At 37.9% G+C, this 57671-nt stretch carries 52 protein-coding genes and 2 pseudogenes (1 of these 54 running past the window's edge); 11 read left to right on the top strand and 43 right to left on the bottom strand.

Features of this window, described 5'->3' with window-relative positions; genetic code table 11:
• The 3 genes from rnhC to recD2 form a co-directional block, all read left to right on the top strand.
• Positions 1–68: the 3' portion of a ribonuclease HIII gene (gene rnhC / locus ACFPQ3_RS00270; protein WP_156805843.1), read on the top strand. 829 nt of this gene lie to the left of the window's left edge; only the last 68 of its 897 coding nucleotides appear in the window; its start codon lies off the left edge, out of view; its stop codon occupies positions 66–68.
• Positions 69–126: 58 nt separating this feature from the next.
• A complete protein-coding gene (gene lepB, locus ACFPQ3_RS00265; protein WP_156805842.1) occupies positions 127–723 on the top strand; it encodes a signal peptidase I in 597 nt (198 codons plus the stop codon).
• Positions 724–809: 86 nt separating this feature from the next.
• The gene (gene recD2 / locus ACFPQ3_RS00260) at positions 810–3218 is read left to right on the top strand and encodes an SF1B family DNA helicase RecD2 (protein ID WP_156805841.1); all 2409 of its coding nucleotides are present in this window, start codon (positions 810–812) and stop codon (positions 3216–3218) included.
• 646 nt (positions 3219–3864) lie between these two features.
• Here recD2 and nrdG read toward each other — a convergent pair.
• The 6 genes from nrdG to ACFPQ3_RS00230 all read right to left on the bottom strand — a co-directional run bounded on the left by nrdG (position 3865) and on the right by ACFPQ3_RS00230 (position 10206).
• Entirely contained in the window at positions 3865–4464 is a 600-nt protein-coding gene (nrdG, locus tag ACFPQ3_RS00255) for an anaerobic ribonucleoside-triphosphate reductase activating protein (protein WP_156805865.1), read from the bottom strand.
• A gap of 154 nt (positions 4465–4618) precedes the next feature.
• Complete coding sequence (locus ACFPQ3_RS00250) at positions 4619–5116, bottom strand: GNAT family N-acetyltransferase (RefSeq protein ID WP_156805840.1); 498 nt, start codon at positions 5114–5116, stop codon at positions 4619–4621.
• Positions 5088–6044 (bottom strand): Gfo/Idh/MocA family protein, encoded by a 957-nt coding sequence (locus tag ACFPQ3_RS00245; RefSeq protein ID WP_156805839.1) that lies wholly within the window; start codon positions 6042–6044, stop codon positions 5088–5090. Before ACFPQ3_RS00245 ends, ACFPQ3_RS00250 begins: the two co-directional genes overlap by 29 nt.
• Before the next feature lie 62 nt (positions 6045–6106).
• The gene (locus ACFPQ3_RS00240) at positions 6107–6238 is read right to left on the bottom strand and encodes a hypothetical protein (protein ID WP_156805838.1); all 132 of its coding nucleotides are present in this window, start codon (positions 6236–6238) and stop codon (positions 6107–6109) included.
• Between the two features lie 68 nt (positions 6239–6306).
• The gene (nrdD, locus tag ACFPQ3_RS00235; RefSeq protein ID WP_156805864.1) at positions 6307–8478 is read right to left on the bottom strand and encodes an anaerobic ribonucleoside-triphosphate reductase; all 2172 of its coding nucleotides are present in this window, start codon (positions 8476–8478) and stop codon (positions 6307–6309) included.
• Between the two features lie 117 nt (positions 8479–8595).
• Entirely contained in the window at positions 8596–10206 is a 1611-nt protein-coding gene (locus ACFPQ3_RS00230; protein ID WP_156805837.1) for a glycosyltransferase family protein, read from the bottom strand.
• 388 nt (positions 10207–10594) lie between these two features.
• Between ACFPQ3_RS00230 and ACFPQ3_RS11800 the strand changes: the two are divergent.
• A pseudogene (locus ACFPQ3_RS11800) lies at positions 10595–11495 on the top strand (IS982 family transposase).
• A 383-nt stretch (positions 11496–11878) separates the two neighbouring features.
• Here the strand turns inward: ACFPQ3_RS11800 and ACFPQ3_RS00220 are convergent.
• The 10 genes from ACFPQ3_RS00220 to ACFPQ3_RS00175 form a co-directional block, all read right to left on the bottom strand.
• On the bottom strand, positions 11879–12184 hold the full coding sequence (locus ACFPQ3_RS00220) for a DUF1292 domain-containing protein (RefSeq protein ID WP_156805836.1): 306 nt from the start codon (positions 12182–12184) through the stop codon (positions 11879–11881).
• A 74-nt stretch (positions 12185–12258) separates the two neighbouring features.
• Complete coding sequence (gene ruvX, locus ACFPQ3_RS00215; protein WP_156805835.1) at positions 12259–12678, bottom strand: Holliday junction resolvase RuvX; 420 nt, start codon at positions 12676–12678, stop codon at positions 12259–12261.
• Positions 12675–12944, bottom strand: coding sequence for an IreB family regulatory phosphoprotein (locus ACFPQ3_RS00210; RefSeq protein ID WP_156805834.1), 270 nt, complete (start codon positions 12942–12944; stop codon positions 12675–12677). The genes ruvX and ACFPQ3_RS00210 overlap by 4 nt, the downstream gene beginning before the upstream one ends.
• A gap of 57 nt (positions 12945–13001) precedes the next feature.
• Positions 13002–14159, bottom strand: coding sequence for a glycerate kinase family protein (locus ACFPQ3_RS00205; protein WP_156805833.1), 1158 nt, complete (start codon positions 14157–14159; stop codon positions 13002–13004).
• 77 nt (positions 14160–14236) lie between these two features.
• Positions 14237–14635 (bottom strand): transcriptional regulator Spx, encoded by a 399-nt coding sequence (gene spx / locus ACFPQ3_RS00200; protein WP_156805832.1) that lies wholly within the window; start codon positions 14633–14635, stop codon positions 14237–14239.
• Between the two features lie 206 nt (positions 14636–14841).
• On the bottom strand, positions 14842–15996 hold the full coding sequence (recA, locus tag ACFPQ3_RS00195) for a recombinase RecA (protein ID WP_156805831.1): 1155 nt from the start codon (positions 15994–15996) through the stop codon (positions 14842–14844).
• A gap of 31 nt (positions 15997–16027) precedes the next feature.
• Positions 16028–17299, bottom strand: coding sequence for a competence/damage-inducible protein A (locus ACFPQ3_RS00190; protein WP_156805830.1), 1272 nt, complete (start codon positions 17297–17299; stop codon positions 16028–16030).
• Between the two features lie 101 nt (positions 17300–17400).
• A complete protein-coding gene (locus tag ACFPQ3_RS00185) occupies positions 17401–18006 on the bottom strand; it encodes an ATP-binding cassette domain-containing protein (protein WP_156805829.1) in 606 nt (201 codons plus the stop codon).
• The gene (locus tag ACFPQ3_RS00180; protein ID WP_156805828.1) at positions 18003–19139 is read right to left on the bottom strand and encodes an ABC transporter permease; all 1137 of its coding nucleotides are present in this window, start codon (positions 19137–19139) and stop codon (positions 18003–18005) included. The genes ACFPQ3_RS00185 and ACFPQ3_RS00180 overlap by 4 nt, the downstream gene beginning before the upstream one ends.
• 40 nt (positions 19140–19179) lie before the next feature.
• On the bottom strand, positions 19180–19455 hold the full coding sequence (locus ACFPQ3_RS00175; RefSeq protein ID WP_156805827.1) for a hypothetical protein: 276 nt from the start codon (positions 19453–19455) through the stop codon (positions 19180–19182).
• 297 nt (positions 19456–19752) lie between these two features.
• Between ACFPQ3_RS00175 and ACFPQ3_RS00170 the strand changes: the two genes are divergently transcribed.
• Positions 19753–20607 (top strand): helix-turn-helix domain-containing protein, encoded by an 855-nt coding sequence (locus tag ACFPQ3_RS00170; protein WP_156805826.1) that lies wholly within the window; start codon positions 19753–19755, stop codon positions 20605–20607.
• Positions 20608–20635: 28 nt separating this feature from the next.
• On the opposite strand, the gene ACFPQ3_RS00165 is transcribed toward ACFPQ3_RS00170, so the two are convergent.
• From ACFPQ3_RS00165 to argR, 10 genes are all read right to left on the bottom strand, one after another.
• Positions 20636–21190 carry a DNA-3-methyladenine glycosylase I gene (locus ACFPQ3_RS00165; RefSeq protein WP_156805825.1) on the bottom strand — a complete coding sequence of 185 codons (555 nt, stop codon included), beginning with the start codon at positions 21188–21190 and terminating at the stop codon, positions 20636–20638.
• A 155-nt stretch (positions 21191–21345) separates the two neighbouring features.
• Positions 21346–21936 (bottom strand): Holliday junction branch migration protein RuvA, encoded by a 591-nt coding sequence (gene ruvA / locus ACFPQ3_RS00160; protein WP_156805824.1) that lies wholly within the window; start codon positions 21934–21936, stop codon positions 21346–21348.
• A gap of 49 nt (positions 21937–21985) precedes the next feature.
• The gene (locus tag ACFPQ3_RS00155) at positions 21986–22732 is read right to left on the bottom strand and encodes an elongation factor Tu (protein WP_156805823.1); all 747 of its coding nucleotides are present in this window, start codon (positions 22730–22732) and stop codon (positions 21986–21988) included.
• Positions 22729–23961 carry an MFS transporter gene (locus ACFPQ3_RS00150; protein ID WP_156805822.1) on the bottom strand — a complete coding sequence of 411 codons (1233 nt, stop codon included), beginning with the start codon at positions 23959–23961 and terminating at the stop codon, positions 22729–22731. Before ACFPQ3_RS00150 ends, ACFPQ3_RS00155 begins: the two co-directional genes overlap by 4 nt.
• A 22-nt stretch (positions 23962–23983) precedes the next feature.
• Positions 23984–24166: a hypothetical protein gene (locus ACFPQ3_RS00145; protein WP_156805821.1), complete on the bottom strand. Its 183-nt coding sequence runs from the start codon at positions 24164–24166 to the stop codon at positions 23984–23986.
• 54 nt (positions 24167–24220) lie between these two features.
• Positions 24221–24883 carry a CPBP family intramembrane glutamic endopeptidase gene (locus ACFPQ3_RS00140; protein WP_156805820.1) on the bottom strand — a complete coding sequence of 221 codons (663 nt, stop codon included), beginning with the start codon at positions 24881–24883 and terminating at the stop codon, positions 24221–24223.
• A 277-nt stretch (positions 24884–25160) separates the two neighbouring features.
• The gene (locus tag ACFPQ3_RS00135; protein ID WP_156805819.1) at positions 25161–25265 is read right to left on the bottom strand and encodes a helix-turn-helix domain-containing protein; all 105 of its coding nucleotides are present in this window, start codon (positions 25263–25265) and stop codon (positions 25161–25163) included.
• A 73-nt stretch (positions 25266–25338) separates the two neighbouring features.
• Positions 25339–27285 carry a DNA mismatch repair endonuclease MutL gene (mutL, locus tag ACFPQ3_RS00130; RefSeq protein ID WP_156805818.1) on the bottom strand — a complete coding sequence of 649 codons (1947 nt, stop codon included), beginning with the start codon at positions 27283–27285 and terminating at the stop codon, positions 25339–25341.
• A gap of 247 nt (positions 27286–27532) precedes the next feature.
• On the bottom strand, positions 27533–30082 hold the full coding sequence (gene mutS, locus ACFPQ3_RS00125; protein ID WP_156805817.1) for a DNA mismatch repair protein MutS: 2550 nt from the start codon (positions 30080–30082) through the stop codon (positions 27533–27535).
• A 182-nt stretch (positions 30083–30264) separates the two neighbouring features.
• A complete protein-coding gene (gene argR, locus ACFPQ3_RS00120) occupies positions 30265–30702 on the bottom strand; it encodes an arginine repressor (RefSeq protein WP_156805863.1) in 438 nt (145 codons plus the stop codon).
• 413 nt (positions 30703–31115) lie between these two features.
• Here argR and argS point away from each other — a divergent pair, with 413 nt between their 5' ends.
• Positions 31116–32807 (top strand): arginine--tRNA ligase, encoded by a 1692-nt coding sequence (gene argS / locus ACFPQ3_RS00115; protein ID WP_156805816.1) that lies wholly within the window; start codon positions 31116–31118, stop codon positions 32805–32807.
• Positions 32808–32849: 42 nt separating this feature from the next.
• On the opposite strand, the gene ACFPQ3_RS00110 is transcribed toward argS, so the two are convergent.
• The 3 genes from ACFPQ3_RS00110 to ACFPQ3_RS00100 form a co-directional block, all read right to left on the bottom strand.
• Entirely contained in the window at positions 32850–33437 is a 588-nt protein-coding gene (locus ACFPQ3_RS00110; RefSeq protein WP_156805815.1) for a helix-turn-helix domain-containing protein, read from the bottom strand.
• A 143-nt stretch (positions 33438–33580) separates the two neighbouring features.
• Complete coding sequence (locus ACFPQ3_RS00105; RefSeq protein ID WP_156805814.1) at positions 33581–36928, bottom strand: FtsX-like permease family protein; 3348 nt, start codon at positions 36926–36928, stop codon at positions 33581–33583.
• 12 nt (positions 36929–36940) lie between these two features.
• A complete protein-coding gene (locus ACFPQ3_RS00100) occupies positions 36941–37642 on the bottom strand; it encodes an ABC transporter ATP-binding protein (protein WP_156805813.1) in 702 nt (233 codons plus the stop codon).
• A gap of 169 nt (positions 37643–37811) precedes the next feature.
• Here ACFPQ3_RS00100 and ACFPQ3_RS00095 point away from each other — a divergent pair, with 169 nt between their 5' ends.
• The gene (locus ACFPQ3_RS00095) at positions 37812–38345 is read left to right on the top strand and encodes a TetR/AcrR family transcriptional regulator (protein ID WP_156805812.1); all 534 of its coding nucleotides are present in this window, start codon (positions 37812–37814) and stop codon (positions 38343–38345) included.
• A gap of 589 nt (positions 38346–38934) precedes the next feature.
• Here ACFPQ3_RS00095 and ACFPQ3_RS00090 read toward each other — a convergent pair.
• From ACFPQ3_RS00090 to hisS, 11 genes are all read right to left on the bottom strand, one after another.
• Positions 38935–40518: a PASTA domain-containing protein gene (locus ACFPQ3_RS00090; RefSeq protein WP_380433143.1), complete on the bottom strand. Its 1584-nt coding sequence runs from the start codon at positions 40516–40518 to the stop codon at positions 38935–38937.
• Positions 40519–40522: 4 nt separating this feature from the next.
• The gene (locus ACFPQ3_RS00085) at positions 40523–41197 is read right to left on the bottom strand and encodes an ABC transporter ATP-binding protein (RefSeq protein ID WP_156805810.1); all 675 of its coding nucleotides are present in this window, start codon (positions 41195–41197) and stop codon (positions 40523–40525) included.
• A 190-nt stretch (positions 41198–41387) separates the two neighbouring features.
• A complete protein-coding gene (locus ACFPQ3_RS00080) occupies positions 41388–42860 on the bottom strand; it encodes an ABC transporter permease (protein WP_156805809.1) in 1473 nt (490 codons plus the stop codon).
• Positions 42861–43441: 581 nt separating this feature from the next.
• Entirely contained in the window at positions 43442–44320 is an 879-nt protein-coding gene (locus tag ACFPQ3_RS00075) for a YitT family protein (RefSeq protein ID WP_156805808.1), read from the bottom strand.
• 11 nt (positions 44321–44331) lie between these two features.
• The gene (locus ACFPQ3_RS00070) at positions 44332–45210 is read right to left on the bottom strand and encodes a YitT family protein (protein ID WP_156805807.1); all 879 of its coding nucleotides are present in this window, start codon (positions 45208–45210) and stop codon (positions 44332–44334) included.
• A 250-nt stretch (positions 45211–45460) separates the two neighbouring features.
• Positions 45461–46402 (bottom strand): YitT family protein, encoded by a 942-nt coding sequence (locus ACFPQ3_RS00065; RefSeq protein ID WP_156805806.1) that lies wholly within the window; start codon positions 46400–46402, stop codon positions 45461–45463.
• Positions 46395–48143 carry an aspartate--tRNA ligase gene (aspS, locus tag ACFPQ3_RS00060; protein ID WP_156805805.1) on the bottom strand — a complete coding sequence of 583 codons (1749 nt, stop codon included), beginning with the start codon at positions 48141–48143 and terminating at the stop codon, positions 46395–46397. The genes ACFPQ3_RS00065 and aspS overlap by 8 nt, the downstream gene beginning before the upstream one ends.
• Before the next feature lie 310 nt (positions 48144–48453).
• Complete coding sequence (locus tag ACFPQ3_RS00055; RefSeq protein ID WP_156805804.1) at positions 48454–50232, bottom strand: acyltransferase family protein; 1779 nt, start codon at positions 50230–50232, stop codon at positions 48454–48456.
• Complete coding sequence (locus ACFPQ3_RS00050; RefSeq protein WP_156805803.1) at positions 50229–50630, bottom strand: MORN repeat-containing protein; 402 nt, start codon at positions 50628–50630, stop codon at positions 50229–50231. Before ACFPQ3_RS00050 ends, ACFPQ3_RS00055 begins: the two co-directional genes overlap by 4 nt.
• A gap of 4 nt (positions 50631–50634) precedes the next feature.
• Positions 50635–51063: a low molecular weight protein-tyrosine-phosphatase gene (locus tag ACFPQ3_RS00045; RefSeq protein WP_156805802.1), complete on the bottom strand. Its 429-nt coding sequence runs from the start codon at positions 51061–51063 to the stop codon at positions 50635–50637.
• Between the two features lie 76 nt (positions 51064–51139).
• Positions 51140–52414, bottom strand: coding sequence for a histidine--tRNA ligase (gene hisS, locus ACFPQ3_RS00040; protein WP_156805801.1), 1275 nt, complete (start codon positions 52412–52414; stop codon positions 51140–51142).
• 344 nt (positions 52415–52758) lie between these two features.
• Here hisS and ACFPQ3_RS00035 point away from each other — a divergent pair, with 344 nt between their 5' ends.
• The 4 genes from ACFPQ3_RS00035 to ACFPQ3_RS00020 all read left to right on the top strand — a co-directional run bounded on the left by ACFPQ3_RS00035 (position 52759) and on the right by ACFPQ3_RS00020 (position 56256).
• Entirely contained in the window at positions 52759–55323 is a 2565-nt protein-coding gene (locus ACFPQ3_RS00035) for a pneumococcal-type histidine triad protein (protein ID WP_156805800.1), read from the top strand.
• Positions 55324–55519: 196 nt separating this feature from the next.
• Positions 55520–55702, top strand: coding sequence for a 50S ribosomal protein L32 (gene rpmF / locus ACFPQ3_RS00030; RefSeq protein WP_000290414.1), 183 nt, complete (start codon positions 55520–55522; stop codon positions 55700–55702).
• Positions 55703–55717: 15 nt separating this feature from the next.
• Positions 55718–55867 (top strand): 50S ribosomal protein L33, encoded by a 150-nt coding sequence (gene rpmG, locus ACFPQ3_RS00025; protein WP_002262412.1) that lies wholly within the window; start codon positions 55718–55720, stop codon positions 55865–55867.
• Positions 55868–56019: 152 nt separating this feature from the next.
• Positions 56020–56256 (top strand): hypothetical protein, encoded by a 237-nt coding sequence (locus tag ACFPQ3_RS00020; RefSeq protein WP_232323195.1) that lies wholly within the window; start codon positions 56020–56022, stop codon positions 56254–56256.
• 408 nt (positions 56257–56664) lie between these two features.
• Here the strand turns inward: ACFPQ3_RS00020 and ACFPQ3_RS00015 are convergent, their stop codons facing one another.
• The 3 genes and pseudogenes from ACFPQ3_RS00015 to ACFPQ3_RS00005 form a co-directional block, all read right to left on the bottom strand.
• The gene (locus tag ACFPQ3_RS00015; RefSeq protein ID WP_000123551.1) at positions 56665–56769 is read right to left on the bottom strand and encodes a putative holin-like toxin; all 105 of its coding nucleotides are present in this window, start codon (positions 56767–56769) and stop codon (positions 56665–56667) included.
• A 154-nt stretch (positions 56770–56923) separates the two neighbouring features.
• A complete protein-coding gene (locus ACFPQ3_RS00010) occupies positions 56924–57196 on the bottom strand; it encodes a hypothetical protein (RefSeq protein ID WP_156805799.1) in 273 nt (90 codons plus the stop codon).
• 86 nt (positions 57197–57282) lie between these two features.
• Positions 57283–57599: pseudogene (locus tag ACFPQ3_RS00005) on the bottom strand (IS110 family transposase); the annotation flags it as partial.
• Between the last annotated feature and the right edge of the window lie 72 nt (positions 57600–57671).

Genomic DNA, 57671 nt, shown 5'->3' with positions numbered 1-57671 from the left:
AAGGGCTAAATTACTCAGCTAAACAACACTTTGCCAATACACAAAAGGCACAAAAATTGCTCAAATAATCTCTACAACAATTCGAAAGGAATAACAGCGTTCAAAACTCTTAAACGCATCACACTTATGAAACATTTTATTAAAGAATGGGGACTTTTTATCCTCTTAATGGCCACTATCCTTCTTTCTTATCTTTTTGTTTGGTTCACTGTAAAAGTTGATGGACATTCTATGGATCCAACATTAGCTGATGGCGAGAATCTCTTTGTTGTCAAAATATCTCAAATTGATCGATTTGACATTGTTGTCGCTGACGAAGTTGATGAATCTGGAGAATCAAAAAAAATTGTAAAACGAGTCATCGGAATTCCTGGAGATACCATTACTTATGACAACGATACCCTGTACATCAATGGTAAAGAGACGGATGAAGCTTATTTAAAAGAGTATCGTAACCTTTTTGCCAAAGATAAATTACAAAGCACATACTCCTATAATAAATTTTTCCAACAATTAGCTGAACAATCGCCAGCATTTACTTCTGATCGCACTGGTTCAAGTTCCTTCACTGTTCAAGTTCCAGAAGGTCATTATTACCTTTTAGGAGATGACCGTATTGTATCAAAAGATAGTCGAGCAGTTGGAACCTTTGATAAAGAAGCTATTGTCGGTGAGATTAAATTCCGCTACTGGCCTCTAAATAAAATTGGAACGATCGATTAAAAATTGACTAAAGTTTGCTATCACTATTTAGTGAAAAACTCACATTTCAAAGTTGGGCCAAGCTCAGCTTTTTTACTAGAAAGACTATGAACGAAGTTTATTTTTCAGGGGAAATTAACCGCATTATTTTTGAAAATGCTAGCAATTTTTTTAAAATTATTTTATTAGATATTGACGATACCGATAGTGATTTTGATGATTTTGAAATTATCGTTACTGGTACAATAGCAGAGGTCATTGAAGGGGAAAATTATACTTTCTGGGGTGAATTAACCCAGCACCCTAGATATGGTGAGCAACTAAAAGTGACCCGATACGAGCGGGCCAAACCCACTTCTTCTGGCTTGGTTAAATACTTCTCCAGCGATCACTTTAAAGGAATCGGAAAAAAGACAGCTGAAAAAATTGTCCAACTCTATGGTGAAAATACGATTGATAAGATTTTAGAAGATCCGTCAAAACTGGCTACCATTTCAGGATTATCAAAAGTGAATCGTGAGGCTTTTCTCACCAAGCTCAAACTCAATTACGGGACTGAACAAGTCTTAGCCAAGCTGGCTGAATATGGATTAACCAACCGTGTTGCTTTTGAGATTTTCAATCAATATAAGAACACGACCCTGGACATCATTCAAGAAAATCCCTACCAGTTAGTAGAGGATATTCAGGGGGTTGGGTTTAAAATTGCTGACCTTTTGGCAGAAAAGCTGGGCATCGAAGCTGATGCACCCCAGCGTTTCCGCGCAGCCCTTGTTCATAGCCTCCTAGAAGTCTCTCTCGAAAAAGGGGACACCTACGTCGAAGCTAAGGAATTATTGGAAAGGGCACTTTACATCCTAGAAGAAGCTCGCCAAATTGAGCTAGATCCTACGCAAGTCGCTCAGGAACTCCAAAACTTAATCGCCGAAGATAAAATTCAAAATGTTGAGACGCGTATCTTTGATAATACCCTCTATTATGCAGAAGAAGGGATAAAAAAACACCTATCTCGCATCATGGAAACCCCATTAGAAAAAAATCTTGACGACGATAAAATTTCCGAAGAAATTACTTGTATCGAAGCCAATTTCAAGTTGACCTATGATGACATACAGAAAAAGGCCATTCACGATGCCTTAAAAAGTAAAGTTTTTATCCTGACAGGAGGGCCTGGTACTGGAAAAACAACTGTTATCAACGGCATCATCGAAGCATACAGTAAACTCCACGGCATTAACACTCATAAAAACGAGGTTCCTATCACTCTAGCTGCCCCAACTGGGCGGGCTGCCAGACGCATGAATGAGCTGACGGGATTGCCAGCTGCGACGATTCATCGCCATTTGGGACTAAACGGGGACAACACCAATGATTACCAAGCCATTGATGATTATCTTGATTGTGAGCTTATCATCATTGATGAGTTCTCCATGGTCGATACCTGGCTTGCCAACCAACTTTTTGCCTCAATTGCCAGCCATACACAAGTTATTATTGTCGGCGATAGTGACCAGTTACCGTCAGTTGGCCCTGGTCAAGTTTTAGCTGATTTATTAAAAATAGCAGAGCTCCCACAGGTTGCCTTATCAAAAATCTTTCGACAGTCTGAAGATTCGACAATTGTCACCCTTGCCAGTCAAATGCGTTTGGGACAACTTCCAGCTGATTTTACCCAGAAAAAAGCTGATCGCTCCTATTTTGAAGCACAAGCGCAATACATCCCAGACATGGTAGAAAAAATTGTTCGCTCTGCCTTGAAATCTGGTATCAAAGCCCAAGATATTCAAATTTTAGCACCTATGTACCGAGGACAGGCAGGTATCACAAATCTCAATACTCTCATGCAAAATCTCCTTAATCCTAAGCAAGAAAAACTCGAATTTCTATTCAACGATCAAATCTTTAGGACCTCTGATAAGGTTTTGCACCTGGTGAATGATGCTGAGCTCAACGTCTTTAATGGAGATATTGGCTACATTACCGAATTGATGCCCGCCAAATACACAGACAGCAAACAAGATGAAATCACCATTCAATTTGATGGGAACGAAGTCACCTATCCTCGTAATGAATGGCACAAGATTACCCTTGCCTACGCCATGTCTATCCATAAATCTCAGGGCAGTGAATTTCAAGTAGTTATTCTACCTATCACGCGCCAAAGCAGTCGTATGCTACAGCGTAACCTCATTTATACAGCCATTACTCGTTCAAAAAGCAAATTAGTCATGCTAGGCGAACTTTCCGCCTTTGACTACGCGGTCAAAAACGAAGGTGCTAGCCGTAAAACTTATTTAGTAGAACGCTTCGGACATAAGGAGATTCTTAGTCAGACAGGTCCTTCCCTTGAGGAAACCCATACAACGATAGAAAAATCAAATACAGAAACGTCTACCTCAGACAGCCCTGCTTTATCTCCACAAAATCTTGAAAGCTATCGCCTAACCGAAGAAAATCTTCTAACGATTAATCCTATGATTGGTATAACAGAAGAAGATATCGCAGTCTATTTTTAGACATAATAGCCAGTTAGCGAGTCATTTTTATGAAACTTTTGTCTTTTCTTAATGGTAAGGTTATCAAGACATGGTATGGTGAAAACAACAAATAGATAATGTAGATAGTGATAAGGAATAGAACAATGCCTTACAAAAATTTCTATCCTCAAATAAATTCGATGATGTTATGATACTCACTACAATACATCAGCAGATAAATTCATGACAACTAATCGGCAACGTAAATAACTCGTAAAATTAAACATTCTTTCTGTGAGCTTCTTAATCAGTATACAAGTTATGCTTAGAACTGTTTCCAATAACCCGCAACTATCAGATACATCCAAACTTCTAATCAAGAGATTACTGAAAACTGTATATCATTGAGTTTCTCATACTAAAATGTGACATATGGATTCTTTAATCCTCAAGTTGATTAGCTCCCTCCCTTTAGAAATGATAGGGAGCTTGCATATTTACCTCCCTAAATGGCTTATACTCAATCCAAGTTTAACACATAAAAATTCCCTACCATCAACGTTTTTAATGGTAGGGAATTTTATTATTGGGTTTATAGATATCCGTGATTGACAATAAAATCGGGCGGAGCAGATAGTCACGACTAGGACCAGCATTTATTAAAATGATTTAACTGCTATATGTTTTATATCAACTCATCTCGACTGACTTGCTCATAATTTTGCTGACCATCATTGAGTTTCTCCCAAATGACGACTTCACCAGTCGCCAAGGACTTTTGCACATCAATAATCCGCTGATTTGATGACCCCCTGAATTGCAACATGAGGTTCTTTTTCGTACGGTCAAACCGCCCATCAACTAAGATATCAATAAGATGAAGGAGTTCCAACTTATCATCCGTTTCCAGCATCATCTCTTCCCAAGTGTATCCCGTCCAAGACCAAATGTCCTTCTCTGGCAGTTCTCGACGAATCCGTTTAACAAGAGGGAGTAAAATACCTGTATTCAAGAAAGGCTCGCCACCAAGAAGCGTCAATCCCTGCACATATGGCTGAGCTAGGTCGGCCATAATTTGGTCTTCCAATTCCTTGGTATAAGGAATACCTGCTCGAAAATTCCAGGTTGCCACATTATAACATCCTTCACAATGAAACATACACCCCGCTACGTATAGGCTACACCTAACCCCTTCGCCATCCACAAAATTAAAAGCCTTATAGTCTATAATCCGTCCTTGACTAAGTTCTTCACTCTTCCATTCTTGCGGTTTAGGATTGTTCATTATTAAGATACCAAGAGCGTTAAAAAAGCGAGAGAAAAATAGGAAACCGATGACGTATGCCTGCATACTATCTTTTTTCCGAAGCTTTTAGCTCGGGTTCAATTCTGTAAAATCATCTTAACAGCCCGAAACACTCTTCCTTTCTATGAAATTTTTAGGTAACATCTATCCAGTAGCGCTCGGTCCCCTCACGAACATCTTCTAGCACGCCACCATTAGCCACAATAACAGCACGACTAGCAGGATTTACCTCACTACACGTGACAAGCACTTTTTGGATGTTTTTGGACATGGCAGAGCTAAGCCCCTGCTTGAGCATCTCTTTAGCGTAACCTCTACCACGCTCACTAGGCCGGACAGAGTAACCAATATGCCCACCTTTTTCAAGAAGGTAGTCATTTAAGCAAAGCCTTAAACTAAGAAATCCAACTGCCTTATCGCCTTCAAAACCAACAAACTGAATACTGGGGACCCAACCTTCTGAAATATTCAATCCCATCTCTGCGTCCGCATTGCCAGCAATCCATTCTTCATAATCAAAGTTTTCAGCATTCCAAAAACCACCATCGTGAGCTGAACTAGTCTCCTCAAACTCACGCATCATGTCTAAAACGGCTTCTTTATCAGCTATGGTCGGCCGGTGCAATTCCATAAAATGCCTCCAAATCTAGTGTCCCATAAGGGGTCTCTGAACGATTGATCTGGTCACAAATCCAGTGACTTAAAAGACTCGACTCTGGTGACACTGGATTTTTTCCTGTTTCAATGGCTTCCAGAAAGGCTTGAATGATACTCTCAAAGCCACGCTTATAAAGAGTGGTGTCCCAAGAACCAAAGCCTTGCTTGGTTTCTACGTCTCCTTCAACGACCGTTAACTCATCCAAATTTTTCAAATGATAGGTTGCTCGCGGTGTTTGAACTTCCATGATTTCACGGCGACTACCTGCCTGCAAATTCATGCTAACAGCAATCGTCTCTTTTTCTGTATAAAGATTAACAGAGACCTGACTGAGCAAACCTTCTTCCAAATGGTAATGGAAATCTCCACGAACCAGCTGGCCTTCTGCTAGATAAAGAGCTGTATCCAACGGATGAATAAAGAAATCAAAGAGTTTGTATTGAAGTGGTCCAGTCCCTTTCAGAGCATTTTTTTCCACAAAAATCCGACGTTTGTCAGATGCAGTCAATAAGTCTTGGACCTTCGGTGCAAATCGACGATTAAATCCTGCCATTAGAAAGGTGCCACGCTCCTCAGCAAGCTCATAAAGCTGCCGTGTCGTCTCGTAAGACTCTGTCAAGGGCTTATCCATATAGACAGGAATCCCTTTTTCTAGAAAAAGCTGCGCAAGGCTCACATGAGCCACTGTCGCTGCATGGATAAAGATCCCATCCAAACCAGCTTCTAGCAAGGCATCTAAACTATTGTAAGACACCGATTGACCAAACAAGGAGATTACCACATCACGCACCTCTTGTTTTCGTGTGAAAACGTGCCATTCAATCCCAGATAATTGCCGCAGATAAGGCAGATAAGCCTTCTGAGAAATCCCACCGATTCCTACAATTCCGATTTTCTTCATATGTATCCTTTCTAGACAAAACAGGTGACGCTTTACACGCCACCCGTCTCTTTCGTGCTAGTTTATTTCTTCTTACCAGCTTTTTTCAAGAGCGCCTGCACGCGCGCCTTTTTATCATCTTTCACATTGGAATACTTTTCGTGAAATTTCTCCACCAGTTGCATTCCTTTATAGTCTAATTGATATTTTCCCATGGTTACTCCTTCATACCTGTTAACTGACGGTAGAATACCATCTCCTATCGAGATTCTAGTATACCATACTATTTCCCTGATGTCTTGATCGTTGAGCCATTCATATGTTTCACACGGGCAGAAATCTCCTTGTGACGGCCATTCACCATTGGACGTGCTTGCGGATTTCCAAGATAACCACAGGTGCGTTTGACCACATCCACTGTCTTCGGATCGGTATTGCCACAATTTGGGCACTTGAAACCACGCTCTGTTGGCTCAAAGTCTCCCTCAAACTCACAGGCATAGCACTTATCAATCGGCGTGTTGGTTCCCAAATAACCCACTCGATCATAGGCGTAATCCCACACAGCCTCAAGTGCTTTCGGATTTTGCTGAAGAACTGGGTATTCACAATAATGGATAAATCCTCCACTAGCACCAACCTCTGGATAGATTTTTTCAAAGTCCAATTTTTCAAATGGTGTTGGGTTCTTACGAACATCGTAGTGGAATGAATTGGTGTAATACTCTTTATCCGTAATGTTTTCCACAATACCGAATTTCTCCGTATCCAAACGACAGAAACGATCTGTCAAACTTTCTGATGGTGTCGAATAAACTGAGAAATGATAGCCGTACTCGTTTGACCAACTTTCACAAAACTCTTTCATCTGACGGACAATATCTACCGTAAAGTCCTTGGCTGCTTCGTTTTTCTCCCAATCACCGCCGTAGAATACCGTTGCCACCTCATAAAGTCCAATGTAACCAAGAGAGATAGTTGCACGACGATTTTTAAAGAGTTCGTCAACCTTATCTGTTTTTTCTAAATGCTTTCCAAAAGCACCATATTGATAAAGAATCGGTGCGTTAGCAGGCGTTGCTTCCTTCACGCGCTCCACACGGTAAACCAAAGCATCCTTGGCAATCGTCATACGCTCTAAGAAAAGGTCCCAGAACTTATCCATATCACCATCAGCTTCCAAAGCAATGCGTGGCAGATTAACCGTAACAACCCCTAAATTCATACGTCCAGAAGTCACATCCTGACCATTTTCATCCTTCCATCCTTGCAAGAAAGAACGACATCCCATAGGTGCCTTGAAAGAACCTGTTAACTCAATAATCTTATCATACGATAACATATCAGGGTACATTCGCTTAGTGGCACACTCCAAAGCCAATTGCTTAATATCATAGTTCGGCGAATCTGGCTCCAAATTAAGCCCACGTTTTACCGTAAAGATTAATTTTGGAAAAATCGCAGTGCGACCTTCACGTCCCAAACCTTTAATACGGATATTAAGAATGGCTTTTTGAATCTCACGCTCAAACCAAGACGTTCCCAAACCAAAACCTAAGGATGTGAATGGCGTTTGTCCATTGGAAGTAAATAACGTATTAATCTCATACTCCAAAGACTGCATGGCATCATAGATATCTTTTTGAGTTTTTTGACGAGCATAATCTTCACGTTTCTCTTCGACGACCCATTCCGCAGCATCTTTCAAATGCTTTTGATAATTCAATTCAGCATAAGGGGCTAAAAATTCATCAATGCGATCTGCCGTACAACCACCATATTGACTAGAAGCGACATTAGCAATGATTTGAGAAATCTGAGCAGTCGCTGTTTGAATGGACTTAGGACTTTCAACCTCAGCATTCCCAATCTTAAAACCATTTTTTAGCATGCCTTCAAAGTCAATGAGACAGCAATTGGTCATAGGCGTATAGGGACTATAATCCAAGTCGTGGTAGTGAATATCACCTTTTTGATGGGCATTAGCCACATGCGGTGGCAACATTTTTAGACCAATGGATTTCCCTACAATACCAGCAGTCAAATCACGTTGCGTGTTAAAAACATCACTGTCTTTATTGGCGTTTTCATTGACCACCGTTTGATCTTTATTGAGCAACTTATCAATGGAAAAATTAATATCCGTTGCCTTTGCACGATCAAAATCACGTTGCGTACGATAGTTGATATACTGTTGAGCTAGCGCATACTCCCCAGCTTGTAACAGTTCATGCTCTACAATATTTTGAATTTCATAAATCTTAATATTTTCATGAAAACGATCGTAGATTTCAGCCACAATACTAGCAGCTATCCCCTCAAGTTTGTTTTCAATTAGAGGCGTCAATGGAGTAATTTCATTACTAGCTCGCACTAGCGCCTGATAAATTTTATCCGTATCAAAAGGCACCTGTCTACCATCACGCTTAATTACTGTAATCGATTTAATCACCATTACTGACACACTCACTTTTCATTTAAATATTAACAAGACCTATTATAACATTACCACAAAAAAAATCAATATCTTGTGTTATAAAAACATTCAAAACACAATATATTGATTTTTCATTTATTTCAACTGATAAACTGTAAAATGTTCTACTCCATCTAAAGATAATTGAGTATAGTATTTTGTCAAGTTGTCCTGTACCGATTCACTCAATACTGACCCATTATTCACAATGACCAATTGTGATTGACTACTTAGAAAATCATCTTCAAAATCTTTAATACGATCATCTGATGCTTGATAAAGGCTCGAAACAGGATAATGCGTCGCTGTCCGGCGCTCACTTAATAGATAAATATCTATTTGATGATCAACTACCACCACAGACTCCTCATCAGCGATATTATCCTTAAGATAGTTAGCAATGGCTATACGCTCACTCTCCTGTTTTGTTTCCTGCATATTTCGGTAAAATGGCAGAGCAGCAGCGATAACAATCAAAGCAAGAGGGCCACAGAGGTGACTAAAGATAAAAGTCCCCCACAAGCTACGCTCAGCTTCTTGACGACGATGAGAATGGCGACGACTCGCTCTTTGCTTAGCAAAGCCAGCCAAACTAATTATAGTCAAGATAATTCCAAACGGTAAGGCTGGCAAAAGCTGATAAAACGCCCAGCTTTTTGACAAAGCCGCTAAAATAATATAAACCAAAAGGCTAAGAAAAATTAGAACGCTAGACAAGCGATTTGTCTTGACTTTTCTCATATACTCAAAGAATACTATTGCTCCTAATAATAAACCAGAAAAGAAAGCTAAGCCAATTTGCAAAAGTGCAGTTTGCCAAAGAGAATTTATCCCCCATGATAAATGTGTAAAGTTATAAAAGAGAACCTGTCGCAAATAGGGAACTATAAGTTCAAATGTAAACACAAAATAACCAACAGTGTAAAATACTACCATCAAACCAAAGGTGATCGCAAGATTCTGATAAAATCCACGCGCTAATCGTTTGTGCACAATATTATAACCAGATAACAGCACAAAAGCAATCACCCAAAAAATCAAGGTTCTTGGTTCAAAAAAGAGAGCTAGCGCAGCATTGACACCATAGAGAATAAAACCCTCATCTTTGGTCATTTCTGCAAAATAACGAATCAGATACCACAGCCCCATCAAGACAAAAGGCGATGCCCATTGCATCGGATAAAAGCCACCAAAACCTAGAGTAAGATTAGCCAAATAAAAAGCTAGTCCCCCGGCCATGCTAGCACTCGCATTATCCGTATAAAAAAGAATAATTTTAGAAAGATAAATCCCTGACACATAGAGAGCTAAAAATTGCACCCCTAAAAGATAAAGTTGACTACCTAGTACTTGACTCAAGCCAATGATACCATAAAAAAGAAAACCACCTGTTGTAAAAACATCGCTATACGGTAATTGATTCCTAGCCATCATCATTCCTGTATAAAGATTAAATTGATGGTACTCCGTCATAAAAGAAGCCATATAAGGCAAGACAACTGCCAATGCTGTCACCAAAATACTTAAAAGTAGTATTTTAAAATGATGAGATGCACCCAGATGAAACTGTCTCAAACGTCTAGATTCTTCTTGTTTTTGTTCCTGAAAATTAAGGTCTTCCTCAAGAGACATTGTCTCTCTGCTCTCGCGACTTCGTCGGCTATAAGTGCTTGGCTGAGCTATTTGCAATTCTTTAGTATCGTTCACGGTAAGTCTCCTTGCTAGTTACCTTTCTAGTATATCCAAAAACTAGCTTATCGTCAATTTTTCCAAGAGCTTTGCATAGCGTAGCATTTCCTTAAAAGTATGTAAGTACTTCGCTTCATATCGTTCCATAAACTCTTCCTCTTCCTTTGTTAATCTCATAAGGTTACCTCCCTTCGTAAGATTATTCGAGAAAAAGTTATAAAAGTATCGTTATTCTAACAATATAATCTGCGCCTCATCACTCTGTCCATTCTTGAGAAAGGAACCAAGCTAACTCTTTTATAGACATTTAGATTTTATTTAGTACCCGTTGTGCTAGTTAATTCTAACCAAATTAAAAATCTTTGCGTATCATAAACTCAAAACAACCACGAAATGAGGGAATGATATGCAAAGCCAACATTATTATCTCGCCAATCCCAATCAAACACAAGTTATTCTTTCAAAAATCTTACCCAAGTTCTCGCTTTATATGAGCTATTTGTTCCCTATGAGGTTCGAAATCGGCGAAACATCCACCTACAAAAACAATCTGATGTCGTTACTATCTCTAGTTATCTCTGAGCAATTCAAGAGGGTTGCCGGACGGCAAGTGCTATTTACCGTCCGATTCATCATAATCTCTTCCCCTACACCTTCCCAGAATGCTCTCGATTTTGCCGTATCTGTCAAAATCTTGCTCAAAGTATTCAGCGTATGCGCTATTTTATGCTTTTAGACCTTTGTCAAACCTGCTCACTCGGCTTGATTGACAGCTTTCCTTGTGTCCTTCGCAACATGAGAGCTACATTGTTATCAGAGGTGACAGATATTGGCTATCATGCGACTAAGAAAATCCATTATTATGATGGCTTGAAATTTTCAGTTCTTATCAGCGATTGTCGGTTTCCTATTGATTATGTTGTCACACCCGCATCTATTTTATGATAGCGATGTTGCTTTGGAGCTAATTGAAAAGAGCCATTTCCAATCGTTTATGGAGATAAAGGACATGTGGATAGACAAACAAAGGCAGAGTTAGCATACTGTGGTACCCAGTTAATTTCGCAACTCAGAAAAAACATGATGGATTATTCATGGCTAGAAAATTAAAAATCAGTCGATTGAGGAAACCATCAGAGACCGTATTTTCTAGTTTAGAGCAGTTTGGAATTGAATCTTTACGTTGCCGAAACATTCAGGCGCTCAAATTTAAGACAGAGGCAATATTACGTATCTATTCTCTTTTGCTCAAAAGCAGTCATACTGATTTTGGGATCAGTTTAAAATATTCCCTTGCTTACGATTGATTAACTAGCACAACGGGTTATTTAGTATTTTTTATTAGCACTCGTACCAATGCGATGTAGGGCACTCAAAACACCTCGGAGAGTTCTGGGCGGAGTGCAACTGTCTTATCTCTTTCTCAAACCATTAATTTTGGCCTCAAGTAACTAGAGCACGGAAAATTGACCATCCTATAAATTGGTTTAAAATCTCAAAAGAGTCTGGGACAAAAAGATTTTTAGTTTAGAAAATTTATATCAAATAAATCTAATTTTCTAATAAACTGTATATAAAAACGAACAAAGATACTCTTTAAATATATAAGAGATAATTTTTGTTCGTTTTTTGTTTTATTGTCCAGAGTTTTGTCTCAAACTCTTAAGTACAGACCTATAAAGAGCTTTTGTTATTCATTCTCATCAAGGAAGCTATTAAAGACTTCCTCAATCATATCCCACTCAGCATCTGAGTCTTCTGGGATTGGTTGCAAATCACCTTCTGTACCATCTTCGTTTTCAGTAAATGAGTAGGCTTGAATTTCCACTTCTCCATCAGTATCTGCTTCATCCCCATGTGGCACAAGAAGAACATAATTCTTCCCAAATTCTTCACGACCATCAATGGTCATTAAAATTTCAAAAAGCGTTTCATTTCCTGCTTCATCAACAAGTGTGATTAACTCTACTTCATCGTGATTGTGTTCGTGTGACATATTGTTTCCTCTTCTAAAAGTGACGGGATAAGTGAAAATAACCCTTTTCACACTCATCCTAAGTTCTTATAATATTAAAAATGCCTATCTAAGTAATTTTGTAAAATAAGCTGAGCTGCCAACTTATCAATAACCTTTTTACGCTTACCACGGCTTACATCTGCTTGCTCAACTAACATACGCTCTGCTTGAACGGTTGTTAAACGCTCATCCTGATAATCTACTGGCAAATGAAAGAGCTCTGCTATTTTTTCACCGTAAGAACGGCTTGCCTCAACACGAGGCCCCTCTGTATTATTCATATTCTTAGGGAGTCCAACAACAAATTTATCCACGCGGTATTCCTTGACCAATTCTCCGAGGCGTTCAAAGCCAAGTTCTCCAGCTTCTTCATCAATTTTAATGATTTCAACGCCTTGAGCCGTAAATCCAAGAGGATCACTAATGGCTACACCAACTGTTTTTGAGCCCACATCTAATCCTATGATTCTCATTTTAGGTCAATCCCATTTCCCTTCAAGTAATAACGAACAAGCTCCTCAACAATTTCATCACGTTCATACTTACGAATCTGATTACGAGCGTCATTATAGCGTGGCACATAAGCAGGGTCACCACTCAATACATAACCAACAATTTGGTTAATTGGATTATATCCCTTTTCATCCAAAGAACGATAAACGCTTGTCAATGTTTCGCCGATTTCTTTACGATTAAGATCGTTCAAATTAAAGCGGACAGTTTCTTCTGTAAATCCCATAAAAACACCCTCTTTCTACTATGGTTATAGGTCTATTATAGCTTATTCTAGTAGATTTCACAAGCTTTCTAGCGTCTTTTCACTGACACTATGGAAAAAAGTTGCAATTCCTTGTGCTGTTTTATAAATTAGTTCTGGAGTTCGCTCCATCGCTTGATTCAAAGACATAGGACTATCTAAAATCGGGAAAACTCCAGAAATTCCTTCTTTATAGACAGAAGCCATATCACCAGCTGTTGATCCTACAATTGCAACAGCTGGTACACCGTATACTCTAGCTCTATTAGCAATACCTACTGGTGTCTTACCTTGCAAGCTTTGGTTATCCATGCGCCCCTCGCCAGTAATTACTAAATCAGCTTCTTGAAGTGCCTTGTCAAAACCAACTAGATCCAAAATAGTATCTATCCCAGATGTCATTCTTGCATCAAAAAAGGTCATTAGAGCAAATCCTAGACCTCCTGCAGCTCCAGCCCCCTTCCAATCCTTTCGAAATTTTCCCGTTGCTTGCTCACACTGGTGGGCAAAATACTCTAAGCCTTTATCTAATTTTTTGATTTCGTCTAGAGTTGCTCCTTTTTGAGGACCGAAAATGGCTGACGCTCCACACGGACCACAGAGTGGGTTTGTCACGTCTGATAAAATAATAACCTCTAAATCAGCTGGTAACGTTAAAAAATGACTTAAATCCAGCTCTGCTATTTTCAAAAAAGATGACGGAAGCGGAGGGAGCTCCTTCCCATGTGTATCTAGAAAACGAATACCGAACGCTGCTAGAAGCCCTATGCCTGCGTCATTAGTAGCAGAACCGCCAAGTCCTATATAAAGTCTCTCCGGCCGGTGAGACAAAGCCTGCAATATCAGCTCACCAGTACCGTAAGTTGAGGACGCCATAATATTTCTCTCGTTTTCAGGAACCGTTGTTAAACCAGACGCTTCTGCTATTTCTATTACAACTGACTTGCCCCTATCAAGAAGACCATAACGTGCTTGCTGAGGTTTTCCTAGAGGATTACGGACTTCCACCGTTTTCCAAGTCCCTAAAACCTTAGACATAATAGCCTCAATGGTTCCTTCACCTCCATCTGCTACTGCAAAAACATCAACGTCATCATCTGGAAAAAGCGAGTGAATCCCTTGAGTCACATAGGAACCAATTACTAAAGAACTTGCACTTCCTTTAAAAGAATCCGAAGCGACAACGATTTTAGCCATGTGACATCCTCCTTCTTTTACATTATAAGCCAGGTAACACAAAAACGCCAGAATAAATTTCTGGCGTCCCTTTTTATCTAAAGTACTGCACGCATACGAGCTTGGGCATTTTCCACATTACGAATGGAACGTGGTAAGAAGGTACGAATATCATCTTCTTTATAGCCAACCTGTAAGCGTTTATCATCAACTAAAATAGGGCTTTTTAAAATACGAGGATTTTCTTGAATCAAATTAATCACTTCGCTAACACTTAATTCATCCAAATCAAAATTAAGAGCTTTCGCATAGCGATTTTTTGAAGAAATAATGCTCTCCACACCTTCTTCAGTCTTTGTCAGAATATCAAGAATTTCTTCTCGTGTTAAGGGTTCTTTACCAATATTTTGTTCTTTATAAGGGAGTTTGTGAGCATTCAGCCAACTTTTGGCTTTTTTACAGCTAGTACAACTTGAAACTGTATAAATAGTAATCATGTTCCGTCTCCTTTCACATGATAGTACGATTATACCACAAATATCCTATGAATAACATAGGTCTTTGGACCTATTTACTATTAAAAATACAATTTTCTATCCTTTAACCCCAAAATTAAGGTAAATATACAAGATTCTCACTCCATAACGTGATGGGTAGGTTAGGACAATCTAATGAACACATTGACTACCTACTAGCATTGCTTCTAATCATCCAACTCAAGCTCAATAGCAATATCTTCAGTATCAATTTCCGGTGCTGAAGTAACTTCTTCGACAACTAGAGTTGCTTTAGCAGCTTTTTCTTCGTCGCTTTCTTCAAGCAATCCATAGTGCAAACGAACCTTACGATCAATTTCTTCAAACACTTCTGGGTGTTCTTTTAGATACTCTTTAGCTTTTTCTGAACCTTGACCAATTTTCTCATCGTTGTATGAGAACCAAGCGCCAGCTTTTTTGATAATATCCAACTCTGTTGCAATCTTAAGGAGCTCACCAGTTTGTGAAATTCCTTCACCATACATGATTTCAACTTCTGCCACTTGGAATGGCGGAGCAACTTTGTTTTTAACGACCTTAATCTTAGTTTCTTTACCAATACTTTGATCTTTTTGGTCACCAGTCCCCTTAATTTGAGTGCTACCACGTACGTCCAAACGCACAGAAGCGTAGAATTTCAACGCACGGCCACCAGGAGTGGTCTCTGGATTACCAAACATCACGCCCACTTTTTCACGCAATTGGTTGATAAAGATAGCAATCGTCTTTGTTTTATTGATTGAGGCACCAAGTTTACGCATGGCTTGACTCATCATACGAGCTTGAAGACCAACATGGCTGTCACCGATGTCTCCATCAATCTCAGCACGTGGCACAAGAGCCGCAACCGAGTCAATAACGACCAAATCAACTGCACCTGAATCAATCAATTTACCAGCAATTTCTAGCCCTTGCTCACCCGAGTCAGGCTGAGAGAGAAGCAACTCATCAATATTAACCCCAAGAGCTGCTGCATAGGCTGGATCAAGGGCATGTTCCGCGTCGATAAAGGCAGCAATACCACCCTCTTTTTGTGCTTGAGCAACCGCATGAAGGGCAACTGTTGTTTTACCTGAACTTTCAGGACCATAGATTTCAATAATACGTCCTTTAGGGTAGCCACCAGCACCAAGAGCGATGTCTAGCGCCAATGAACCAGAGCTCATCACTTGAACTTTCTGCTCTGCACGTTCACCCAATTTCATCACAGCGCCTTTACCAAAGTCTTTTTCAATGCCTTTTAAGGCTTCTTCCAAAGCTTTCTGACGCTCGTCACCAAATTTTTTGGTAATTTCTTCTGTCTTTTTGGTTTTCTTAGCCAATATTTTTACCTCTTCTTAGATATTCTCTCTATTATACTAAAATTTCATCAGATAATAAAGCCTGACGCACAAGATTGAAAGCATGAAGAGTGGCGATATAGCGGACATCAGCACGACTACGCCCACCAATTACCACCTTAATACTTGTCACACTCTTTTCACTAGCAAGTCCTATGAAAACTGTTCCTACCGGTTGTCCCTCTAGTTCATCTGGCCCAGCGACACCTGTAAGAGAGATTCCAAAATCACTACCAACTAATAATCGTGCCTGTTCTGCCATTTTTTCAGCCGTAAAAGCCGAAACCACACCATGACCTTCCAAGTCTTCCTTAGCAATACCAAGCATTTTAGACTTTTCTGACAAACTATAAGTCACAAAACCACCTGCAAAAACTTGAGATGCCCCTGAGATATCAGCAAGACTTGATTGGAAAAGCCCAGCTGTTAAACTCTCAGCTGCTGTCAAGGTCTTCCCCTTTTCTTTCAGTAGGTTGACCACAGTTTGGGCTAGACTATTGTCATCGCCGTAACCATAGCAGAGCTCCTTGAGAGCTTGTCCTTCTAAGGTTTTAACTGCCAAGATTTGACTTTCGAACCCCTCTAAACGAGCAATTGCTTCCGCCTCTGAAGTCGCCTTGGTAGAAAGACGCAGAGTCACCTCGCCCGTTTTAGCGTATGGTGCAATCGTCGGGTCTGTTTGTTTGTCAATGATATCAGATAACACTGTTACCAACTGACTTTCTCCTATACCAAAGAAGCGTAACACGCGCGAGTAGAGTCTCTGATGATCCTGACTTAATAGCGGAACTAGATTTTCGTTGACCATCGGTTTTAATTCACTCGGTGGCCCAGGGAGAACAACATAAGTCACTCCATCAACCTCAAGCAAGGAGCCAACAGCAAGTCCTGTCACATTTTGGATGGGAATTGAGCCAGCTACTAGCTGAGCCTGACGCTCATTATTTGACGTCCTGGCATATTGTGGCCTGGTCGCAAAAAAGTCGTCTAACTTGAGACTTGCTTCTGGGTCAAATACCAATTCTCTTCCCAAAAATTTTGCCAGGGTCTGTTTGGTTAAGTCGTCCTCTGTAGGACCTAGACCACCGCAGAGGATCACCAGATTGCTCCGCCTTTTAGCAATCTCAAGAACCGACAAGAGACGCTCTTCATTATCTCCTACCGCTGTCTGGAAGAAAACATCAATTCCCAGCTCTGCCATTTTCTCCGACAAAAATTGAGCATTCGTGTTGACAATCTGCCCTGTTAAAATTTCGGTCCCAACCGCAATAAGTTCAGCCTTCATATGACCTCCTATATGATTATTCGTTATTTATGAGGATATTTTACCATAAAAATAGACTTCTTTTTAAAATAAAGAAGCCCTTTAATTGTATTATGTTTTTATTATTTTTCTAGTAAAAATTCACGTGCGACGTCTGGTTGTTTAATTTCTTTTAATCCGTTCATTTCTAGTAAAAAAACCGTGTCGCAGACCGAAAAAACTTCTGATAGATTATGAGAGGTGAACAAAATAATCTTCTCCCTACTGTGTTCCTTAAGTATCTGGTAAGCTCTAAAACGCCTAGTTTCATCTAACCCATCTAATAATTCATCTAATATTAAGACGTCACTATTGATAGACAAACTATAAACAAAAGTAAATAATTCTTTCATTCCTAGTGAATATTTCCCGATTTTTTTCTTTAAATAATCAGCTCCACCCATTTGTTTGAGATAGAAATTAAATCTTTTCTTTTCATCTGATGATAATAGATTGACGTAATCTTGTGCTGCCAAATGTTTATCAAAAATATCTAAATTCGGAATATAAGAGATTCTGCCACATTGTAAACCGCCACTCTTTATTAGTACCTCCTTATTGATAATACTAAATAAAGTACTCTTACCTACACCATTTCGTCCAATTATACCAAAAATTCCCTGATTAGAAATGGTAAAGTTAAGATCATGAAAGATATCTGTATTTAAGTTTTTAACTTGTAAACTCATGCTTTCCCCACTTTTCTAATAAAATAATTTTTATATAAATAGTTTGAAATAATAAAGAAAATGATACTCAAAGTTAACAAGTAAGTCATACCGATTAAAAATACATTATCAGGTAAAACGGCTGAATCATTAAGAATCTGATCATATCCCATATACTCAAATGGGAAAAATTTTTTCATAGACTGAAACCATTCTTCTTGTGCAATTGTCGCAAAGCCAGTCAAACTTACAACAATCATTCCAATGGTTACTAAACTCTTCTTGAAAACTAGTGACAGAAGTTGTCCTAAGCTTGTTATAAAGAATAAAGAGCTTAGAAACAATAAAACTGATTTTAAAGTTATACTCCAGATTGGAACAATCGTTTTGTCTTCTGTCAAATAAGGGTATTGCCACGTTCCAAAGCCATCCATAACCCCTTTTACTAAATAAAGAACACCAAAACTCATTATGGTAGCTAAAAATGTCCAAAACACTGGTACAATGAGCTTGGTTATCAAATGACTAACTTTCCCTCGACCTAAAAAATGGTAAAGTCGAATTTGAGAGCTTTCAATTTCACTGCTAAGATTATCTGCTAACAAAATTGTGAAGAGAACCAAAAACGTTGTTGAGGACAGCCAAGATACGATTGTACGCCCTATAACAAAAGATGTATCTGTTGTATCATTGATGATAATGCTAGGAACTCCGTTTACTGACTTTATTGACTGATGGTAATCTATACGCTTCATAACTTCCTTATACTCTTTGGAATCTTTATCCTCAATTTGGGAAAGCTGAAACTTATTTAGATTATTTTCTAAGTCAGAGTACAACGAAAAATCTCCTTTGTCTAAGGCAGATTTTTGTTCTAACCTAATATTGTAAATCTCTTTTGCGTAACCTAGCTGAGTATTAACTTCCTCATCATTTGGAGAAATCTGAGCCATTCTCTCTAATTCTTCTACTGACCGCTGAGATTCTTGTAAATTCAGATTTACCATCTCTGTTTCATGAATAGCTAATTTCGGTTTTAAGACTATCTGATTGAACCCAAAAAGACCAAAAATGATAAACACGAGTAATGATAAACAAATAATATTCTTCGGATTAGCAAGATATTTTTTAGATTCAAATACCCAAAATCTCATTTTTTGCTCCCTTCACTTATTCCTTATTCATAAACAAACACTAGTATGTCGTATAACTGTAGGTATATAGATACGCTGGATTAATTCCCCAGTCCCGTCGTTCAACCGTGTAAGACCGTCTAAACCCATTCTGATAACGTAAAGTCATCCAGGTATATCTATTTTCTGTATGATTCCCTCCTACAAAATGGATTTCATATCTAGTACTTGGAACCTCTGCCACCTGAATAGCTGAAACATCATTTTTTAAACCAAGACCTAAGAAAGCCATTAAAATTAGTGTTAATGAAACATTATTTTTTATTTTATTAAACATGATATACTCCTTTTTATTATATAAAATAAAACAACAAATATAAATTTCACCTAATCCATCGGACTCACCTTCTTTCTGTAATTCCTCTCACAGCTATCCCCATGGCCATAAATCCAACCACGGATCATTAAGTATTAGACCGGCAACTAGCGGAACAATAATCAAAAATAATTTGCTAATTTTTCTTACCATTACAATACCTCTCTTGTTTTTGATATAATAAGTATAATATATAAATTTTAACAAAGTTAAAAATGTTGCAAAAATTCACATTATAAGTTTATCAGGAGGATATTTATGAGATGGGATTACGGTAAAGTTTATAAAGAAATACGACAGGCTAAAGGTCTAACTCAAGAGGAGGTTTGTGGCTCTTTTCTCAATCGTTCAACACTTACTCGTATTGAAAAAGGAGAAATCATTCCTCGTTTTGATAACATGGTTTTTCTGTTAAAACAAATAGACATGACTTTATCTGAATTTAAGTACATTTGTAATGAATATTACCCTAGTGAACGCAGACAGATTATCACCAAGATGCAAAACAATATCTCTTATTCAAATACAGAAGAATTAGAAAAATTACTTATTGATTGTCAAAATTACCTCAAAAATCATAATGATATCCCTATACGCAATATCTATCATAGAGGACTTGTCATATTAGAAATTAGAAAAAACGGTATTAAAAATAATCAAGCACTTCAAATACTTGCTGAAAATATATGGAAAGAATTAGAAGTTAAAGACCAATGGTACGGTTCAGAATTAGCTTTACTAGCTAACATTATTTTTTATTTTAATGATGAAGCATTCCCGCTGATCACTGAGAAAATTTTAGTTAGTTTAGATAGATTTAAAAACTACCGAGATATTAAACCTTTCCAGTTGTCATTACTCTCTAATCTGTCAACTATATATTTACAAAAAGGACTTATTAAAGATTGTGAGCAACTTACTCAAAAAATCCTGACACTCTCAAAAGAGCTAAAAGTTTATAACAGCCTTGGCTTTGCCCAAGTCCGTCTTGGTATCTGTCAAAGGGATGAATCTCTGATTGACAAAGGATTGACACTGTTGAAACTCACTGAAGAAGATGACTTAGTAGCTATGCTGGAAAAAGAAGTTGAGCAGTTCTATAAACAAAAATAAGCCTGCCGATGTCGATAGGCTTTTTCGGTTATCTAAACTCGCAGGTTTTCTCATGATCATTAATCAGTCCTGCTGCTTGAAGATAGGAATAGACGCATACTGGTCCAACAAACTTAAAACCTCGTTTTTTAAAATCTTTAGAGAGGTTTTCAGAAAGTTCTGTCTTTACAGGAACTGCTTGATGATTGTCAACGTTATTGTCAATGGGTGTAAACCCCACCCAAGACCAGAGGTACTTATCAAAGGTTCCAAATGCTTTTTGAACGTTAAGAAAAGCTTGCGCATTAGCCCTTGTAGCGTAGAGCTTTGCCTTATGGCGAATGATGTCAGTATTGTCAAGCAGACTGTCCAGGTCACTATCAGTCATCTGTGCAACTTTTTCTATCTCATAATCATGGAATGCTTTGCGAAAAGCTGCGCGTTTGTTTAGGACTGTCTCCCAAGATAATCCAGCCTGATAAGATTCCAAGCAAAGTAATTCAAAAAGTGCTTGCTCATCATGGAGAGGCTTTCCCCACTCCTTATCATGGTAATCAATGTACAATGGATTGGTCAGTTTGACCCAGCCACAACGTTTGCTCATGTGTTCTCCTTGGTATTTCCTATTTTTAATAGCTCTGTAGCTTGCTTAACTGAACTCGCCTACGATACTTGGCAAAAAGATAAAGACTTCCTCGATGCTAAAGCATCTGCGTTAGCTTTCCTGTTTTGCTGTGTATCGCTTAACGGCTCTGTATCTTATTTCATCAGCATTTTGAGTGCTGATTTAATGTAATTTTCTGCGGTTTCATTAGTTCCTTCAAAGAAGGATTTGATTTTCTTAAGCTCTGCTACTTTGTAGCCGAGGGCTAAGAGGGCTTCCATAGCCTCATCCAAGGCTGGGTTTCCTGCCTGAACAGCCTTAGTAGCTTTGCTATTGTCAACAGGCGCTTCGACAAATTCACCTGCCAAGTCCAGCACCATTTGTTGGGCTGTTTTTTTCCCAATCTTAGGAAATTTCATCAGGTATTTGATGTCGCTATTGTCAATCGCAGCAACCAGTCCTGCATTATCATCGACGGCAACAATAGCTAGCGCAGTCGTCGGACCAATGCCTGACACCGAAATCAGCTTGAGGAAAACCTCTTTTTCATCTTCACTGTGAAAGCCAAAAAGCAGATGGGTGTCCTCACGGATAACTTGGTGGAGGTAAATCTGAACCTCGGTACCAACCTTATCTGAAAAACTGTAAGGATTGGCAACGTTGATGATGTAACCAAGACCTGCAGTTTCCACCACAATATATTTAGCTGTAATTTTCGTTAATATTCCTTTGATGTAATCGTACATCTCTAACTCCTTTTTCTATTCTGATTTGATTGCCAGTCAAATCCTAGTTTTAGCTCTCTATGCCAAACCATTCCAAAAGCGATTGCTTCGCTTTGCTTTCTGACCAGTCATGATAACTAGCCAAAACAGCTTGAACAGATCCTAATCTTTCAACTAACTGGTCTATGGCTAAAAAGCTGCGCCAATATTCATAAAAAATAGCAGCATAGCTTCCCTCATAGGTTTTCTGTCCAAACTCTGACAGAGAGTGCCACCCATATTTTTCTTGAAATAAGGCTACCAATTCTTGATTTACCGATTTTTCAGCCTCAAACTCTGTTTCCGTCAAAAAATAACGACGGCTGATGTACTCAACCATGCCCTCTTCAAACCAGATATCCTGCTCTAGATCATCATCAAAATCATCTAAGAAGAGTTCACTCCAGTGTGCTAATTCATGACCTACGATTTGCAGCAGATAGTTCTCAGAAATATTTTGATAATGCTGACGTAACGTGGTTATTTGCTCAGTAGCTTCATAATCATCCAGTTGCTTTTCGTAAAGTTCTTGCCAGACAGATAGCTCTGGTGTCATAACCATACGGACCTCATTCGTATAGGCAGGAACAGCAATATCACGAATATATCTAGTCGCTACCTTTTTATCAGACCATAGAATCACTTCGGGTAATTCTTTAACTTGAAAATTATTACTTAAATAAGCGACATAGTCTTTTAAAAGACTATCATGTTGTTTCACAAACTGTTGATAAATTTCTAATTGCTCTTTCGTTTCAACGGCATATAAATGGTTCATTTTGATACCTCCTTCTCATGCATCTGCGCTGCTTTTACAATGAGAAACACCCCTGTAGTTGCAACAATAATGAATACGATTTGGACACCTAAAACACCTGTCAGACCACTCAAAGATACCATACCTCCTGCAAGGACAATCCCCAGCGGTTGGGCGATGGAAATAAAACCTGAATAGGACCCAATTTTATTGTCGTCCATCATCTGAGCACGTAAGACCTGGCTGGCAGGGACGTTAATCATTTCACCGATGGTATAAACAACAGCTGATAGAAGGATTGGTACCAAAGTCTTAAAGGTAAAGGCTGCAAAGAGCCCACTGGCAAAAATGGCAGAGCCTAAAACGAGTTGCGGTATCAATGTCATTTGTCGCGTCAGCCGGTTGGCAGTCGTCATAAAGAGGACAATCATGATGGTATTGATTAAGACAGTGATGCTCAGCAATTTTGCCCCAGTCACCTCAAAACCAAATAAGGTGCTTGGCTGATAGATAGTCTTGTAATGAACGGCAATGTAATTGTCAATCTGAGCCCAAACACTAGCAAAGAGAATTGTTCCCGCTGAGTAAATCATGAAAGTCTTGTCCTTGACAACGTCTCCGTAATTAGCAAAGGTTGATAGAATCCCCTTACCGTGGTTAAAATCCAGATTAACCGGTCTAGTTTCGGCAAATTTAAAGTACATCGCCATAAAGGTAAATAAGGCAATTCCTGTCATAGCAATGAGTAATTCGAAGAAATGATGGTCATAAAAAGCACCAGCAATTCCTGATCCCAACATCACCGCAACATTAATTAACCAATAATTGATGGTGTAAACGTAACGACGGTTTTTCTCATCTGTTAGGTCAATAATCATAGCATCATAGGCAGGATGGTTGAAATTCGACATAATCTCAACAATGAAAATCCCAACAAAGGTCAAAAGTGGCATCACTCGTCCAGGAATATTGGCAAGCATGGTTAAAATATAGCCAATCACAACACCCATATTGCCAGTATCTGCCACTTTTTTACGCCCTATCGAATCAGACAAATGCCCCCCATAGAGGATTGCAACAAAGCTGAAAACCTGTGTAATGATGACCAACATTCCAGTGATAAAAGCACCAAAATACTCCACATAGTACATAGACATAAAAGGGAAAATGGCAGATCCTAAAACCACAGATAGAAAGCTCAACTCCAAACGCCACTGCAACTGCTTGGGCAAGCTAAAAAATTCCTTCACTTCATAATCTCCTTAATCTCTACTAAGAGCGTTTCTTTCTCTCCAACACACTCACTAAAACCCAATAGAAAAAGGTAGCTAAAGCAGATATTCCAATCCCATCGTACCAGTCATAGGTACCTCCCATAACAAGATTACGAATCACAATATAAACTCCTGTCGAAATCAGCAGTAACACAAAGACAAATGCTATTCTTTTTAACATGTTCAATCCTCCACTAAATCCTTTCTAGTATAGCATAAAACCACCCGAAGGTGGTTAAATTGATAATAAGCCAATGAGGTTATTCAAAGTATGAGGAAAAATGGTAAACCAAATATTTTTGTACTTATATTTAACAATTCCAAATACAAATCCTATGCCTATATGAGGAAATATCAGTAAGATTTGTGACAAGGTTACTGTATGTAAATGAAGAAGTCCAAGTAGTACTGCTTGGACAATAATAGCAATCCAAATAGATATTTTCTCATTCAAATTTTCCTGAATAATACCACGGAAAATAAGTTCTTCAACCATTGGTCCAAAGAAAGTCATCACAGGTATGGTTGCCCACAGTGGCATCTGAATCATAACTGCACTAACTCTAAGATCATTTGCTAAGAATTCTTCTTGTAAATGTAAAACAGTCATGATACTATCACTTAGCCAATTAAAAATAATAGCACTAGCTAATTGCAAAATAAAAATACCTAAAATAAGATAAACTAATTTCCATTTGTGACTTAAAAAGGATTTTAACTGGTTTAATAAGTCGTTTTTGAAAAGAACGATACCCCACAGCCAAAATAAAATATACAAGACTAATTTCCATTGCAATGATAGTCCAATTATCTCTTCAAATATGATTTGAGCACCATTAAAGAAAAATAGAAAAGCATAGGCTAAAAAGTAGAGTACTACTGCCAATCGAGCCTTCATACGTAACCTCCAAAAATTGATTTTAGGTTACAATGTTTTCTTGAGTTTCCTTTATCATTAGAACAAACACAATAAGTCGATAAACAAGCGTTAAGAAAAGAGCTGTTTTTAAATCAACAAAAATGAGACCTACTAGGTAAATAAAGATCATCCCATAAGTTTTAAGATTATCGAACTGTCTCAATTTTTTGATTTTTGGTAACGATAACTCCAACCAGTCATCTAAAGAAAGTTGATAACACTTAGCTAGACCATCTGGAATGGTTCTCCCTTTTTCCTAATTAATGACTGTCTGTCTAGAAACACCTATTTTTTCTGCTAATTTTTCTTGACTGTCATTCTCTGCCAATCTAGCTAATCTAATTTTGTCCCCAAGAAACATCCTAACCTCCTTCAGTTTATAGCAAGCCTACTATTTATCCTAGTCAAAATCCTTTTACATTAGTGTAGAAATCCTAATACTTCCCTAATTCTCTCAAACTGGTGTGATTCTCCTGAATACGGCGGAACATTTTTTCCATATCAGCTTTTGTAAAGTTGACAAGAACTGGTCTGCCGTGTGGACAGTTATAGGGATTTTTCGTTTGTGATAACTGTACTAGCAAATTACGAGCCGAATAATCATCTAAGGTATGATTAGCCTTGATACTACGTTTACAGCTCATCATGATAGCAAGCTCTGCGCGGTATTTCTTAATTGACACCTCATTTGTTAGAAGCAGCATATCACACATCTCATAGATGCCACTTTCAATCTCTTCTTCTTTCATCCAAATCGGATGCTCACGCAAGATAAAGGTATTTTCACCATAGGATTCTAAGTTAATCCCTACTTCATTTAACATGGGCATTTTTTCTTGTAAACTTAAAAAGTCAGAAGTTGAAAATTCAAACAAATAAGGGACTAGTAGCTGTTGTAAAGAATTGTCAACGTCACCAATTTTGTCACGATAGTATTCATATTTCACACGCTCCTGAGCCGCATGCTGGTCAATAATATAGAGCCCGCCTTTTCCTTGAGCAAACAAATAAGTGCCGTGCATCTGCCCAAAGTAATCTAACTCAGGGAAAGTTGACTGTTCTTCGTTTTCTAAATTTTCTAGGAGGCGATTCAGCTTTGCCTTATTTTTAAAATCAAGATTATCATGCTCATCATCTTCTGGAAAACAGCTACGCTCTGCCACTTTGACACTTGACGGTTTGTTTACAACATTGTCAACTTCTGACGGCTCTGCTATTTTCTCAGAGATTAAAACATCTTCAACAATTGTTGTTTCAGGTTTTACAAAGAAATCTTGTTTCTCTGTATCGTAATAAAGATTTGTTGATTTTAGCGGGAGACTAGTTTGTACTGGCTTCTCGATTTTTCGGACACTTGATTTGGCTAGATTTTCTAAAGCATCTGGAATCAACTCTTGAGCTCGCAAGCTATCAGCAATCGCAGAGCTAATCAGCTGCATCAGTTCTTTCTCTTTAGAAATTCGTACCTCCTGCTTAGTTGGATGGACATTGACATCAGCAAGGTAGGGATCAATTTGGATATCAATCACGGCCAATGGAAAACGTCCTACCATGAGCTTAGAACCATAGCCATCTAAAATCGCTCGATTAAGCAAAAAGTTTTTAATGTAACGGCCATTAATTAAAAGAGTAATATAATTACGATTAGCCCTTGTCAACTCTGGTAAAGAGACATAACCTGATACTTCAAAATCAAGGTCTGAAGCTGAAATCTCAACCATCTTTTTAGCAGTATTTAACCCATAGATACCAGCAATAGCCTGTCGTAAATCTCCTGTCCCGGAGGTTTTAGTCAGCTCACGTCCATCTGCAATAAGGGTAAAAGCAACTTCTGGATGAGCCAGGCTCAAGCGATTGACCACATCAACGATATGGGCCAATTCCGACTGCAGGGTTTTCATGTATTTGAGACGAGCTGGGGTATTGAAAAAGAGATTTTCCACCGTAATTTTAGTACCAATAGGGGTGGCAATCGGCTCAATACTTTCAATTTTACCGCCATTTGAAACTAAGATTGTCCCGTGCTCTTCACCCTCCGTAGCGGTAACAATAGTCATATGACTGATTGAAGCAATAGATGGCATGGCCTCACCACGAAATCCAAGCGTTCTGATACGAAAAAGATCTGCCTGTGTCTTTATCTTACTAGTGGCATGGCGGCGTAGAGCAAGTTCGACATCACTAGAACTCATTCCTTCACCATTATCGGTTATTTGAATCTTTTTGAGCCCTGCTTCTTCAATCTCAATGGTTACTTGCTTACTGCCTGCATCAATAGCATTTTCAAGCAATTCTTTGACCACACTTGCAGGACGTTCAACAACCTCTCCAGCAGCAATTTGGTTAGCTAAAACCTCAGGTAATTCAATAATTTTTGTCATAATTTTCCTCGCTTTATTTGAGTTCTATTATATCATAAGATAAAAAAATAGACCTAGTTACAACAGACACATCAAAAAACGACTTCTTCAACACTTGAACAAAGTCGTTTTTTATAATGATTTTTCATTTATATTATTCCCAATAAATGATTGCTGCCCTCATTGCACTATTGAAATAGTAATAAACCATAAAACTCTTAGTTGTTTTATCTGTTTATCGTGTAAATCCGATAAATCTCATCTCTCACTACACTAACTTCTTCAACTCGTAGAGGGCATTCATCGCCTCCATTGGAGTTAGATTCATCACATCAATCGCTTGTAATTTTTCAATTAGTACTGAGTTTTCATTTTCTGGGAAAAGGCTGAGCTGTTCTCCAATATGAGATTGCTCTACGTCTCTCAACTGCTCTTCTACTGTATTGAGTTGAACTGCTCCAGTTTCCAATTTCGTCAAAATACTGTCCGCACGGCTCAGTAAGGGCCTTGGAAGCCCAGCAATTTTCGCCACATGAATACCATATGATTTATCCGCAGGACCATCCGCAATTTTGTGGAGGAAAGTGACTTCTCCATCTTTTTCTAAGGTCGATACATGAACATTTACAAGACTTGTCAACGACATTGACAGCTCTGTCAACTCATGATAATGAGTTGCAAACATAGTCTTAGCTCCAACTTTATCATGAATGTATTCAATGATTGACTGGGCCAAAGCCATTCCGTCATAGGTAGCCGTTCCTCGTCCAAGTTCATCAAAAAGAATTAAAGATTTTTGAGTAGCTCGTTGAATTGCATGGTTAGCTTCCATCATTTCCACCATGAAAGTTGATTGACCTGAAATCAAATCATCTGCCGCCCCAATACGTGTAAAGATGGCGTCAAATACCGGTAAAGAAACCGAATCCGCCGCTACATAAGATCCCATCTGTGCCATAATGACTGTCAAAGCTAACTGTCTCATGTAGGTTGATTTACCAGACATATTTGGCCCTGTAATCAGCTGCATGGTTGTCTGACTATCAAAATGGATACTATTGGGAATGTAAGCTTGAACTCCCATAACTTTTTCGACAACCGCATGGCGACCTTTTTCAATAGCAATCGTTTGATTATCATTAAATGCTGGGCGCACATAATGATTAATCTCTGCTACCACTGCCAAGCTCTGTAGAACATCAACTGTTGCGATTGCTTTAGCTAACCTCTGTAAACGATCAATGTAGCGTTCAACCTGTGCACGAATACGCATGAAAATATCGTATTCAAGCGTTGCAGATTGCTCACGCGCTTCAAGCATTTCACCCTCAATTTTTGCTAATTCTGCTGTTCCAAAACGCTCTGAATTTTTGAGGGTAGCCTTACGAAAAAAATAATCTGGTACTAAGGAGAGGTTAGAATTGGTCACATGGAAATAGTAACCGTCTTTTCTATTGTAATCAATTTTGAGGTTATTGATCCCTGTCGCAGCACGTTCTCGTACCTCAATATCAGCAATCCAAGTTGTTCCTTCTTTCATCACTTTACGGTACTTGTCTAAGGTCTCGTCAAAGCCTGTTCGGATGATATTCCCCTCAGAAACCGTCGCTGGAGCATCTGGGTCAATGGCTGAACGAATGAGATTTTCTAGTTCAGGCAAGGTGTCAATTTGATTGACAAGTGTGTCAACTGCCTGATGTCCGAATGATTCTAAAATTGCTTTGATATAGGGCACTTGAGCTAAGGTTTGGCCTAATTGTAATAAATCTTTAGGATTGGCCTTACCAAATGACACACGGCTTGCTAAACGTTCAATATCATAAACACCTTTAAGACCATCTGATAGATCACTACGTTCAATAAATTGCTCTAAAAAGACTGCTATGATTTCTTGACGCTCTAAAATTCGCTCTAAGGAGACTAAGGGTCTGTCAATCCAGTTGCGCAATAAACGCATGCCCATTGCTGTTTTGGTTTCATCTAACAACCAGTAAAGGCTGCCATGCTTTTTGGTCGTCCTTGCATTTTCAAGCAAGTCTAAACTTGACTTCGTTGCATAACTCATTTGAAGGTAATCTTTAACTTCATAGTGAACTACCTTTTGCAAGTGAGACAGCTCTCTCATTTGAGTGCGATGAATGTATTGCAATAATTTTCCAGCGGCAGCTTTTTCCAAATCTGTCAACGCACTGTCAATCAAATGAACATCACTGTAAACGTCTAACTCCTGAGACAATAAAATATTCATCTGCTTGGTTAAAATATGCTCATCTTCTTCTGACAACTGATAACCGATAACCACTTCACGTGCCTTAAGGTTCTGCACTTCACTGCAAACACTAGAAAAATCAGATAAGTTAGTCACAAAAAATTCACCCGTTGAAACATCCATATAAGACAGAGCAAAATCCTGTCCTTTACGGTCAACAGCAACTAGGAAGTTATTGCCATTATCTGGTTTTGTAGAATCAACAGCTGTTCCTGGGGTAATTACCTGAACAACTTCTCGCTTAACCACACCAACTGCAGTCTTAGGATCTTCCATCTGTTCAGCAATAGCCACCTTATGCCCCAACTCAACGAGTACATCTATATATTGTTGCGCAGAATGATGAGGTACTCCCGCCATTGGAATAGGATTTTCAGCATTTTTATTACGACTTGTCAAGCCAATCTCTAAAATCTGCGCAGCTTTGACCGCATCCTCATAAAAAAGTTCGTAGAAATCGCCCATGCGAAAAAGCAAAAAAGCATCTGGATACTGTGCTTTAATATCCAAATACTGTTGCATGCCTGGCGAAATTTTTTCATTTGCCATAACTTATTGATTAATGGAGCTTAAACCTGTGACATTCACTGGTTAAAAATCATTTTAAATAGAGGCATCAATCTGAGCAAAAATCAATTTAACAATATCTGCCCCTATCTGATTTTCACTAAGCCCAAGTTTAGTCAATTAAAAACTAACTAAACACTCCTTTCCCAAATTTATTACTGTTTTTAAATACTAGCAAGCAAATCTTTTTCATAATCGCTTGCAATAGTCTCGTCTTTACAAACAACAAGAAGTGTATCTGCGCCAGCAATTGTTCCTAAAATATTTTCATTAGCATCTTTATCTATGATATTTGCTAAAACATCTGCTTCACCTAACTCTGTATGAAAAACAAGCATAAATCCTGCACGCGCCACTCGACGAATATATGACCTAGCTGCTTGACTAAAGTGTGAACTAGCGGCCTCCGATAAACTATAGTAAAGTTTTCCCTCATCGTCACGAAGTTTCAAAAGACTAAGTTCTCTTAAATCACGAGAAAGTGTTGCCTGCGTGACAGAGACTCCGTAATCTTCAAGGAGCACTTTAATTTCTTCTTGAGTTCCAACATGATTTTCTGAAATAATCATTTTAATCAGTTCATGTCTATTTTTTTTATTGATCATACAATACCAACTAAGCAGCAATCAGAAAATAGGTTCACCATTCTATGCGTCATTTGATTTTCTAACCCTGTAGTTCATTCAGTTTTTGCTCTAACTGAACAGTCCTTTCTATAATATTTATCCCTATAATTTCATTTTTCGTTTAAGATTATAACAGATACACTGAAAATATACAAATTTAAAGGGAGAATTAATCCATTTTATTTCATCTTTTATCAATATTTTTTTATTATCGTCGTTCAAATCATTAAAATTATAAGCTGAAAACAGTAAAACAACTTATAAAACTATGATAATAGCTTATATATTCATTTTCCTATAGATTTCTGCTCAATTCTAGTGTATTTTTTCTAACCTCGCTCCTTTTATGGTAAAATATAGAGGATAATTATTTTCACATTGGAGAGACTATGGACACAAAATTAATGATTGCAACTGAAATTGCAAAGGCTGTTCCCGAACTTGAGTTGGAGACTATCTTAAATCTCCTTGAAAAACCTAAAAATGCAACGATGGGAGACCTCGCTTTCCCTGCCTTTTCTTTGGCAAAGAGCTGGCGCAAGGCTCCTAACGTCATTGCTAGTGAAATTATTGAAAAAATTGATGGGACGAACTTTGAAAAAGTTGAAGCTGTTGGCCCTTACATCAATTTCTTCTTAGATAAAGAACAAATCTCTGCTCAAGTACTAGCACAAGTCATTTCGGCAGGTTCTCACTATGCTGACCAAAATATTGGTGAGGGACGCAATGTAGCTTTCGACATGTCTAGTCCAAATATCGCCAAACCCTTCTCAATTGGTCACTTACGTTCTACAGTTATTGCTGATGCTTTAGCTAATATTATGGCAAAGCAAGGCTACAAGCCTGTTCGTATCAACCACTTGGGGGATTGGGGTAAACAGTTTGGAATGCTTATTGTTGCCTACAAAAAATGGGGGGACAAAGCAGCTGTCGAAGCGAATCCTATTAACGAACTTCTCAAGCTCTATGTCCGTATCAACGCAGAAGCTGAAGAAAATCCAAGCCTAGATGAAGAAGCACGTGAATGGTTCCTTAAATTAGAAGCTGGTGATGAAGAAGCCACTTCTCTATGGCAGTGGTTCCGTGATGAGAGCTTGGTAGAGTTTAACCGTCTTTATACTGAGTTGAATGTTTCATTTGATAGTTATAACGGTGAAGCTTTCTACAATGACAAGATGGATGAGATTGTTGACCTTCTAACTGAAAAGGGACTTCTTGAAGAATCTCAAGGTGCTCAAGTCGTAAATCTTGAAAAATATGGCATTGAACACCCAGCTTTAATCAAAAAATCTGATGGTGCAACACTATACATCACCCGTGATTTGGCAGCAGCCCTTTACCGTAAACGTACTTACGATTTCGCTAAATCTATCTACGTTGTTGGTAACGAACAGGCGGCTCACTTCAAACAATTAAAAGCTGTTCTTAAAGAAATGGGATACGACTGGTCTGACGACATGACTCACGTGCCATTTGGTTTAGTTACTAAAGAAGGTAAAAAACTATCAACACGTAAAGGAAATGTCATCCTACTTGAGCCAACTGTTGCCGAAGCAGTCAGCCGTGCTAAAGCTCAAATCGAAGCTAAAAATCCAAACTTGGCTAATAAAGAAGCTGTTGCACATGCTGTCGGTGTCGGAGCGATTAAGTTCTATGACCTTAAAACAGACCGCATGAATGGTTACGATTTTGACCTTGAGGCTATGGTTTCCTTCGAAGGGGAGACAGGACCTTATGTACAATACGCGCACGCTCGTATCCAGTCAATCTTACGCAAAGCTGATTTTGTGGCAAAAGCTGACGCAACCTATAGCTTAAATGATACTGAAAGTTGGGAGATTATTAAACTTATTCAATCTTTCCCACAAGTTATCAACCGTGCCTCAGATAATTTTGAACCGTCAATTGTTGCAAAATTTGCCATCAATTTAGCGCAAGCCTTTAACAAATATTATGCACACACACGCATTCTTGACGAAAGCCCAGAACGTGACAACCGCCTAGCCCTCAGCTACGCAACTGCAACTGTCCTCAAAGAAGCACTTCGTCTCCTCGGTGTTGAAGCCCCAGATGAAATGTAATATTATAAAAAACACGCCCTCGCTTGAAGGCGCGTTTTTTAGTTATGGTAAAAGCCAGACATAAATCAGTGATACAAGTATTGCCAAAATAGTGAAAATGACTGTAAAAACTAAAACAATCAGAGGCTTCTGATAAGGGTATTTGGCATTTTCGGCAATGGTTTCTGTCTCACTCAGAGTTTCTCCTTGGCTAAAAGCAACAATTTGTCGATAGGTTTGAACCTGATTATTCTTCTTGATTTTTTCAATGCGATTAGCAAAATGAACTCCTAGCCCCAAAAGAGGCAAATAAATCAACAATCCCCACCAGCCTAGGTAGTAAAAAGCGGGAAATACTAATAATAAAATAGCAATCATACACCCTATCATATAGCGTGTTGCCTTATTCATCTCCTTAATATCCTCTTGTTTGATAACCTGTTTCATTTCTTCAAGGTCTCCTTTTATCAATTGATCCAAGGTAAGGTTAAAACACTGACTCAGCAATATCAGAGATTGTAAATCTGGATAAGATTTTTCAGTTTCCCAATTGGAAATGGTTTGTCTACTAACATAAATTTTTTCTGCCAATTCTTCCTGAGATAGTTGCAATTGCTGTCGCTGTTTTTTAATCTGTTGACAAACTTCCATAAATTCTCCTTTCTATCTTTTTCTTACACAAACTAACCTCCTTGGTCATCTGTATTATCTATCATTTCTCTTTCTTATTCTATCAAATTTTCTTGACTAAGTAAGAAAAACCCTTGTCAAAAATTTTTGACAAGAGGATTTCACTAATCTACACTCTTTAGGGCTTCTAACATATCTACTTTTCTCAATTTGTGATTGACAAACCAGCCTAGCATGCTCAAAATCCCAATGATAGCAATAATCGGTACCAAATAAATATAATAGGCGACCTTAGGTTGAAACATAATTTGATTCGAGCCAATCATATTAAGAATAATCTGATGAAGCCACTTCCCACCAAGGAGGCCTGTGACAATTCCAATCCCAGAGAGAACAATCGTCTCACGATAGATATACAACGTGACCTCTCGATTATGGAAACCAAGTACCTTAATTGTTGATAATTCTCTGATGCGCTCTGCCACATTGATATTGGTCAAATTGTAAAGAATCACCACACCTAGCATCACAGATAATATGATTAAGATAATCATGACTGACTGTAAAGAATTCGCAACCGTATGCAGTGTCTTTTCCAATGCTGTGTTTTGTGCTACTGCTGCAACTTCTTCCATGGCAAGGAAATCAGCTGCCTTATTTTGAACAATCTTCGGTACACGATTTTTTAAGGTTACCAAGTAACTGTTCGACTTAAACTCCTGATCTGTAATCTTTTCATAGTAATCAGCAGTCATATAGACGTATTGTCCCACATACATTTCCGTGATACCAGATACAGTCACAGTCACCTCTTGGTCAGCTAATGTCAGCTTAATCTTATCTCCTTGAGAAACACCGTATAATTTGGCTAACTTTTCAGTAATAATAGCTCCGCTTTGTCCCAAAGAAAGAGAAATTCCCGAGTCTCGCTCACGTAAGTTAATATAGTCTGAAAAATCGGAGCTATCTGTCACTAATAGGTTAACAGACACTTCATCATCATTCCCTTTTATCTTCTCCGTTAAGGCCTCAAAATAAACAGATTGAGATTGTTTTATCTGTGAATGATGCAAAGCTTTCTCAATAGCAAGCCTATCTTTTGACCTTTTTGAAGCCACAATCATATCATAGCGGACAATCTCACCAAACTGGGTGTCTGCAACACCTGAAATAGAAGATTGAATACCAAGCCCTGCAAAGAGCAAAGCTACTGACCCAGCAACACCAAAAACGGTCATGAGCATCCGTTGCTTATAACGGAAAATGTTTCTAGCCGTTACTTTATGCGTAAAACTGAGACGCTTCCAAATAAAAGTAACCTTCTCTAATAAAATTTTTGAACCTGCAACAGGAGGTTTAGCTTGTAACAAGTAGGCTGTTTTTTCGCTTAATTCACGCTTAGCCACCCAGTAAGTCGGTAAGACTGCTGAAAGCAACGCCAGTCCAATAGCAACTAGAGTCCAACTTGGATAAAAATAAGTCCGACTACTTCCAATAATTGTTCCTTCTGTTAAAATATTTCCAATCACTGGCGACAAAAGAAAATGCCCACCTAAAACACCGGCTATCGTACCAAGTAAACTAGCAACTAATCCATAGATGACAAACTTAGCAATAATTTGTCTATTGGTATACCCAAGTGCCTTGAAAATACCCGCTTTCTGACGTTCCTCATCAACAAAACGGGTCATTGTTGTCAACGTTACCATAGCAGCTACCCCGTAAAGCACCACAGGGAAAACATCCCCAACCGCTAAGATAGAGTCAGCTCCCATAGAATAGGTCGCATATCCCTCTCCTCCTGGAAGAGTCTTACGGGTATAGACAGAATATTTAGGTTCTTTCAAATCAGCAAGATCTGATTTAGCCTCTTCCAAATCTTCTCTAGCCCTTGCTATTTTTAGCTCTGCTTCTGACTTTTGCTGATTATAAACTTTCTCAGACTGGGTCAATGCTGAACTTCCTTTATCTAAATCTTCCTGATTAGTTGAGAGGTCACTTCTAGCTTCTTCGATCTGCTCCACCTTGATTTGATAGTCAGCATAGCCTGATTCATATTCTGATAAACCAGATTGATAATCTTTTAATCCTGACTCATACTCTGCCATTCCTTGATTATAGGCATCTAAGCCCGATTCATACTGAATCATTCCTTCTTGATAAGTAGCAAGATTGTTCTCATAAGTAGATTTCCCCTCTTCATACTGCGCCAAACTTTCTTTGAAGGTTGATTCGCTTTTAGTCAACTCGACTTCTTTTCGAGCTAATTCCTCTTGAGCTAAGCCAAGTTCACCTACCGTCATGGGATCAATACCAGCAGCAACCAGCTCATCTGTTTTAGCATAAATTTCTTCCTGTCTTCTTTGAAGCTCCTCCTTACCACTAGCAATCTCCTGTTGGCTTGCATCCAATCGAGATTCCATTTCATCTAAAAAAACTTTGGCTTGATCTAGTTCTTCTTTCGCCCTGTCTAATTGTAACTTAGTATCTTCTAACTTTTGCTTAGTATCCGAAAGTTCTTTTTTTGACTGCTCTAATTTAGCAGCATTAGCATCTAATGCCTTCTTAGCCTCCGAAAGTGTATCAGTAGCTTGATTAAGTTTTTCTTGACCTAGGTGGACTTCTTCACTTGCCGTATCAATTTTATTTTGCCCATCTGCTAGTTCTCTTTTCCCGTCAGAAATAACTTGCGCAGCGTCAGCTAATTTTTGCTCAGAATCATAAACCGAATCGTAACCTTCAACGATTTCGGCTTGTGCGGACGCTCTAAGCGTCGTTAGACGCTTTTTACCATTATCCGCCAATAGCTCTTCCAAATCTTCGCGATGCTTGGTTAAATGTTCTTCATAACTATTGTGATAGTAAGCTACTTTGTCCAACTGGTTATAAGAAATACGCGCTATCATGTATACGTCAGAATCAAAATGATCCTCGGAAACAACTGCGTATCCTTTTAACTCACCTGTCCCAGAGTTCGTTTGTCCCATCACCTCGTTGTCCCAAATTTCAGGTGACTGAACAAAACCAACAACTGTAAATGTTGTCTTTGTTAAATGGCCTTGTTCGGATTGTTTAAAATAAATTGTCTCACCAAGACGATAATCCTCAGCCATCTTCTCAGCAAGAGCAATTTCCCCCTTTTTATGAGGTAGGTGGCCTGAGACTAACTGGTATTGAGAAATCTTATCTGTCTTTGAAAATACTCTAATAGCATCATGACTATTCGCAATGGTGACATCTGTTAAGTAACCAAATTCGATAGTCGCTCCAGGTAGGGCTGATAATTCTTTTACATCTTCTTCATCTAACCCATAATCTGCCATAACCGCTAAATCCATAAGATGAGCTGTATCAATAAATTCTTGAGCAGTTCTTCTCATATTAGGAGTTGTTACCTTAAGAGCTATCAAGGCTAGAGATCCAATTCCCATCAAAGCAAAAATCGAAAAAAACCTTCCTTTGGATTTTGTAAAGGACTGACGAATATCCTTCCAATAAATCGTCTTTTTCAATGTTAATACCCCCTAATACTCTAAGGTCGCAATATCCTGTGGGTTAGGATTTAAAGTTACAGATTTGACTGTTGCATCACGCATATGAATCACCCTATCTGCAATTGGAGCCAGTGCTGAGTTATGCGTCACAATAATGACAGTTGCCCCTTGCTTTCTAGATCTGTCTTGTAAAATTTTTAAGACTTGTTTACCCGTCTCATAATCTAAGGCCCCCGTCGGCTCATCACAGAGTAATAATTTTGGATTTTTAGCCACTGCACGCGCAATGGATACCCGCTGTTGCTCTCCACCAGAAAGCTGCGCTGGAAAGTTATCTAGACGATGCGACAAACCAACTTCAGTTAATATTTCCACTGGATCCATGGCATCCCGAACAATCTCAGAAGCCAGTTCAACATTCTCTTTTGCTGTTAAATTAGCTACTAAATTATAAAATTGAAAGACAAAACCGACATCATCTCTCCGATAATTTGTTCTTTGGTGCGAATTAAATTCAGAAATATCAACACCATCAATAATGACATGGCCATCATCATTGGTATCCATGCCTCCCAAAATATTAAGAAGAGTTGATTTCCCAGCACCGGATGAGCCTAAAATAATGACTAACTCTCCTTTCTCAATCTCAAAGGTCACATCTTCATTTGCAGATATTATTGTATCTCCCATTTGATAACGTTTAGAAACTGCTTTAACTTCAATATAAGACATTTTTACCATCTTTCTAAGTTACTATTCTTGACATAATTTCCATCATCTTATATACTAATTTTATCACAAAAATAGACAAAGCGTTGATTTTAATTACTGTTTCTTAGTTCGAAATGATAAGTTCTCAATAAAATCAATAATATCTCTTGAAAAGGAAAAGTGATTAGTAATGACTAAACAAATCCGTCACACAGAAACTAAAAATAACATCAAAAAAGCTTTTGCACAGCTTTTATCTCAAAAAAGTTTCGAAAAAATCTCAGTTACTATCATCTGTCAAACGGCTAACATTAATCGTGGTACTTTCTATCTACATTATAAAGATAAGTACGATATGATGGAAAAGCTAAAAGAAGATACACTAGCTAAAGTTTATGCGATTGTTACTCAAGAAAATCAGGCTTTTAGTAAAGATATCGTTTGCGAAACTCTTCACTACCTTTATCAAGATATTGATTTTTTAAATGTACTTGCCAATACACCATATATTAAGCTCCCTCAAATTATTCGAGAATTCATCTCTTATATTTTAGATAATATCCCTGATTTTGATAGCTATCTTAACGAAAAAATAGCTATACCACTCAATTATGCTAAAGTTTCCTATATAGCTTCTATTGAATCTATTATGACTGAATGGATTCTGTCTGGGGGGAAAGAAAGTCCAGAAGAATTAACAGATATTATATTCCAAATTTCTTAAGCCAAGTAAGCTGGTCAAGAAATCAAATCCACCCAGCTAATAATTTAAAGGCATAGAATCATTCGTATTCAAAACGAACGATTCTATGCCTTTACTGTGTTCTAGAATTCTTTCCTGCTCTTTGATGGTAAGCTAGATACCGATTTGAAAAGTGGTCTTCTGCTACAATATTTTCTTAGAGGCAGGCTTATTTAATAAAAAAACAATAAGCATTCCTAAGAGAAGTTGTCTCAGTGTCATCTCACTTCCCATTGACATATATGTATTATTTCTGGTATTTTATGCAGTCTTTACAGTAACGAAGATGCCACAACTAGCACTTTCTGGAGTAGTAAAAATACTAAAACGATTAAATTTTAGTGTGAGATGAGGAGCAAAATTGTACAATGAACAGTTTCACTCTCATATCCGTATAGGATGGCGCTAACGATTGCGTCGTACTAAAATAGTCTAGTATGTTTTAGGTTCAAACTTGAAAATGAAAAAGTGTCCAGTTGCAGACTTCCAATCAACCACTGCGTTAAATTATCTCTACACTAAAATTTAAGAGGCCGGGATATTTTTGTCCCAACTTCACAATCCTTTTCACCTATTCCTTGGCTCCTGTTCCCTCAGGTGAAGCTGTAGAGCCCTCTGGAGTAGTGTTCGCCGGCGGAACAATGGTCCCTGAGAAATATGCACCATTACTGATGCCAACTTCAACAGTATAAGCTAGAGGTAACCATGTTTCTTTAGCATTCTGTGCAACAACAGTTCCCTTAGGTTGATCTGAATTGACATAGTAACTCGTAAAATAAATTTCTGCTCCTTTCGAACGAAACTCATCATAGAAATATTGTTGGAGTTCTCCTTCATTTTTTCCAGATAAATCACGAATATAAGGAGCCCCTGCTGAATAAACAACCTCTACATTTTTATCATCTTTTTCAGTTAGTTCTGTTCCCGCTTCTTTGGACTGAGAAATCAAAGCACCATACGGTGAATTTCCATAAACTTGACGTACAATAACAGTCAAACCTGCTACTGAAGCTGCTTGTGTCATAGTTAATGTTGAAAAATCTGGAACCATGATACCTTTACCTGCTGAAACTTGCATGATTATTTTTGATTTTTTTGCCACCTTTTGTGTAGCAGCAACAGATTGTCCCATAATCGTTCCCGCAGCTAGGTTGGAGCTCGCTTTTTCTTCATAAGTGACTTCAATGCTATTTGTTTTTGCCCAAGAATCAACATCCGTCTTAGTTTTACCAACAAAATCTGGGACTTCGATATTAGCTTCAAGAACCTCTTTACCACGAGAATAAGTCAAAGTTGCCTTATCGCCTCGAGTATAGTCACTAGATGGGATTGAGTTAGCAATTTCTAATTTGATGAACCGACCTTTTGCAGTTGTATCACTATAAATTTGTATCAAATTAAGATTTTTAGCCTTATTTTCCTCAATCCACTTTTGAGCGTCCACATAAGTCATTTTAGAAAAATCAGGTAAAGATAATATTTCTTTAGGATTCGCGCCTAAAGAACCTACAACAGATAACTTACTACCTTTGGCCACCTTTTGTCCTTCTTTGACTTTTTGCGACACAATAATATTTTCATCGTATTTAATACTATGCTCTTGCGTTAATTCAATTTCAACACCATATTCATTCCCCCACTCACGCGCCTCTGTAACCGTTTTACCAATAAAATTTGGGACAGCAACATGAGTGAATTGATAAAAGAGAAATAAGCCTAAAGCTAGACAAGAAATAATACTTACTCCAATTAGAATGAATTTCCGTCTTTTTGTTTTCTGATAATCTGGATCAACTTCTGTTTCTTCATGAGACTCATCGCGTCGTCTCGTTATGACTTCTTCTCGTCCTTGTCTTCTAAGGCTCGGCCGTTCTCTTTCTCCTTCCTCTTGATGAGCAAAGAAATGGTCTATCTGTTTTTGTTTTACTTCAGAAACCTTTGAAAAAACTTCTGTGCCACCTCTTGATTTCTCACTAGAACGAGCGACACTTTGAAAAACATCGCCATCAATCTGTTTTTGTTCAGACAAGGGTAATTTTTCAAAAACGTTTCCAGTTTCGTGTGTTACAGATTCGGGGTTCTCTTTCTGGAGAACTTTTCGTTTTTTATCTTCCTCCAAAAGATCTTCATAATGATTACCAGAAAACTTTGACAAAAAATCACTCATAAGCTTTTAGCTTTCCTTTCCTTAAATAGTAAATTTCATCTGACAGGGTCGCAATTTCTTGAGAATGGGTTACCACAACGACGCATTTCCCGTGTTCATGTGCCAACTTTTTGAAAATTTCAACAATCTCTTGCTCCATTTCCTCATCTAAATTTCCCGTTGGCTCATCTGCTAAAATAACATCAACATTTGTCGCTAAGGAACGAGCAATCGCCACGCGTTGCTGTTCCCCACCCGAAAGACGATTAACTGGGCGATCTGCCTTACTTTTAACAATACCAATATAATCTAGTAAATTATAGGCTACATCAGTTTTATTGGCCGGTAATTCATTTTCCGTTATCGCCATTGGAACCATGACATTTTCAACAGCTGTCATATACGGGATAAGATTATAGTGCTGAAAGACGATTCCTATATTATTACGACGGAAAGTCTCGTAACCAATTTCCTTAATGTCTTTACCATTATAAAAAACGTTACCCTCTTTGGGACTCTCTAAAGCACTAAGAAGTGATAAAAGTGTTGTCTTTCCTGAACCTGACTGTCCTAAAATCGTGTAAAATTTCCCTTTTTCAAATGCGATATCTGTCTCTCTTAAAATATAACGACGATTCTCACCATCTTGGTAAAAGTAGGACAGATTTTTTGCTTCTAAAATTGCCATAGCATACTCCTTATGTAAAATACAAGAGGCAAAACAGACGATACATTTCCAAATAACAACAGAACCTGTCAACTAAAACTCAAAAATACTTTCAGTATAAAAAAACACTTCAGTACCTTAAAATTAATATTGTTTTAGTTAGATTAGTGAATCATTATCTTATATTGCCTCTAGACCATATTCAATAGCACTACATCATGATGCGTTTAGGATTAAGTCGTGTCACATAAGCCATCGGTACAATGGTTGCTAATAGAACCGTACCTAGCCCTAATCCATACATTAAGAACACATAACCCGCAGATAGAGTTACTTTATACTGACTAACCACATCATCAAGAGTTGTATGGGTGTTCAGTTCACTCAAACTACCATACATCACACCTCCAAATTGATCCATTTGATTAATTTGATGTTGCAAGAGACTATCTGATAAACCTTGTGCAATGACATTTCCTGTAAAGACAGCCAAAGTTATGGCAACGAAGGCAATCATAAACACTTCCACAAGTGTCTGCAAGACAACCTTACCACGACTTTCACCTAATGAAAGATAGATCCCCAATTCATGTTTACGATCACGTAAGAAAAGAAGAACCACTAAGGTAGTAATTAAAACCGTTGCACCAATAGCTACTACAAGGACGTAACCTGCCAATTTAGACATTGACTTAACAGGACCTGCAATACTATCATAATTATCTGAGTTTGCACGAACAATATAAAATTGTGGTAAATAAGCTTTAGCTTCCTGCTTAAATTTTTCAAGATCGTCAGGATTTTTAAGCACATAGACAGGCTGACCAATATTCTCTGCACTAACTGGAGCCTCCTCACCTGATTGCTCTGCAAACATTGCCATGCTTTCAGAAACAACTGCTTCTGCAATTTGATTTGGGAGATAAATAGTATTGGCAGCAGTCTGTTCCTCATAAGCTTTTTGATGGTCATCTTGAACAAAACCACTACTATCGCTCTTACCTTTATTTGCCTGCAACTGATTGATTCGGAAAATACCAACAATCTCTAAAGGATAATCTGTTTCTTTAGCCGTTTCATTGGTCTCATAGTTGATAACATAATGCTTAAAGGTTGCAGTATCCCCAATTTTTAAGTTATTCAATTCTGCTAATTGTTCTGAAATTAAGGCAACTGGTTTACCAGAGCTGACTTCTTCCTTTGTAAATTGACGTCCTGATGTCAGGCTAATTATCCTTTCTTCTAAAGGAATCAATTGAGGGGTTTGAGTTCCACGTAGGGTAAAGGCATAAGTTTTAGGATCTGGGAAACCTCCACTACCCATTTCTTGATTAGCAAGGAACTCAGGAATATACTGTTGCAAGCTATCTGTTGCACCCAAAGACCCCCCCACAGAATAATCAAAATATTTAACATAAGGAAGTTCAGACACTTTAATAACAATATCCTTTGTTAGCGGTTCAACCTTTTCCCAATCTGAATCTTTCATGTTCTCATAATCTGTCTGAATCGTTGCTGTCGCACCCATTTGAGATTTGATCTTCCGCTCTACATTCTGAGTAGCCTGCTGAATGGAAACAGCGCCAGCAATAACATTTCCCAAAATGAAAATAATAATGAAAAGCAATAGTGATTTCCCTTTACGACGGGTCACACTTAGCCAGGCACGTTTTAGATAATTCATAAGAACCTCCTTCTATTATGAAATAAGTGAAATAATAAGTTATATATAAAATATATACTTATATCTAAAAAATGTCAATTCATTTTATGAAGCGCTTCCAAAGATAGCTTTAAGGCTATTTTGCAGAAAACCAAATAAATCCATCCCAATTGTCAGTTTATTAAATTTTACTATTTTTTAAAGATGTTGCTGTAACCCCTTTCACATTTGATTAATACATTCCTAATACTAATTCAAAATCAAAAATTACTTTTAGTTTCTTTCTAAAAAGTACCGATGTTCCAAAGAACTAGAGGGCTTTGAGGAGGAAAACTGCCACCCAATAAATAGTTTAGAAACGAGATAGCGAAGGGACGTCAAGACTTCAAAACCATAATTTCTTTTTCAACTCTCACTAAGCAAGAAGGCAACTCTGATGCAAGAAATGTTTTAACTTCACTACGTTTGTTAGTCCATCAATCATATTAGAGAATCTAAAATTCTAATTGTGATTTCCAATGAGTATAAAATCAAATACTCAATAATCCTAAACGAAAAAACATGCCATTCCCATCAAGAGACTGTCTTAACTTTGTTATAGACTACACTTTATCATAATTTTTACGTATGATTTTAAAATCAGAACTAACAACTTCATCAACGTTGATAATGGAGACAAAAGCATCTTTATCAATATCTGCAATAATACGTTTCACATCCATTACCTCGCTTGGATTTAAAACAACATAAAGAATATTGTGTCTACGTCTCGAATAGGCTCCCTCTCCCTTGAGATAAGTCACTCCACGGTTAATCTCTCTGAGAATCGTCTGAGAAACTCGTTCTGATTCCTTAGTTACGATAATCATACCACGCACTGTATATCCACCATTTTGCACCATGGTTAAAACTTGACTATAAACAAAACTTGCAATCAAGGTATACATCATATGGCGAATATCAATATAAACCAGAGAGGCTAGCAATACTAGAGCATCAATAATCAAAAGACTTTGGCCCAATTGTCGTCCTGTTTTTGCTTCTATCACACGGCCAACAATATCTGTACCGCCCGTTGTGGCACCATATCGAAACACTAAACCACTACCTAGACCTGCAAAAATACCTGCTAAGAGAGCTGCAATTAAAAAATCCCCTCCTAAGTCTAAACGAACAGGGATTTTCATCCATAGGTCAATAAAAATTGACATCAAGACTGTCCCATATATTGTTAAAAACAGAGCTTTCTTACCAAAAACCTTAGCTCCTAAAATAAAAAGAGGAATATTAATCAAGAGAGTTGTATAGGCAGGGCTAATACCAGTTAAAGCATGAATAATAAGCGTAATCCCAGCTACACCACCTTCTGCCAAATGATTAGCCATGTTAAAATTTACAAAACCAAAAGTGTAAGTCGCTACTCCAAGAGCAATTAAAATGAGTCCCCGTAAAGTTATTTTGATATCGTGATGATTAGTCATACATCCTCCCCTTATTTTCCATGATTGCGGTATTTACTCTTACTTGCAACAAATTCTGGACTAACAATTTCGTCTACACTAGAAATAGCCACAAAAGCCTGCGGATCTATCGTTGCAAGGTATGCCTTAAGTTCACGCGTTTCTGTCGGATTCAGCGTAACATAAATGACTTCTTTGTCTGCTTTAGTATAGGCTCCTCCAGCCTTGAAATAGGTTACACCTCTTCCTAATTCTTTCATAATATAATTTGAGATTGTCTCATGTCTATCACTAATGATAAACAGTCCTCTAAGAGCGTATCCTCCATTTTCAACCAACTTAACCACTTGGCTATACATAAAGCTGGCAATGAGAGCATACATCATTTGGTTGAGGTTGATATAAGTCAACGAGATAGTCATCACAAAAATATCAATAGCTAAAAGAACCTGATTGAGGTGGATGCCTGTTTTATCTTCAACAATACGAGCAATAATATCGGATCCACCAATTGTTCCACCGTTTCGAAAAACTAGACCACCACCTAGCCCAGCAATTATCCCAGCAAAAAGAGAGATTACCAAAGCATCCTGATGAAGATTAATAATCATCGGTAATCTTTGAAACAACCAAACGAAGCCGTACATCGAAAAAATACCCCAAAGTGTATAAATCATGCTCCTGCGACCAAAAAGATATGCTCCTAATAAGATTAATGGTAAATTTATCAGGTAGCCAGTAAAGGTCGGATTAACCCCTAGAAGAGCATGAAAAACCATTGTTAAACCAGCTAATCCACCTGCTGCTATATGATTTGGTAAATTAAAATAAACAAAACCAAAGGCATAGACAGCTGCACCTAGGGCAATAAAAAATAGATTTTTGGGATGAAACTGGGGTAGATTTGTCATTAATGTTATCCTCGATTTGCCATTTTATCTAATCCTGTAAACTATTATGATAAGTGTTACATTTTTTATTAAAAAAGTAGAACAAGCAGAAAAGAGACAAAAGTAACACTCCAAAGAAATGAGTTTACTCTCATTTTCTCATTTCCAAGCTTCTTTTATCGTAAACTGAGAAAGGAATAGGACAAGGTAAGTCACTGTAAAATAGAGATAGACTTAACAATGTCCTAATCGTTATTCAATTGACCATAGCTTAGTCTGAATCATTAAATCTTCCTATAATCTGAACATTTTCAGAGATAGAAACAAATGCTTTCGGATCAGCTTTTTGCATATAGAATTTAAATTCGTAGAATTCTGCTTGAGTGATTACAGCGAGAAGCACCGCTTTTTTTTCATGGTTATAGGTTCCTTCAGCATCATTAATACAAGTTACTCCGCGGTTCAGACGCTTGTGAACCATTTTTATGACGCGATCTGGATGACTGGTAATAATCATAGCTTGCATCTTCTTTTGTTTAGTGTAGATAGCATTAGTAACACGACTGGAGACAAAGATTGTTACCATAGAATAAAGGGCATATTGCCATCCAAAAAGGAAACCTGCACAGATCATGATAGCCCCATTAACAGCAAGCGAAATATTTCCTACATCTCGTCCTATTTTCTTCCTAATAGTCAGACTAACAATATCCGTCCCCCCGCTAGAAATCTTAGATTTCAAGCTATAACCAATCCCTATCCCCATCACTAAACCACCAAAAATAGCATTAATAAGAGGATCAGTCGTTAACGTTAACTCTGGTACCAGCTGAATAAAGACAGAACTCATGGTAACCGTAATAAAGGTAAAAATAGTAAACTTATGTCCAATTTTGTGCCAAGCCAGAAGTAATAAGGGGATATTAATAGCATAGAAAGCAAAGGCAACTGGAATCTTAACTCCGACACTACGTAAACTAATAGCTGAAACCACCTGAGCTAAACCCGTTGCTCCGCTAGAGTAGACATGGCCTGGTTGGAAAAACCAATTGACCGCAATAGCTGATAATAAACCATATAGCAAAGAGGCTGAAATTTTCTCATCGTACTTTTCTTTTGAGATGCTTTTCAAAGCCCGCCAAATACCGAATTTCTTTGCCCAGAGACGGATAAAGAACTTCATTTTTTTCCAAAAAGTCGTTTTCTTAATCATGTTCCTTTACAAGAAGAGCCAATTCTTCCAGTTGTTTATCAGCAACCACACTCGGGGCCTGAGTCATTGGATCGACAGCCTTATTATTTTTAGGGAAAGCAATCACTTCACGAATGTTATCTTTGCCTGCCAAAATCATCACAAAACGATCAAGACCAATAGCTAATCCGCCATGAGGTGGGAAACCATAATCCATTGCTTCAAGCAAGAAACCAAATTGGTTATTTGCTTCTTCCGATGAAAAGCCTAGAGCTTTAAACATACGTTCCTGCATTGCTTTCTGGTTAATACGAAGGCTTCCGCCACCAAGTTCATAGCCGTTAAGCACAATGTCATAGGCTATTGCACGAACATTTTTCAGGTCTCCCTCAAGCTCATGCACGGATTCTGCCGTTGGTAAAGTGAACGGATGGTGAGCAGACATGTAACGCCCTTCCTCCTCAGACCATTCAAACATCGGCCAATCTACAACCCAAAGGAAGTTGAATTTAGAAGTATCAATCATATCAAGCTCTTTTGCAATACGATTACGAAGAGCACCAAGCGTATTATTGGTAACTTCAAGAGTATCAGCTACAAATAGTACCAAATCGTTTTCTGCAAGTTGTAAAGCATCTGTCAATTTTTCTTCAATAGCTGTCAAAAATTTAGCAACCGGACCGGCAAGACTACCGTCAGTCACCTTAACCCAAGCAAGTCCTTTAGCTCCAAACTGTTTTGCAAACTCTGTCAACTTATCAATATCTTTACGCGAATATTTATCAGCGTTCCCTTTAATAACAATAGCTTTAACACTGTCTGCTTCGGAGAATACTTTAAAGTCAACATCATTAACAATTTCTGTCAAGTCTTGTAAAAGCATCTCAAAGCGAGTATCCGGTTTGTCAGAACCATAGCTATTCATAGCAACATCATAGCTCATACGTGGAAACGGCAATGTCACTTCAATTCCTTTCGTATCCTTCATGACTTTAGCAATCATGCCCTCAACAATGTCCTGAATTTCTTGTTCAGATAAGAATGAAGTCTCCAAGTCAACTTGTGTAAATTCAGGTTGACGATCTCCACGTAAATCTTCATCACGGAAGCATTTTACAATTTGATAATAACGGTCAAAGCCGGCATTCATCAAAAGTTGTTTTGTAATTTGTGGACTTTGAGGTAGAGCATAAAAATGTCCTTGATTAACTCGAGATGGAACAAGGTAATCACGCGCTCCTTCTGGAGTTGATTTTGTTAACATCGGCGTTTCAACATCAATAAATTCCAAACCATCTAAGTAGTTTCGAATAGAATGTGTTACTTTAGCACGAAGTTTAAAATTTTCAAGCATCTCAGGACGACGAAGATCCAGATAGCGATAACGAAGACGGTTGTCATCTGAGACCTCTACACCATCTTTTACTTCAAACGGTGTTGTTTTAGCTTCATTTAGAATAGTCAATTCACTTACTTTCAGCTCAACTGCACCTGTTGGCAAATTATCATTAACCTGCTCACGAGCCTCAACTGTACCAGCAACTTCAATAACGTATTCGCTCCGTAACTTTTCTGCAGTCGCTACAACTTCTGCACTAGCTTGCTCAGGGTTAATGACTAACTGCATAATACCTTCACGATCACGCAAATCAATAAAGATAAGTCCACCAAGGTCACGACGACGAGATACCCAACCCTTCAAGGTCATTTCAGAACCAATGTGCTCAGCACGAACACGACCTGCATACATAGAACGTTGCATCATAAGATACCAAGAGCATTCAATTCGCCTAATTGACTAATTGAGATGGGGAAATCCAGGAATGCTAATGTCATCCCCTTGGCTAAAAGTTTGTTACGCAGAATCAATATCTTTTCTAACGGTTTTAGCCCAACTTTCAGTAAACAGAAGCTGAATAAGATACTCCCTATGCCCTTTCCTTTCTCTTTCTTAATTCATAATATTCATTCCCATCTATTATAGCAAAAAGCACACAAAAACCCCACCCCATAGGTAGAGTTTTTTTATTTTTAAGAAAAGCAAAGCAGTCATTTTCGAAACAAACTCCACTCTATTTCTTAGCAGGTTTTTTAGAAGCCTCTTCAACAGCTTTTTCGATTGTTTTAGCGTATAGCTCCGCCCCTTTAGTTGTTGTATCTGAGAAATGAACACCATCTGTTCCTCCCCAGATATCCTGATTAGCAATACCTGTTTGATACCAGTCAGCAATTGTGACATAATCGTACTTATGTGTTAAATCTAATTCATAATTACGTACCTCTGATACTCGACCATCCGTCGAATTATAAGGAGTAACAATAATAAGACGATGCCCTTTTGGCAGAGCTACCATAAATTGTTCCAAATCTTCTTGATAATTGTAAAGTGAATTAACACCAACAGCTAAAATCACAGTTAACGGTAAAGAATCATTTGAAATGTAATTTTGAAAAGTTTCATATGCAGAATCAAATCCTCTACTTACTGCGGCATCAAGTTGTGCTTCTGGTAATACTGTTTTAATAGCCTCTGAAGCCCTTAAAGTTACACTATCACCAATAATCATCAAACTACTCATCGCCGTTGCATCACCAGCTACAAGAGTATGAGTACGACTCATGTTACTATTGGCTTGCTCAAGTGCACTAGATCGTAAGTCCGTTTCAAATTGTCCAACTTTAGGTGCAAAAATAGAGATCACCAATGTTATAAGCGTCAACACAGCTAAGACACCGAAACCATACTTTTTATAGGGTTGCCATTCCAAATCCAAACCTAGAATGCTAGGCGTTTTTCCTAATAAAACCGGCTCAATAACATAATACGAAAGACTAGCTAAGATGACCGAAAAGAGCGTCGTGAAGAAAATTGAAAAAGGCAGTGGCATAAATTGATTAAAAATAACCAAGAAAGGCCAATGGAAAAGATAAATACCGTAGCTCGTATCAGATAGAAACGTTAGCACTTTCGGTTCATCAACTTCTGAAGATTTTTCATGAAGAATACGAGTGCAACATATCATAACGCCACCTAAGATACTTGATAACAAAAAACCAAATAAATAAGTGAATATATGATTGAAATCTAGAAAAAGACCCAGCAGAACTAAGCCCACAAAAGCTCCAACTCCTGCCAAGAAAACTTGCCTTGTTTGCCATTTCGTAACTTGTTTACGAAACTTCTTAGTCGTATCTTTAATACCAGTTACAGTTGCTAAGAAACTTCCTACAAAAAAAGGAAAGGCGTGAGCAATGCTTGAGAAATAAAGAGTGGAAAAATTATCCACAAGGAAAGCACCAATAAACATCGTCAGAAAACTAAGGGCAAAAAAGGTTCCTGAGGTCAGAAAAATAACGCCACGCAATTGAGTTGTTCGACTAACATGTTTAGAGGCCAACCAGATAATAATACCCCACAGTAAATAGAAATGAACCTCAATCGCCAAACTCCACGTGTGAAGAAACAGGTGGGGAATGAACTGATTTTCATAATTGGCACCAATAAAAAGTTCATAGAGATTTGTCGTAAATCCAAGTGTCGTCGCAATTTGTCGACCAATATCAGCAACAAAATCCCTTCTCACTAACAAAGTAAAGGGCATGACAACTAATACCATCAATACCAAAGGTGGGACAATGCGATAAAAGCGACGACGTAAAAAAGATACATAATCAATCTTGTTCGTCGTGGTAAATTCATCCAGCAGTAGAGCAGTGATCAAATATCCCGAAAACGTAAAAAAGATATCCACGCCGACAAATCCACCTGGGAAAATCGTTTTAAAATAATGGTAAAGAAGAACCAAGAGAAGTCCTGTTACCCTGACAGCTGAAAACCATTTTATTCTCATTTTTGATAAATCCCCTGTTTAAATGTTCCTTTATACGTTTTTTTACTTTTAGTTTTTAAAACACCTTTACCATCAGCTAAACCATTTTTAAAAGTACCTTCATAAATCCAACCTTGATGTGACGTAAATTTTCCTTGTCCCTCAAAAACACCATTATCAAAACTACCGACATAGGTGTCCCCATTTTCATAGACTAATTTACCTTGTCCATTCATTCGATAATTAACAATAGTTCCTGTGTAAGTTATTTTACCTTCCTTATAAGTTAAAACACCTTTACTCTTACTAGGCACAGTAAGTACTGTTAATCCTAAGAGCACTATCGCCACTAGCGCAAGCTTTTCAATTAAACTCCGCGTAAATTCTATCTTTTTTAAACCTTGTATTAGTTTTTCCATTTTACTACCCATTTATTCGGCTCAGCCATTGTTTGCATCCTTTTTTTACTAAGGCATAGGTTTCATCAAAATCACCCGTATACCAAGGATCTGGGACACCTCCCTCACAAAAAAGAACTATCTTATCGTCATACTGACCAGCGGACAAAGACTTCAAGTCTCGGACATTTTGCTCATCCATCCCAATTACCAAATCATACTGCTTAAAATCTGCCATTTTAAATTGCTGCGATGTCTTCGTTTTGTCAAAAGGCAGAGCATGTTTTTTCAAAATATTCTGTGTCCCTATATGAATCGGATTACCATGTTCCCAATTTGAAGTGGCTCTGCTGTCAATGACAAGGCCTGTCATTTTCGCCACATCTTTCATGACAAATTCTGCCATAGGACTTCGACAAATATTTCCTAAACAAACAAAACAAATTTTCTTCATTGGCTACTCCTTGGCTATACTAAGTCTATTATATCAAATTTTTTGATAGCTATAGAAAAAAGAGCCTAAGCCCTTTTTAAATTTTGGCAAATATCGAATTAAAGTCAGTCATCAGCTCATCTAATGTCGTTGTGAGCTCTTCACGCGTTGTGTTATTTTTAAGCGTTACTTGACCGCTTTCTACTTCACTTTCTCCTAAAGTCACAATTGTTCTTGCTTTTAAAATATCTGCTGATTTAAACTGTGCTTTGAGCTTGCGATTGAGGTAATCACGTTCAGCCGAAAATCCTTGATTACGGATAGCTTGAACCAATTGCAGAGCTTTGCGATTAGCTCCCTCTCCTAATACGGCAATGTAAACATCTAAGTTAGTTTCTACTGGCAAGGCGATGCCCTGCTTTTCCAAAATTAAAAGTAAACGTTCAAGTCCAAGTCCAAAGCCAAAACCTGGTGTCTCAGGCCCACCAAAATACTCAACCAATCCATCATAACGACCGCCCGCACAGATGGTCAACTCAGACTTGTCTACTTTTGTGATAAATTCAAAAATCGTGTGGTTATAATAATCCAGACCGCGCACCATATTGGTATCAATCACATATGGAATGTTTAAGTCTTCTAACATTTCACGAACAGCATCAAAATAAGTCTGACTTTCTTCATCAAGGTAATCAAGAATTGATGGAGCGTTTGCTACGGCTATCTTATCCTCTTTTTCCTTACTATCCAACACCCGTAAAGGATTTTCATCCAGCCGACGCTGACTGTCTTTTGAAAGTGTCTCACGAAGTGGGGTCAGATAGTCAATCAAGGCCTGACGATAGTTTTTACGACTTTTTGGATTTCCCAAAGTATTGAGGTGCAACACAATATCCTTGATTCCAAGCTCGTTAAACAGTTGGTAAGCCATCGCAATAGTTTCCACATCAGTCGCAGGATTTTTTGAACCAAAAGCTTCTACCCCAATTTGATGAAACTCACGTAAACGACCTGCCTGTGGACGCTCATAGCGGAACATTGAGCCGATATAATACATCTTAACCGGTTTTTGTACTTCTGGCGCAAAGAGTTTATTTTCCACATAAGAACGCACCACCGGAGCAGTTCCCTCTGGACGAAGAGTAATGTGACGCTCTCCCTTGTCGTAGAAGTCATACATTTCCTTGGTTACGATATCAGTCGTATCACCGACAGAACGAGAAATCACTTCATAGTGCTCAAACATCGGTGTACGGATTTCACCATAATTGTATTTTTTAAATGTTTCACGTGCAACATTTTCCACATACTGCCATTTAGCAGCTTCTACAGGCAAGATATCCTGCGTTCCTTTAGGTTTTTGAAGTTTCATTTCTAAGATACAAAAAGCGTCAAAAAACGAGAAGAAAATAGGAGACCAACGCCGTGTCACCAGACACAAGGAGGTCTATCTTTTTCTCGACGTTTTTAGCTCGTGTTCAGTTTAGAACACAAACTCACTCTATTCCTTCCTCTATTAGTGTATATTTCCTTCTATTTTACCATGTTTTTAAGGATTTTTGGGAAATGTCAAAGCAAAATTTTATAGATCTTTATCAAATCTTTCAATATCTGTTGATTTTATTGGAAGTTCATTATATAATAAACCAGTTAATCACTTTATTAACCGGTTTATTTTTTTGCCGGAATATTCCTTTTTAGTCAGGAGAAAATAACATGAAACATAAAAAATGGATGACTCTTGTAGGACTGACACTTATCAGTCATTTGACATTAGTAGCTTGCCAACAAGAACAAACAACTAGCCATTATAAGCCTAACATTCAGCAAACTCAAAAAGACGAGAACATCTACGTTGTTGCTGAAATTACAGAAGATGGCTACATTTCTATCCACGGAGATCACAATCATCTCGAAAAAGGTTTTATACCTTATCATGCTAAATTTTTAGCTGAGACCCTTGTTCCTAAAGATTATGCGTTTAAAGAAAAAGATTTACAATATAAGGTTGCCAATGGCGCTATTGTCAAAGTTAATGGCAAATATTATTTTTACCCCAAAACAAAAAATCAAGGCATTGTAACACTGGACGAAGCTCGTCAATTAACGAAAAATAACAAAGAAGGCCATCACCATGGACACAATCATGAGCACGACCACAAGAGAACTAATAAAAAAGAGGTTGCAGGCATTGACCGCCCAACCAGTGACGGATTCCTCTTTACCTCTGAGAGTCAAATCAAGACTAAAACAGAGCTAGGACTCATTGTCTCCCATGGTGACCATGAGCATTTCATCTTCTATAATGACTTGAAGGGGAGCAAGTGGGAATACCTTATCCCAAACAATGCTAATCTAACAGCACCAGTCACTTCCAACGCCGCACCAACAAATCACTCCCTTCACGACAATTATGTCTTTAACATTAACGACGTTGTTGCAGAAGATGCTAATGGCTATACCGTTCGTCATGGTGATCATTACCATTACATTCTTAAAAGTAGCCTGCCAACACAGCCTAGTCAACCAAGACAATATGTCCCAATGCCCCTCCCATCAAATCCTTCATCAAACAATCATATTCCTGGTATAACACATCCAACAAGTGACGGATTCCTTTTTGATGGTTCTGGAGTTGTCGGACATAGTGAACTTGGTCTTTTAGTTCAGCATGGCGATCATACCCATATTCTACGTTACGACGATTTATCAAAAACAAAATGGGCACACCTCATTCCAAACAAAACACCAAAACCTCAATCACAAACAACTCCTTCTGACAAACAAGAAGGTCCATCTGTTGATGACGTTGCTGCCAAACGTTCCCATCTTGCTCATTCATTAGGGCTTCCAGAAGAAACAATCACTCTATTCTATTCTGATAATGGTCCTGCTTTTCGTTACCCTCACGGTGACCACGATCACATTATTTATCTAACCGATATCGATCTTAATAAGCCAATCGAAGATCCTCATGCTCACGCTCATGATTCCGATAAAGTTGGTATGCAGACTCTCAAAGAGATGGGCTTTGACGAAGATATCATCCATGATATTCTTCATGCTAACGCTGATGAGCCATTTCCATCAAACGAAACCAACCCAGAAAAAATGAAAGAATGGTTGAAAACCGTTCGCTACCTCAACATCGGTGAGCGCCCAAATCCACTTAAACGGTTCGGCCTAAACTTAATGCCAAATGTTGAAGTTTTAGGACTTGGCTTTACAACAATTGATGATATTAGTCCAGTCTTTCAATTTAAGCAACTAAAACAACTGTGGTTGACAAAAACCGGGATTAAAAACTATGCTTTCTTAAAAAATATACCTCAACTAGAAGGTATTGATTTCTCACAAAACGGCATTTCTGATTTAACCTTTTTAAAAGATTATCCAAACCTAAAAGTCGTATCAGCAGCTGGTAATGATATCACAGATATTAGTATCTTGGCCAACTTAAACAACTTAGAGTCCCTCAATCTTGATTTGAATAATATTGCTGATCTATCTGCCTTAAGCCACCTCCAGCATCTCAAAGCTGTCAGCTTAGATAGTAATCAGATTACTAACCTATCAGCATTATCAAATAAACCTTTATTAGAACGATTGTTCATCTCTCATAATAAAGGACTCAATTTAAAAACACTCAAAGCATCTGCTTTGAAAGAATTAACCGCTACAGATAATGACACCCACCAACTTGATTTCTTGGACAACCTTCCAAGTTTAGAAACACTCAATCTAGACAACAACGCCTTAACATCTCTAGAAGGTCTAGAAGAAGCTAGAGCACTTAAAAACCTCTCAGTATCAAATAACAACATTACTACCCTATCATTGTCTCACCCACAAGGAACTCTTAAAGAACTCACGATTAATAAAAACAAACTCAACGACTTAGAAGGAATCAATAACTTGACCGTACTTGACAGTATCTATGCTTCACAAAATAAAATCAAAACACTCGCATTAGCAGAAAAAAATAATACCTTAACTTATATCGACGTTAGCAATAACCATATTCCAGCAGAGGAATTACAATTACAAGATGATATTCCCAAAGCCATTCGTGAACATTTCCCAGCAGTCACAGGTGGAAAAATTGAAGAGAATAAACCTGAAGTTCCGAGTAAAACCCAATCAGTATCCGAAGAATCACCCACAAATACAGTTGAGAAAGATACGAAGAAGCCTGATCAAGTTGATCAAACAGAAAGCACTACGCAAGAAATTACAAAATATCAAGAGAATGCTACAGATGCAACAGTAGAAGGCCAATAATGAGGTTGAAAAACTTCAACCCCCAAAAGAAATATCTTTGTAAATGACTAAAAAACTAATTTTTTACAAAAAATTGGCAAAAAATCACAAATTTATCATGAAAAACTGTCAAGTAACTTTACTTTACAAAAATCTTTTGATATACTGTTACAGTTGGCGAAAGCTGAAACACATACTTGAAAGGAAAATAAAGAAAATGGCAGTACCTGCACGTCACACTTCAAAAGCGAAGAAAAACAAACGTCGTACACACTATAAATTGACTGCTCCATCAGTACAATTTGATGAAACAACTGGAGATTACTCACGTTCACACCGTGTATCACTTAAAGGATACTACAAAGGACGTAAAATCGCTAAAGCTAACGAAGCTAAATAATAGAAGGGAGATACCATGCGCGTAAACATTACACTTGAACACAAAGAATCTGGTGAACGCTTGTACCTTACTTCAAAAAACAAACGTAACACTCCAGACCGTCTTCAATTGAAAAAATACTCGCCAAAATTGCGTAAACACGTGATCTTTACTGAAGTAAAATAAGACAACATACAGAGAGCCTATGAAATCAACGTTTCAAAGGCTTTTTTCTTTTGATTTTAGCAAGATAACTGAATTTTAACTGATTAATATTTTCTAATACCGTAGATTATATTTTTGATATAATTAATACATGTCATGAAAGGAAGTACGAGATGGCGAAACCTACCAAAATTAATTGGAATGAAAAAATTCCTGAGATTTCTAAGAAAATTGAAGAAATAAAAATCACTTCTTTTTACATGTTAAGTACAGACTTATATAAAATAGATAACAACAAATTAATAAAAATTATAACTCAAAAGTTTGAAAATCATCCTGCAACCATAGCGATATTAATCGGTACAAAAGATACAATTCCCTATATATCACTCACTTCCTATCCGATATAAAGCCTATTAGATTAAGCTTTTTAAGTATCATTATACTTCACTAAAACAACATTTTCTTTACTGAAGTAAAATAAGGTTTCATTACATTTCAGTGCAAGCTGAAAAAGCTTGATTTTATGCGATTCTTGAGATGTTGAATTTCACTACAAATCATTTAAAATCAGTTTTATGGCAACCTTTATGGCAACCTTTTTTGAAATTAAAAAAAGAAAGTCATCAATCGAAGAACAAAAACTCTTAGAATTTTTCTAGGAGTTTTTACTTTCTCTTGGAACTTTTTCTTGATAAGTGCTATAATAAAGAAAAAGGGAGTTGGTCTGCAAACCAACTCCAATGTAGAACCGTTAAAAAGACGGTGGCTCGTATAACAGATTTAATCCGTCCTACTCGCTCAAAAGTGGGGACGGATTATTTTTTGTCCTTATCTTTGAAGATTTTATAGCACAAGCTAATCAAAGTAATGGTAAAGCTACCAAAACCTAAGATAGTCTGCACGACTTCAAAAGCGGTCAATCAATGCTCCCTCCTTTTCGTCAGATTTTGATGAGTTGCCCATAGGCATCACCTCTCTTTCGGTTTCAGGAGCAACCGTCTTCACTTTTCTACGTTTATTATTATATCACAGTGTAAAAACTCTTCCTACAATTTAGTAAGAAGAGTTTTCTTTTTATCTAGTTTTTCTACGTTTGTTTGTAACACTCAACCCAAGACCAGTTTTTGTGCCAATACCACCCACTGCTTGAGCTTTATTGTACTCGATAAGATTCTTAGCAGTCACACCATTATAAGTAGTCTGAGAAGTTAAAGTAGAATAAACATCTTTATCTGTTGCCAAACCTTTAGAGTAATCTTTAATAACTTTAACAAACTCATCAGTCATATAAGGCGCATAAGGAGAACTTGTAACAGAGTAGACATCCTCAGATGTTGTTTCTGTCACTTCTTTCCCCTTTTTAGATTCATCAAGGTTGACCCTGTACAGCCTTAACTTCCTCAGTTTTACTGTCAAGAGCAGACTTAGCAATCCCAAAAAACATCTTTTTTATCTGTTTTTTGACCAGGGATGGCTTTCATATGTGCTGGATTCGCTAAAATAAGCTCAAAGTCTTGACAGAGCGCATACCAAACGGGTTTCCAACAGACTCCTGTACTTTCCATGCCAACAGCTTGTACTTGAAAAGATGTGAGAAAATCATGACATTGTTGTAAACCTTCTGTCGTTGTATCAAAGCGAGCTCTTCACGTTTGGGACGAGTACTAGTGAGAGAACCGTGTAAGATACAGACAGCTATCATAGCTTGGTGAATATCTATGCCTGCACAAGATGTATAGATGATATCCATAGTCGTTTCCTCCTAACTAATGATGAGGACTTGTCTCTCTAATAGTAGTCGTATTTTTATACTCATGCTTCT

Origin of the sequence: Streptococcus caledonicus (assembly GCF_042656225.1) — a bacterium.
GTDB lineage: Bacteria > Bacillota > Bacilli > Lactobacillales > Streptococcaceae > Streptococcus > Streptococcus caledonicus.
Note: the sequence above shows the minus strand (reverse complement) of the source record. Positions and strands in the feature narration are given on the sequence as shown.

Excerpts from the sequence above, each read along its gene's own strand:
- ACFPQ3_RS00170 (WP_156805826.1), top strand. The coding sequence starts at position 19,753 with ATGAGATGGGATTACGGTAAAGTTTATAAAGAAATACGACAGGCTAAA.
- mutL (WP_156805818.1), bottom strand. The coding sequence starts at position 27,285 with ATGACAAAAATTATTGAATTACCTGAGGTTTTAGCTAACCAAATTGCT.
- ACFPQ3_RS00250 (WP_156805840.1), bottom strand. The coding sequence starts at position 5,116 with ATGGAATTGCACCGGCCGACCATAGCTGATAAAGAAGCCGTTTTAGAC.
- ACFPQ3_RS00055 (WP_156805804.1), bottom strand. The coding sequence starts at position 50,232 with ATGAGAATAAAATGGTTTTCAGCTGTCAGGGTAACAGGACTTCTCTTG.
- ACFPQ3_RS00140 (WP_156805820.1), bottom strand. The coding sequence starts at position 24,883 with ATGAAGGCTCGATTGGCAGTAGTACTCTACTTTTTAGCCTATGCTTTT.
- ACFPQ3_RS00085 (WP_156805810.1), bottom strand. The coding sequence starts at position 41,197 with ATGGCAATTTTAGAAGCAAAAAATCTGTCCTACTTTTACCAAGATGGT.
- ACFPQ3_RS00065 (WP_156805806.1), bottom strand. The coding sequence starts at position 46,402 with ATGATTAAGAAAACGACTTTTTGGAAAAAAATGAAGTTCTTTATCCGT.
- ACFPQ3_RS00185 (WP_156805829.1), bottom strand. The coding sequence starts at position 18,006 with ATGAGTTTACAAGTTAAAAACTTAAATACAGATATCTTTCATGATCTT.
- ACFPQ3_RS00100 (WP_156805813.1), bottom strand. The coding sequence starts at position 37,642 with ATGTCTTATATTGAAGTTAAAGCAGTTTCTAAACGTTATCAAATGGGA.
- ruvX (WP_156805835.1), bottom strand. The coding sequence starts at position 12,678 with ATGAGAATCATAGGATTAGATGTGGGCTCAAAAACAGTTGGTGTAGCC.
- nrdD (WP_156805864.1), bottom strand. The coding sequence starts at position 8,478 with ATGGTGATTAAATCGATTACAGTAATTAAGCGTGATGGTAGACAGGTG.
- lepB (WP_156805842.1), top strand. The coding sequence starts at position 127 with ATGAAACATTTTATTAAAGAATGGGGACTTTTTATCCTCTTAATGGCC.
- ACFPQ3_RS00135 (WP_156805819.1), bottom strand. The coding sequence starts at position 25,265 with ATGTTTCTTGGGGACAAAATTAGATTAGCTAGATTGGCAGAGAATGAC.
- ACFPQ3_RS00205 (WP_156805833.1), bottom strand. The coding sequence starts at position 14,159 with ATGGCTAAAATCGTTGTCGCTTCGGATTCTTTTAAAGGAAGTGCAAGT.
- hisS (WP_156805801.1), bottom strand. The coding sequence starts at position 52,414 with ATGAAACTTCAAAAACCTAAAGGAACGCAGGATATCTTGCCTGTAGAA.
- ACFPQ3_RS00020 (WP_232323195.1), top strand. The coding sequence starts at position 56,020 with ATGGCGAAACCTACCAAAATTAATTGGAATGAAAAAATTCCTGAGATT.
- ACFPQ3_RS00165 (WP_156805825.1), bottom strand. The coding sequence starts at position 21,190 with ATGAGCAAACGTTGTGGCTGGGTCAAACTGACCAATCCATTGTACATT.
- ACFPQ3_RS00095 (WP_156805812.1), top strand. The coding sequence starts at position 37,812 with ATGACTAAACAAATCCGTCACACAGAAACTAAAAATAACATCAAAAAA.
- ACFPQ3_RS00075 (WP_156805808.1), bottom strand. The coding sequence starts at position 44,320 with ATGACTAATCATCACGATATCAAAATAACTTTACGGGGACTCATTTTA.
- ACFPQ3_RS00070 (WP_156805807.1), bottom strand. The coding sequence starts at position 45,210 with ATGACAAATCTACCCCAGTTTCATCCCAAAAATCTATTTTTTATTGCC.
- ACFPQ3_RS00175 (WP_156805827.1), bottom strand. The coding sequence starts at position 19,455 with ATGTTTAATAAAATAAAAAATAATGTTTCATTAACACTAATTTTAATG.
- recD2 (WP_156805841.1), top strand. The coding sequence starts at position 810 with ATGAACGAAGTTTATTTTTCAGGGGAAATTAACCGCATTATTTTTGAA.
- ACFPQ3_RS00240 (WP_156805838.1), bottom strand. The coding sequence starts at position 6,238 with ATGGGAAAATATCAATTAGACTATAAAGGAATGCAACTGGTGGAGAAA.
- ACFPQ3_RS00035 (WP_156805800.1), top strand. The coding sequence starts at position 52,759 with ATGAAACATAAAAAATGGATGACTCTTGTAGGACTGACACTTATCAGT.
- argS (WP_156805816.1), top strand. The coding sequence starts at position 31,116 with ATGGACACAAAATTAATGATTGCAACTGAAATTGCAAAGGCTGTTCCC.
- ruvA (WP_156805824.1), bottom strand. The coding sequence starts at position 21,936 with ATGTACGATTACATCAAAGGAATATTAACGAAAATTACAGCTAAATAT.
- rpmF (WP_000290414.1), top strand. The coding sequence starts at position 55,520 with ATGGCAGTACCTGCACGTCACACTTCAAAAGCGAAGAAAAACAAACGT.
- ACFPQ3_RS00220 (WP_156805836.1), bottom strand. The coding sequence starts at position 12,184 with ATGTCACACGAACACAATCACGATGAAGTAGAGTTAATCACACTTGTT.
- aspS (WP_156805805.1), bottom strand. The coding sequence starts at position 48,143 with ATGCAACGTTCTATGTATGCAGGTCGTGTTCGTGCTGAGCACATTGGT.
- ACFPQ3_RS00190 (WP_156805830.1), bottom strand. The coding sequence starts at position 17,299 with ATGAAGGCTGAACTTATTGCGGTTGGGACCGAAATTTTAACAGGGCAG.
- ACFPQ3_RS00045 (WP_156805802.1), bottom strand. The coding sequence starts at position 51,063 with ATGAAGAAAATTTGTTTTGTTTGTTTAGGAAATATTTGTCGAAGTCCT.
- ACFPQ3_RS00080 (WP_156805809.1), bottom strand. The coding sequence starts at position 42,860 with ATGAATTATCTAAAACGTGCCTGGCTAAGTGTGACCCGTCGTAAAGGG.
- nrdG (WP_156805865.1), bottom strand. The coding sequence starts at position 4,464 with ATGAACAATCCTAAACCGCAAGAATGGAAGAGTGAAGAACTTAGTCAA.
- ACFPQ3_RS00245 (WP_156805839.1), bottom strand. The coding sequence starts at position 6,044 with ATGAAGAAAATCGGAATTGTAGGAATCGGTGGGATTTCTCAGAAGGCT.
- spx (WP_156805832.1), bottom strand. The coding sequence starts at position 14,635 with ATGATTACTATTTATACAGTTTCAAGTTGTACTAGCTGTAAAAAAGCC.
- ACFPQ3_RS00050 (WP_156805803.1), bottom strand. The coding sequence starts at position 50,630 with ATGGAAAAACTAATACAAGGTTTAAAAAAGATAGAATTTACGCGGAGT.
- ACFPQ3_RS00110 (WP_156805815.1), bottom strand. The coding sequence starts at position 33,437 with ATGGAAGTTTGTCAACAGATTAAAAAACAGCGACAGCAATTGCAACTA.
- mutS (WP_156805817.1), bottom strand. The coding sequence starts at position 30,082 with ATGGCAAATGAAAAAATTTCGCCAGGCATGCAACAGTATTTGGATATT.
- ACFPQ3_RS00155 (WP_156805823.1), bottom strand. The coding sequence starts at position 22,732 with ATGAACCATTTATATGCCGTTGAAACGAAAGAGCAATTAGAAATTTAT.
- ACFPQ3_RS00210 (WP_156805834.1), bottom strand. The coding sequence starts at position 12,944 with ATGGGATTTACAGAAGAAACTGTCCGCTTTAATTTGAACGATCTTAAT.
- ACFPQ3_RS00145 (WP_156805821.1), bottom strand. The coding sequence starts at position 24,166 with ATGTTAAAAAGAATAGCATTTGTCTTTGTGTTACTGCTGATTTCGACA.
- ACFPQ3_RS00180 (WP_156805828.1), bottom strand. The coding sequence starts at position 19,139 with ATGAGATTTTGGGTATTTGAATCTAAAAAATATCTTGCTAATCCGAAG.
- rpmG (WP_002262412.1), top strand. The coding sequence starts at position 55,718 with ATGCGCGTAAACATTACACTTGAACACAAAGAATCTGGTGAACGCTTG.